The following is a 46470-nucleotide window of genomic DNA, read 5'->3' on the forward strand; positions in this document are numbered from 1 at the left end:
GACTTTCGACCATCAGGCCGATGATCGACTGGTTGCCTTCGAGGATCTGGTTGGCGACGTTCTCCATCACCAGCGGTTGCAGTGCCGGGTCCTTGTTGGAGTTGGCGTGGCTGCAATCGACCATGATGTTCGGCTTGATCTTCGCTTTGTTCAGCGCTTGCTCGCACAGTGCGACGCTGACCGAATCGTAGTTCGGTTTGCCGTTACCGCCGCGCAGCACCACGTGACCATAGGCATTGCCCTTGGTGGTGACGATCGACACGCCGCCTTCCTGGTTGATCCCCAGGAAACGATGCGGGCTGGAAACCGATTGCAGGGCGTTGATAGCCACGGTCAGGCCGCCGTCGGTGCCGTTCTTGAAGCCGACGGCCGAAGACAGGCCGGAGGCCATTTCACGGTGAGTCTGGGATTCAGTGGTGCGCGCGCCGATGGCCGACCAGCTGATCAGGTCCTGCAGGTACTGCGGGGAGATCGGGTCGAGGGCTTCGGTCGCGGTTGGCAGGCCCATCTCGGCCAGGTCCAGCAACAGCTGACGACCGATGTGCAGACCGTCCTGAATCTTGAAGGAGTCGTCCAGGTACGGGTCGTTGATCAAGCCTTTCCAGCCGACGGTGGTGCGTGGCTTCTCGAAATACACGCGCATGACCAGATACAAGGTATCGGACACTTCCGCGGCCAGCACCTTCAGGCGCTCGGCGTATTCGTGGGCAGCCTTGATGTCGTGGATCGAGCACGGCCCGATGACGACAAACAGGCGATGGTCGGTGCCATCCAGGATGTTGCGAATGACTTCGCGACCCTTGGTGACGGTGCGCAGGGCAGCGTCGCTCAGAGGGATATCACGCTTGAGCTGATCGGGAGTGATCAGCGTCTCGTTGGAGGCGACGTTTAGGTCGTTGATCGGTAAATCAGCCATCGTTTACTCGTCAGGTCACGGGTGCCGGCCGCCAGCGAACCCGCGCGGCGGAGCACAGCAAATTAAGCGCGTCGGGGAGCGGAACCTTAGCGCGTTACACCGTGGCTCGACAATGGGCAGACAGCGGTTTTAGGGGCATTCGCAACGAATTGATAACGTCCCTTAATCCATCACCGCCTGTGCAAATGCCCTGCGAACCGTGTCGTGAGAGAACTCGTCGGCGTGTTGCTGGACCCATTCGAGGGCCAGCGCCTGGGTTTCCTGCAGGTCGTCGTGGGCGTCATGCTGGCGACAATAACGTTCGATCTGGCACACCTGTTCGCCCATCCGGGCACTGAACATCATCTGCTCGTCGACAAAGGCAATGCCCACCAGATAACCGTGTTTGCGTCGCAGGCACCAGGCTACATAGCCCAGAAAACGCAAGTCGGGGTTCAAGGTCGGTATGCGAACCTCCAGCGCCGTACCGTGGCGCCAGGCGCGGTGGTAATTGCAAGCCATGCCCCCGACGCTGATAGTGTGCAGCTGTTGTCGTGAAATACACTCAGGTTTCAACAACGTTAATTCGACGGGTACATCGTCAGGATGAGGAATAAAACGTCCCATGAGCACGGACTCCATGTGTCGGCCATCTGACATTGTTTCCCCCAGTATAGTGGTCGAATCGGAACTGACCGATTTCGACGCCGACCAACGGTTGCTGGCGATGAGCGGGGTGTCGCTGGTCATATTCACCAGCGTCGGCTGCGCCAGCTGCCGTTTTGCCCGTGAGCAATTGCCAAGGCTCGATCTGCATGTCGACCGCTTGTGCTGGATCGATGCCGGGGACAATGGCGGGGTGGTCGAGCGTTATCAGGTCTTTCATTTGCCGGCGCTGTTTGTGGTGCGCGACGGTGAGTTTTTCGGAGCGCTAAAATCGCGCCTGACCAGCAACGAGCTCAATGCGGCCGTGACTCAGGCGTTGACCAGAACAGCAGAGGAGTTGCCATGACGGGTGCAGTTGCCAAACCGACCATTGGTATTATCGGGACCGGTGCGATCGGTGGTTTCTATGGGTTGATGCTGGCGCGTGCCGGTTTCGACGTGCATTTTCTGTTGCGCAGCGAATTTTCGGTGGTGGCCGAACGCGGGTTGCAACTCGACAGTGCGGTGCACGGTGCGCTGGCGCTGAATCCGGTACAGGCCTATTCATCGGCCGAAGACATGCCGCTCTGCGACTGGTTGCTGGTGGGCGCGAAGACCACCAGCAATGCCGGTCTGGCGCCGGCGATCATTCAAGCGGCGGCACCGAACGCCAAGGTGCTGTTGCTGCAAAACGGCCTGGACGTCGAGGACAGTCTGCGAGCCTTGCTTCCGGATTCCCTGCACCTGCTCGGCGGGCTCTGCCTGATCTGCGTCCATCGCACCGGCCCCGGTGCGATCACTCATCAGGCCCTTGGTGCGGTGAACGTCGGTTACCACAGTGGCCCCGCCACCGATGAACAGGCGCGTATGGCAATTGTCGAGGAAGGCGCCGGGTTGTTCCGCAGCGCCGGCATCGACTCCCAGGCCATGCCGAACCTGCATCAGGCGCGCTGGCAGAAACTGGTCTGGAATATCCCTTACAACGGCCTGTCGGTTCTGCTCGGCGCGGGCACCACACCGTTGATGGCCGATGCCGACAGCCGGGAACTGATCAAGGCCTTGATGGCCGAAGTGGTTCAGGGTGCCAAGGCCTGCGGTCACGACATGCCGGCCGGTTACGCCGACTATCTGTTCATGATGACCGAAAAAATGCCGGACTACTGGCCGAGCATGTACCACGATTTTCTGCACAAGCGACCGCTGGAACTGGAGGCGATTTACGCCCGGCCACTGGCGGCAGCCAAGGCCGCCGGCTGCGAATTGCCACGAATCGAAGCGTTGTATCGCGGTTTGCGTTTTATCGATCGACGCAACACCTGAGTCGATCAACCCGAGGGGGAAGGGCATGGCAAAGACGATTGACGACAAACTGGTGCTGGCGATTTCTTCGCGCGCGCTGTTCGACCTGAGCGAAAGCCACAAGGTTTACCTGTCGAGCGGCGTCGAGGCCTACCGGCAATATCAGATCGAACACGAAGACGAAATCCTCGAGCCCGGTGATGCCTTCCCGTTGGTGGAAAAACTCCTCAGCCTCAATACCCGCCTCGGCCGCGCCAGGGTCGAGGTGATCCTGGTGTCGCGCAACAGCGCCGACACCGGGCTGCGGGTGTTCAACTCGATTCACCATTACGGACTGGCGATCTCCCGTGCGGCGTTTGTCGGTGGGCGCAGTCCGTATCCGTATCTCAAAGCGTTTGGTTGCGACCTGTTTCTGTCGACCCACGCCGAAGACGTGCGCAGTGCACTGGATGCCGGTTTCGCGGCGGCGACCATTCTGTCGGGCGGGGCCAGCCGTGCTGCTAGCGATGAATTGCGGATTGCCTTCGACGGTGACGCAGTGCTGTTTTCCGACGAGTCGGAGCGTGTTTATCAGTCGGGCGGCCTGGAAGCGTTTCAGGCCAGCGAACGCGAAAGTGCCCGCGAGCCACTGCGCGGCGGGCCGTTCAAAGGCTTTCTCGCGGCGCTCAATCTGTTGCAGCGCGAGTTCCCGGAGGACGCCTGTCCGATCCGCACCGCGTTGGTCACCGCCCGTTCGGCGCCCGCCCATGAGCGGGTGATCCGCACGTTGCGCGAGTGGGACATTCGCCTGGATGAGTCGTTGTTTCTCGGTGGCCTGACCAAGTCCGCCTTCCTCGAAGCCTTTGCCGCCGACGTGTTTTTCGACGATCAGGCCGGCCATTGCGAGTTGGCCCGCGAGGTGGTCGCTACCGGTCATGTGCCCCATGGCATAAGCAACGAGCAAAAGGTTTAAGCCCGCCGTTCAACGCGTTACGCGGGACGTCGTGTTCGCCAAGGCACTGCTAAGCTGAATCAATCTCCGCCATGTTGGCACTCGAGGAGGTCATATGATTCGTTCGATGCTGTATGCCACTGACCTCGGTCTGTACGCACCGTTAGTGATGCAGCATGCCCTGGAGCTGGCTCGAACATTCGATGCTGACTTGTATGTGGTGCACGCGGTTGAGCCGATGGGGTTGTTTGCCGAATCGGTGCTTCAGAGTTACCTCGATGAACAGGCGTTGAACGAGTTTCACAGTCAGGGCCTGAACACCGTTATTGCCAGTATCGAGCAGCGGGTGCTCGACAGTTTTCGTGAGGAGTTGGGGGACGAGGGTGCGCACGATCTGGACCGGATTCAGGCGGTGCGGGTGCTTCAGGGCGATCCGTCGCAGGTGATTCTCGACCAGGCGCAGAAACTCTCCGTGGATTTGTTGATCGTAGGTAGTCATAGCCATGGTGCTGGCGCGGAAACGCCGTTGGGCAGGACCGCAGCGCGGGTGTTGCAGTTGGCTCGAGTTCCGGTCTATCTGGTGCCGCTGGTGGAGCGCCGTCGCAAGGGCGATCGCTAGCACACGACTGGAACATGAATAGTGGCGTTTTGATGAAAAAGTTCTAGATTTATTCTTCAAACCATTAATATAGTTATATACCGTCGCTGATGCCCGTGGCGTCTACCTGCTTTGAGGGATTCATATGAAGCTTCAACAACTGCGCTACATCTGGGAAGTGGCGCACCACGACCTCAACGTTTCCGCTACAGCCCAAAGCCTTTACACCTCGCAACCGGGTATCAGCAAGCAGATCCGTCTGTTGGAAGACGAATTGGGCGTCGAGGTTTTTGCTCGCAGCGGCAAGCACCTGACCCGCGTCACCCCGGCCGGCGAGCGCATCATCACCACCGCTGGCGAGATCCTGCGCAAGGTTGAAAGCATCAAGCAGATCGCCCAGGAATTCTCCAACGAGAAAAAAGGCACCCTGTCGATCGCTACCACGCACACCCAGGCGCGTTACGCGTTGCCGCCGGTGATCAGCAATTTCATCAAGCAATACCCGGACGTTGCGCTGCACATGCACCAGGGTTCGCCGATGCAGATCGCCGAAATGGCCGCTGACGGCACCGTCGATTTTGCCATCGCCACCGAAGCCCTCGAGCTGTTCGGTGATCTGGTGATGATGCCGTGCTACCGCTGGAACCGCTGCGTGGTCGTGCCTCAGGGCCATCCGCTGACCAAGCTGTCGAAGCTGACCCTTGAAGCGCTGGCCGAATACCCGATCGTGACGTACGTATTCGGTTTCACCGGCCGTTCGAAACTCGACGAAGCGTTCAGCCATCGCGGCCTGACGCCGAAAGTGGTGTTCACCGCCGCTGACGCCGACGTGATCAAGACCTACGTGCGATTGGGTCTGGGTGTGGGCATCGTGGCGAAAATGGCGGTCGACACCAAGCTCGATAGTGATCTGGTCGTGCTCGACGCCAGCGAATTGTTCGAATCCAGCATCACCAAAATCGGTTTCCGTCGCGGCACCTTCCTGCGTGGCTTCATGTGCGACTTCATCGAAAAGTTCGCTCCGCATCTGACCCGCGAAATCATGGCCAAAGCCATTCAGTGCCACAACAAGCAGGAACTGGAAGAGCTGTTCGACGGCGTCGAACTGCCAGTTCACTGATTTTTTAGACCGCCTCGGTAACGGAAAACTGTTGCCGAGCGCCCGCCACCAGAATCTCCACCTCGTCCCCTTCGAACTTGCCCAGCAAGCTTTTGCCCAGCGGTGAGCGAGGGGTGATGACGGTAATCATTTGTCCCACCAGATCGACCTTCAAACCCGCTGCATCGGGGGCCAGAAACAGCCATTGTTCACGACCCTTTTCGTCTTCCAGACCCAGCAGGGCGCCGACTTCGATGCCGCGCTGATCGTCGTAAGGCCGCAGCGCCAGGTTCTGGCACAGCGTCAGCGATTGCCTGATTTCCTCGACCCGTTTCGCCTGCCCGGCTGCCAGGTATGACGCCTCCAGCCCCAGTGTGTCGTACTTGTTTTCGGCGATGTTTTCTTCGTGGGTCGCGGTTTCGTACGCGGTTTGCGCGGCACGTTCGGCGATGTCGAGGTCGACACGCAGCTTGTCGAGAATCAGTTGATGGACCGTCTGTTTATTCATGGTCAGTCGCAGAATTGCAGGACGTTGGCGCGGCTTTTTTCGCTTGGCGCGGTCTGGTCCTGTTGCAGCCAGAACTGGCATTTCGGATTGGCCAGATTACGGCTGGTGCTGCGGGCCTGATCCAGTCGTTGCTGCTGCTCGTTCTTGCGCAGGTTCTCTTCGTATTGATCGAACAGCGGGCTCTGCGGCGGAAGATCCGGCACCGGTTGTGCGACCACGGGTGGTTTCGCCAGTTGCTCTATCGCCTGCGCGACCGGCGCCAATTGATCGCTGAATAACAGTCGGGAAGCGAGCCAGCAGGTCAGCGCGATGGCGAGGAATCCCAGCCACAGTCCGAGGGCAATGCTGCCGGTCAGTTGCAGGGCATTGAGCTGAATCGGCAAGGGGCGGCGCGGGTTGGGGCGGTAGGGCATGACTGCCTCCTGGCGGGTGGGCGCGGGCGAGTGGCGATTGTCGCATGAAGATTAATCGCCGTCGGCTCTTCTGCACGGAGTAATTTATGCGGACAATCGGCGCCTTTGCCAACGGGAGCCTGGAATGCCTGAAATGCCTCAAATGAAAAGCCGCTGGCGCTGGGACATTTTTTGCGCCGTGGTCGACAACTTTGGCGACATCGGCGTGACCTGGCGTCTGGCCCGACAACTGGTCACCGAGCATTCGCTGGAAGTGCGTTTGTGGGTCGATGATCTGCGGGCCTTCGAGCGGCTCTGCCCAGAGATCGACATCCATGTCGCGCAGCAGTGGCAGGACGGTGTCGAAGTCCGGCAATGGCCAGCCGACTGGTTGCCCACCGACGCCGCCGATGTCGTAATCGCTGCATTCGCCTGCCAGCTGCCGAGTGCCTACATGGACGCCATGGCCGCGCGGGAAAAGCCGCCGTTGTGGATGAACCTCGACTATCTGAGTGCCGAAGACTGGGTTGTCGGCTGCCACGGTTTGCCGTCGGTGAAATACAAAAGCGTGCAGAAGTACTTTTTCTTTCCGGGGTTCCAGAAGGGCACCGGTGGCCTGCTGCGTGAAAGCGGATTGCTCGAGCGACGCCGGCAATTTCAGCAAAGCCCCGAGGCTCAGCGAAAATTCCTGCAAGAGTTAGGGATTAATCATGCACAAGGCGCGCAGCTGATCTCGCTGTTTGCCTATGAAAATACCGGCCTGGCGAGTTGGCTGGAGGTCATGGCCGCCGATTCGACGCCTACGCATCTGCTGGTGCCCGAAGGGCGGATTCTGGGTGATGTCGAGCGTTGGCTCGGTGTCGACGGATTGGCGGCGGGCGCCGTGCATGTGCGCGAGGCCTTGACCGTGCAAGTGCTGCCGTTCGTCCGACAGGAGCAATACGATCACTTGCTCTGGTGCTGCGATTTCAACGCTGTGCGCGGCGAAGATTCGTTTGTCCGCGCCCAATGGGCGGGCCGGCCACTGCTCTGGCACATCTATCGGCAGGACGAAGACATTCACCTGGACAAGCTCGAAGCCTTCCTGACGCTGTACACAAAAGACCTGTCTGCGCCTGCCCGCGAGGCGATCAGCGGGCTTTGGCGTGCGTGGAATGCCGGGCATGATATGTCGGGTCACTGGCTGACGACCCGTAAACACTGGCCGGAACTGCAAAAACATGCCGAAGCGTGGTGTCTGGAACAAGCCTTGCAGGCAGATCTTGCCGCGGCGCTGGTACAGTTTTACCTAAATTGGATATGATACGCGGCCTAGATTTTTGTAAATCCCATCCAAATTCGGATATTCGCAATGAAAACTGGTAAAGAACTGAAACCCGGTACCGTGATCCGTCTCGAAAACGATCCTTGGCTGGTTCAGAAAGCTGAATTCACCAAGTCTGGTCGTAACAGCGCGATCATGAAGACCAAGCTGAAAAACCTGCTGACCGGTTACAAGACCGAGATCGTTTACAGCGCCGACGACAAACTGGACGACGTAATCCTCGACCGCAAAGAAGCGACCCTGTCCTTCATCAGCGGCGACACCTACACGTTCATGGACACCACCGACTACACCATGTACGAGCTGAACGCTGAAGACATCGAAGCCGTTCTGCCTTTCGTTGAAGAAGGCATGACCGATGTTTGCGAAGCGATCTTCTTCGAAGAGCGTCTGGTTTCCGTAGAACTGCCGACCACTATCGTGCGTCAGGTTGACTACACCGAAGGTTCCGCTCGCGGCGACACTTCCGGCAAGGTGATGAAGCCTGCCAAACTGAAGAACGGTACCGAGCTGTCGGTTGCTGACTTCATCGAAATCGGCGACATGATCGAGATCGATACCCGCGAAGGCGGTTCCTACAAAGGCCGTGCCAAATAAGCACCGCTTCAGGAATGAAAAAGCCCGACCATTGAGTCGGGCTTTTTTGTGCCTGTTGTCTGAAAAACGCAGACTGGGAAAACGCCGAAAAAACTGCAGGAGCCGGCTTGCTGGCGATCGCGTCCGTGAGACCGCTATCGCCAGCAAGCCGGCTCCTACAGGGTGGAGGTGTTATTTCTTCAGGTGTTGCTTGAGCTCTTCAGACGCCTGCAACATCGCCGAGCGCACCGCTGGCACCTGGCTCACCACATTCAGCAAACCGTAATCGTGAATCATGCCGTTGTAGCGAACCGCCGTCACCGGCACACCGGCCTCGTCGAGTTTGCGGGCGTACGCCTCACCTTCATCGCGCAGCACATCGGCGCCGGCCGTTTGCACCAACGCAGGTGGCAAGCCTTTGAGCTGGGCAGTGGTCGCTCGCAGTGGCGAAGCGTAGATCTCGTTACGTTGCTTGGCATCGGTGGTGTAGTTGTCCCAGAACCACTTCATCATGTTTTTGGTGAGGAAGTGCCCCTCGGCAAACTGGTTGTAAGACGCCGTTTCAAAGTTTGCATCCGTCACCGGCCACAGCAGCACCTGGAATTTGATCGCCGGGGTGCCTTTGTCCTTGGCCATCAGTGCAACCACGGCCGCCATGTTGCCGCCGACGCTGTTACCGGCCACGGCCAGACGCTTGCCGTCGACGTTGATTTCTTTACCGTGCTCAGCCACCCATTTGGTCGCGGCGTAAGCCTGGTTGATTGCCACCGGGTAATGCGCTTCCGGCGACGGGGTGTAATTGACGAACACCGCCGCTGCACCCGAGCCCGTGACCAGATCCCGAACCAACCGCTCGTGAGTCGGGAAATCCCCCAGCACCCAACCACCGCCGTGGAAGAACATGAACACCGGCAGCTCGCCTTTGACCCCGGCCGGACGGACGATGGTCAGGCTGATCGGTTGGCCGTCGACTTGAATGGTCTTCTGGCTGACGTCCGCTTTTGGCAGCGTCAATTTCACCCCGGCTTGCGCGCCGACCAGAATGGCCCGGGCATCTTTCGGTGAAAGCTGTTCCATCGGTTTGCCGGTGCCGGCATTCAGCACATCGAGGAACGCCTGGGTGTTGTGCTCAACCCCATCGCCCGCGAATGCACTGTGGATGGACAGGGCGAGAAGGGTACCGGTCAAGACTTTGCTGAAAGTGTTCATGTTCGTTTCCTGTTCGGTCGTGGAGTCAGCAGTTAGACGGTAACGTGCAGGCGCACATCGACGTTGCCACGGGTGGCGTTGGAGTAAGGGCAGACCTGGTGGGCGGCGTCGACCAGGGATTGCGCATCGGCTTGTTCCAGACCAGGCAGGCTGACGTGCAGGTCGATGTCCAGGCCGAAACCACCAGGAATCTGACCGATGCCGACATGGGCGGTGATCGAGGCGTCGACCGGGATGCTTCGTTTGGTCTGGCTGGCGACGAATTTCAGCGCGCCAATGAAGCAGGCCGAGTAACCGGCAGCGAACAGTTGTTCAGGGTTGGTGGCAGCGCCGCCAGCACCACCGAGCTCTTTCGGGGTAGCAAGTTTGACGTCGAGGATGTTGTCGCTGGAAACCGCACGACCATCACGGCCGCCAGTGGAGGTTGCGATTGCGGTGTAGAGAGTTTGCATGGTGTGAGCCTCGTTTGGATTTGTTTGTTTTGCGCTAAATGTTTGCGCGCTAAGTAAGTGCGAGCCAAATGTAGCGCGCTGATATTTAGCGCGCAAGATAAATTTTAAAAAAAGTTTGGCGAGGGTGAAGGAGTGAGAGAGTGATTGCAGGCAAGACTATTGATTTAGAGCGGTTCAGGCGGGGTTTTTCGACGGTGAATTTTTTTCGGGGTGAGGGCGGGTGAACAGGACTCCCGAGGTCACTGCAAACCAAATGTGGGAGCGGGCTTGCTCGCGAATGCGATGTGTCAGTCAACACATCTGCTGAATCTCACACCGCATTCGCGAGCAAGTCGAATCGTCGCACCGCCGCTCCCACAGGGGAATTTGTGGTGGGTTGGGATCAGAGGCTGTTTTGCAGATTGCTGCGCAGCACTTGCAGCTCTGCCTGCAGTTTCTGCAGTCTCTCCAGCGACATCCCGCTGGCGCCGAGGATGCACTGGGGAACTCCGCGAGCCTTGTCCCGCAAGGCGCGGCCCTGTTCGGTGAGTTCGACAATCACCACCCGTTCGTCTTCGCGGCTGCGGGTGCGGCTGAGCAAGCCTTCGGCTTCCAGGCGTTTGAGCAGTGGCGTCAGTGAGCCAGGATCGGTCAGCAGGCGCGTGCTGATTTCGCCTACGGTCAAACCGTCCTGTTCCCACAACACCATCATCGCCAGGTATTGCGGATAGGTCAGGCCCAGTGCTTGCAACAGCGGCTTGTAGACCTTGGTCATCAGCAGCGAGGTGGAATGCAGGGCGAAGCAGGCCTGATTATCCAGCAGCAGGGCGTCGCAGTTATCGGAGAGGTTGCGCTCGGTGTTCATTTCGAAGCCTTGATCAGTGATCGTTATAAATCTAGCGGGCGAATCTTTAATGCGCCAGACAATTCTGGACTAGTGCCGGTCCAGGTTGGTTTGCAGGGCCAAGTCCCATGGCGGAATGGGGCTGAAGCGTGTTTTCAGGTATTCCAGCAGCAAACGACTGCGGGAATTGGGTTGCTGCTCCAGGCGCAAGGCATAGATGCCGGTGGTTTCCGCTTGAGGCAGGCCGTTTTCGCAAAACAGCGGCAGCAACTCGCCTCGCAGCAAGTATTCGCTGGCCAGCCAGGTCGGCAAGTGCGCGACACCCAAGCCGGCCAGCGCGCCGCAGACCAGCGCTTCGGCATTGTTCGCACTCATGCGGATGCGCGATGGACGGTGCAGGTGCATTTGCCCATCCCGCTCGAAACGCCAGGCGAAGGGCGGGGCGAGGCCATCCCAGTCGAGGCCGTCGTGCTCAATCAACTGCGACGGGTCGGACGGTACGCCGCGACGCTTCAGATAGTCGGGGCTGGCGCAGGCAATGCGCACAATGCTCGCCAGCGGCGTGGCCACCAGGCGGGTGTCAGCCATTTGCCCGGCACGCAGTACCAGATCGACCTTGCCCAGGTTCAAACCCTGCATGTCGACAAAACTGTCGATCAGGTGCAATTGCACGTCGAGACCGGGGTAGAGCATCAGAAAATCAGCGATCACCGGCGCCAGATGCCGCCGGCCGAACGCGGCGGGCGCGTCGATCCGGATCAAGCCCTCCGGCGCGCTGCTCAGGGACACCGCTTCGGCCCGCGCCAGTTGCAGCTCCGCCACAATCCGCCGCGCGCGCTCGGCAAATGCCAATCCGGCCGGCGTCGCACGCACCGCATGGGTACTGCGGATAAACAACTGGCTGCCGACGGCGTTTTCCAGGCTGTCGATGCGCCGCGCCACGGCCGAGGGGGTCAGCGGATGACGGCGGGATGCGCCAGAGAAACTGCCGGTTTCCAGTACATCGAGGAACAGACCCAGTTGGTCGGTCAATTGATTGGGGTTCATGGTGTCGTCAGTGCTTGTGCGAAGTTGGCATAGCCATTGTGCGTTGCTGTGCGTTTCCCCGCCAGCGCCGACTGCGTAGGATGGATCGCCTGAGACAATAGGAAATCGGCCGTGATTGAGTTTTTGATGTACCTGGTATTCGGCGCCGCCCTGGGAACCCTGGGCGGTCTGTTTGGCATTGGCGGCGGGCTGATCGCCATTCCCTTGCTCGGCGTGTTGTTCGGTCTCGATCAGCAGATTGCCCAAGGCACTGCGCTGGTCATGGTGGTGCCGAACGTGATGCTGGCTTTGTGGCGCTATCACCAGCGCAATAAAATTGAATTGCGTCACGCGCTGCCACTGGCGTCGATGGGTTTTTGCTTTGCGTGGATCGGTTCGATCTGGGCAGTGGGCATTGATGCGCAAACCATGCGCGTTGGGTTTGTTGCGTTCCTGATCGCACTGTCGGCCTACAACCTGATGCGAATGTTCTACGCCAGTGCGCCGGTCAGTTCGCAGATGAATTACTCATGGCCATGGTTGGGCGTACTCGGCGCGGCTTCCGGGACCATGGGCGGATTGTTTGGCGTGGGCGGGGCGGTGGTGGCAACGCCAGTGCTGACCAGCCTGTTCGGCACCAGCCAGGTGGTGGCCCAAGGTTTGTCGCTGGCGCTGGCGTTACCCAGCACGGGCGTCACGTTGGTGACTTATGCCGTGCATCATCAAGTGGACTGGATGATCGGCGTGCCGTTGGCCGTCGGCGGTTTGATGAGCATCAGTTGGGGCGTGAAGATCGCCCACGCCATGCCGGAGCGGCTGCTGCGCGGGCTGTTCTGTGGCTTCCTGGTGCTGTGCGCGGTGATGCTCGCCTTTAAAGTTTGAACCCTTCGACGATGTGTTCGGCCAGGCATTCAGTGATCGGCGATGGGTTGTGCAGGTTGCGCAGCAGCATGATGCTTGCCTCCGGCAACACTGGCAGGTCTTCGGCTTCACCGAGAATGCGCATGTCCGGGGTGACCAGGCTTTCCAGTTGTGCGGTCACCGCCAGGCCGGCGCTGACTACCGCCATGATCGCCGACAGGCTGTCGCTGTTGTAGGCCACGCGATAATCGCGGCCCATGGCATCGAGGGCATTGCACGCCCACAAACGGCAGAAGCAATCGCTGTTGAACATCGCCAGCGGCAGCGGCGTTTGCTCATGGGCACTGAAACATTGCGCTTCGGCCCAGACAAAACGCTCCTTGCGCAACAACTGGCCGATCTCGCTGCCCGGTTCTCGGGTCACGATCGTCAGGTCCAGGTCCTGACGCAGCAGCAATTGTTTTGAAGATTCGCAGTGGACTTCGATCTGGATCAGCGGATACGACTGGGCAAACCGGCGCAGAATCCCCGGCAGAAAACGCATCACATAATCGTCCGGGGTGCCGATGCGCACCATGCCGACCATGTGCGGCTCGCGCAGCGTGTTGAACACTTCGCTATGCAACTTGAGGATGCGCCGCGCGTAGCCCAGCAGGACCTGTCCTTCAGCCGTCAACCGCACCTGTCGGCCGTCGCGTTGAAACAGTTGGCGCTGCAACACATCCTCTTCCAGCCGTTTCATTTGCATGCTTACGGCGGATTGCGTGCGGTTGACCAGTTCCCCGGCGCGGGTGAAACCGCCTTGGTCGGCAATGGCGACAAAGGTGCGCAGCACTTCGGTGTCGATACTTGGGAAGGCGGACATACATCAATCTCCGAGATGTGTTTCATAAGAAACATTCGTTGGATTGATCTTAGCCCCGGCGAGACACTTGAGCCATCCCAAACGGAGGGCAACAAGATGAAAGGTCAAAAAGGTTATGTCGAGGTAGAAAAACATTCCATCCACGTGGTATCCGATTTGTTGCACAAAATCAGTCGCTGGTATGAATTGCACCGTGAACGCGAGTTGTTGGCGGGCATGAGCGACGAAGCGCTGAAGGACATCGGGCTCAGTCGTGCGGATGTCGAGCACGAAAGCATCCGCCCATTCTGGGATGACCCGATGCACAAATGAGTGACCCACAACTACACAAACCGTCTTCCGGTGAGGTAGGTTGCGAGCAGACAAGGAGATGCTCATGCCCGCAACGCTGTCCTTTTCCATCAAACAGGCTCGACGCCTGGCGCTGGCCGCCCAAGGGTTCAATGGGCGCCAGTCGCCGGCGGCGATCAAGGCGCTTCAGCTCAATCGCCTGATCGAGCGGCTGGGCATTCTGCAGATCGATTCGGTCAATGCGTTGGTGCGCTCGCACTACCTTCCCTTGTTTTCCCGCCTCGGCAACTACTCATCCGACTTGCTCGACCAGGCTGCCTGGAGTTCGGGCCGTCGACGCACGCTGTTCGAATACTGGGGCCATGAAGCCTCGTTGCTACCCCTGTCGATGTACCCGTTGATGCGCTGGCGCATGCAGCGTGCGACCCGTGGTGAAGATATCTATCAGCAACTGGCGCGTTTCGGGCGTGAGCAGCAGGACACCATTCGCCGAGTGCTGGCCTCGGTTCAGGAGCTCGGCGCGCTGGGTGCCGGGAGTCTGTCGACCCGCCAGGAGCGGGCAGGGCCGTGGTGGGACTGGAGTGCGGAAAAGCATGCGCTGGAATGGCTGTTCGCCGCCGGTGAGGTGACCGTGGCCGGACGGCGTGGATTCGAGCGGCTTTATGATCTACCGGAGCGGGTTATTCCCTCCGCGATTCTGCAGCAGCCGTCGCTCTTGGAAGACGAGGCGCAGCGCGGGCTGCTGCTGCATGCCGCCAATGCCTTGGGGGTGGCGACGGAGAAGGACCTGCGAGACTACTTTCGAATGAGCCCCGGCGATGCGCGTCCGCGTCTGGCGGAACTGGTGGAGGCGGGTGAGTTGCAGACTTGCGAGGTTCAGGGTTGGCGGCAACCGGCGTTTTGTCTGCCCGAGCCGAAAGTGCCGCGCAGGGCCCAGGCCAGTGCCTTGCTGTCACCCTTCGATTCGCTGATCTGGGAGCGCAGCCGTACCGAGCGCCTGTTCGATTTTCGCTATCGGCTGGAGATCTACACGCCGCCGGACAAACGCATCTACGGGTATTACGTGCTGCCGTTTTTACACAACGAACGGATTGCCGCGCGGGTGGATTTGCGGGCCGAACGGGCGTTGGGGCGGCTCGCGGTGCATGCCGTGCATGAGGAGGAGCCGGGGCTGGACGAGGAGGGGATGCTGGCGTTGGCGGTGAATTTGCGGCGGATGGCGGATTGGTTGGGGTTGGCGCGGGTTCAGTTGAATTGTCCGCGGGCGAGTGCGGCGCGGTTGCGGGTGGCATTGGCCAATATCGATGTCGTCTGAACGGGCCTCATCGCGAGCAAGCCCGCCCCCGCATTTGACCGCGTCCGTCGGGACAACACGGTCAAATGTGGGAGCGGGCTTGCTCGCGATGGGAGCGACGCGGTTTACCGTCGGACTTGCTTCAGGGTTTCAGCAATGAGGAACGCCAATTCCAGCGACTGATCAGCATTCATCCGCGGATCACAATGGGTGTGATACCGGTCCGACAAGCCATCCTCGGTAATCGGCCGCGCACCACCAATGCACTCGGTGACATTCTGCCCGGTCATCTCGATATGGATGCCACCGGCATAACTGCCTTCCGCTTGGTGAACCTGGAAGAACTGCTTCACCTCGCCAAGAATCTGCGCAAAGTCACGGGTCTTGTAACCGCTGCTGGCCTTGATGGTGTTGCCGTGCATCGGGTCGGAACTCCAGAGCACTTGCTTGCCTTCGCGCTGCACTGCGCGGATCAGCGCCGGCAAGTGATCGCCAACCTTGTTCGCGCCCATCCGCGCGATCAGGTTCAAGCGCCCCGGATCGTTGTCCGGGTTGAGCACGTCGATCAGGCGGATCAGGTCTTCGGGGTTCATGCTCGGGCCGACCTTGACCCCGATCGGGTTGTTCACCCCGCGCAGGAATTCGACGTGAGCACCGTCCAGCTGACGGGTGCGGTCGCCGATCCACAGCATGTGCGCCGAGCAGTCGTAGTAATCGTTGGTCAGGCTGTCGCGACGCACGAAGGCTTCTTCGTAGTTCAGCAGCAGCGCTTCGTGGGCGGTGAAGAAACTGGTTTCGCGCAATTGCGGCGAACTGTCCATGCCGCAGGCGCGCATGAACGCCAACGTTTCATCGATGCGGTCGGCGAGGTGGCTGTATTTCTCTGCCAGCGCCGAGTTGGCGATGAAGTCCAGGTTCCACTTGTGCACCTGATGCAGGTCGGCAAAACCGCCCTGGGCGAAGGCGCGCAGCAGGTTCAGGGTGGCGGTGGACTGGTGGTAGGACTGCAGCAGGCGTTCCGGGTCCGGCACTCGACTTTTTTCATCGAAACCGATGCCGTTGACGATGTCGCCGCGGTAGGCCGGCAGGGTCACGCCGTCGATGGTTTCGTCGTTGGCCGAGCGCGGCTTGGCGAACTGGCCGGCCATGCGCCCGACCTTGACCACCGGGCAACCGGCCGCGAAGGTCATGACGATTGCCATTTGCAGCAGCACTTTGAAGGTGTCGCGGATTTTTGCGGCGGAGAATTCTGCGAAGCTTTCGGCGCAGTCGCCGCCCTGCAGCAGAAACGCGCGACCCTGGGTCACTTCAGCGAACTGACGGCGCAACTCCCGGGCTTCACCGGCAAACACCAGCGGCGGATAGCTGGCCAGGGTTTGCTCGACGTGCAGCAAATGCGCGGCGTCGGGATAAACAGGTTGTTGCTGGATCGGCAGGGCGCGCCAGCTGTCAGGGCTCCAGGATTGGCTCATCACGGTCTCGGTTGTTTTTCGCTCGGGCGTTCATGTTATCAGCAAATTAGTGCGTGACCTGTTCCCGTCGCTTCGCGGACAATCGCGCTTTTGCCGCGTCATGTGGCGGTGTACTACGTTGCCGGGCCCGGTAACGATCAGGAGACGAAATGACTGAGGAGCGCGTCGAGCATCTGCTCGCCGAGGTACAGGACGAGTTCGGCGTGATTCGTGTGCTGGAAGTGGCCGATTACCGTTTTCTCGAGTTCGGTGATGCCATCGAACAGAGCTGTGTATTCACCGCGGATCCGAGCTGGCTCGAATACGATTACACCCGGGCGATGCTGATCGGTGCGTTGTGCCACGAGCAACCGGAAAGCGCGCTGTTCCTCGGCCTGGGCGCCGGCACGCTGACCCAGGCGTGTCTGAAATTCCTGCCGCTGGAAGATGTCGAGGCCATCGAACTGCGCCCCGACGTGCCGCGCCTGGCCATCGAATACCTTGGGCTGGATGACGATCCTCGGCTGTACATCCGGGTTGGCGACGCGCTGGAATTGCTCGATACCGCTGAATCTGCCGACCTGATTTTCGTCGACCTCTATACCGATGTCGGGCCGGGCGTCGGGCACCTGGCCTGGAGTTTTCTGGAAAACTGTCAGAAACGCCTGAATCCGGGGGGGTGGCTGGTGATCAATCAGTGGGCCACCGACGATGGCAAACCGTTGGGCGCGGCGTTGTTGCGCGGGCTTTATCATCGGCACTACTGGGAGCTGCCGGTGAAGGAGGGCAATGTGATTCTGATCGTGCCTTCGGAACTGGATCAGGACTTGGACATGGACGGGTTGGTGGCGCGGGCCGAAGCGTTGGCGCCGCGGTTGGGTTATTCGTTGCAGTCGTTGATCAAGGCGATTCGCCCGGCGACTTGATGTGTCGCCAGTGATGGCCCCTTCGCGAGCAAGCCCGCTCCCACATTTGGAATGCGTTCTCCTGTGGGAGCGGGCTTGCTCGCGAAGGGACCCTCAAAATCACTACAAATCTCAGACCCCTTTGAACACGCCCGGTCGCTTTTCCAGCATCGACCGCACACCTTCCTTCGCATCCTCACTCGCCAACAACTTCTTCACCAGCGCCGGCAATCCCTGCGCCGCGGCGGTTTCCCCTTCGTAACGTGCCTGTCGCGCCGACATCAACGTCGCCTGAACCCCCATCGGTGCCTGCCGGGCAATTCGCTCAGCCAGTTCTATCGCCCGCGGCAACAAATCCTCGCTGGCCATGACTTCCTGCACCAGGCCCAGGTGCAGCGCATCGTGGGCATCGAACTCATCGCCCGTCAGCAGCCAGCGCATGGCATTGCCCCAGCCTGCAACCTGATGCAGGCGCAGCGTCGCGCCGCCAAACGGGAAGATCCCGCGCTGCACTTCTTTCTGGGCGAACCGGGTGTTGCTGGCACACAGGTTGATGTCGGCAGCCAGCATCAGCTCGATGCCGATGGTCAGGCAGTAACCTTGCGCGGCGACGATCACCGGTTTGCTGACGCGCGGGCCTGCGAACACGCCCCACGGATCGCAGCCTCCGGGCGGCGCTTGCCAGCCTTCGGCCAGCGCTGCGCTGGCATTGACCAGGTCGAGCCCGGCAGTGAAATGCTCGCCATGGCCGAACACCACCGCCACCCGCGCCTCGCCGTCGGCCTCGAATTCGCCGTAGGCCAGGCTGAGGGCATTGAGCAAGTCGAGATCGAAGGCGTTGCGCTTGGCCACCCGATCCAGGCCGATCAACAAGACATGGCCGCGCCGTTCGCAGGTCACACGGCTGGTAACGGGTTGATTCATCAGGCAATTCCTCGGGCGGGAAGGAGTTTGAGAGCGCAAGGCTGCGTCACAAGGGTGAAGCGTTTTAGCGCCATCGCCAGCAGGGCCGGGCCTTTGAAAAATAGACCGCTGCACGATTATCTGCAAAGCCTGTGACATAACGGTGTATGCGTCAGATTTCCGACAAATAATGCTCCCTTTTTGGGCGAATTCCGGTATAGTGCGCGCCGGCCTTTAACCGGGCCGCGTTTAGGTAGCGCAATTCCCCGAAGTCAGCTTCGGCTGCACGTCCGCACAGCGGACTCTCCCTTGACGAATCTTTTTCATTCATTCGTTTTCGCAAATCCCCGCCGACAAAGCAGCCAGGGCGACTCTTGAGTCTTACACGGCATGCGCAGCTTTGGAGCATGGGTCTTTGCGGATGCACTTAGAGGCAGACCCATGACCCAGGAAACCGGCGGCTTCGCCGCTTTTAATCTTAATCCGAATATTCTTGCAGCCGTCATCGCGACTGGCTACGAAGAGCCTTCGGCTATTCAGCAGCAATCGATCCCGATCATCATGGCCGGTCACGACATGATTGGTCAGGCGCAAACCGGTACGGGTAAAACCGCTGCGTTCGCCCTGCCTATTCTGCATTGCATCGATCCTGCCAAGCGCGAGCCGCAAGCCCTGATCCTGGCGCCAACCCGTGAGTTGGCGCTGCAAGTAGCAACCGCTTTCGAAACCTACGCCAAGCAAATGCCGGGCGTTACCGTTGTGGCCGTTTACGGCGGCGCGCCTATGGGCCCACAACTGAAAGCAATCCGTAACGGCGCACAGATCGTTGTCGCCACCCCGGGCCGTCTGTGCGACCACCTGCGTCGCGACGAAAAAGTCCTGTCGACCGTGAACCACCTGGTTCTCGACGAAGCTGACGAAATGCTCAAGCTGGGCTTCATGGACGACCTGGAAGTCATCTTCAAGGCTCTGCCAGCAACCCGTCAGACCGTACTGTTCTCGGCCACCCTGCCACAGTCGATCCGTGCCATTGCCGAACGCCACCTGCGCGATCCGCAACACGTGAAGATCCAGACCAAGACTCAGACCGTTACCGCGATCGAACAGGCTCACCTGTTGGTTCACGCTGACCAGAAGACCTCGGCTGTATTGAGCCTGCTGGAAGTCGAAGACTTCGACGCCCTGATCATGTTCGTGCGCACCAAGCAAGCGACCCTGGACCTGGCCAGCGCCCTGGAAGCCAAAGGCTACAAAGCCGCTGCGCTGAACGGTGACATTGCCCAGAACCAGCGTGAGCGCGTGATCGACTCCCTCAAGGATGGCCGTCTGGACATCGTTGTGGCGACCGACGTTGCTGCTCGTGGCCTGGACGTTCCGCGCATCACTCACGTATTCAACGTTGACATGCCGTACGACCCAGAGTCCTACGTTCACCGTATCGGTCGTACCGGCCGTGCCGGTCGCGAAGGTCGTGCACTGCTGCTGGTGACTCCGCGTGAGCGCCGCATGCTGCAAGTGATCGAGCGTGTAACCGGTCAGAAAGTTGCCGAAGTCCGCCTGCCGGACGCTCAGGCTGTTCTCGATGCCCGCATCAAGAAACTGACCAACAGCCTGTCGCCGTTGGTTGGCGACGCCGAGTCGACTCACGGTGATCTGCTGGATCGCCTGACCGCCGACATCGGTTGCACCCCGCGTGCACTGGCTGCCGCTCTGCTGCGCAAGGCCACCAACGCTCAGGCGTTGACCCTGGCTGCGATCGAGAAAGAACGTCCACTGGTGCCGAACAACGCACCGCGTGGCGATCGTCCAGAGCGTACCGGTGATCGTCCGGACCGTGGTGATCGTGAGCGTCGCGCTCCGGTTCCATTGGCCGAAGGTCGTGCCCGTTGCCGTACCGCGCTGGGCGCGCGTGACGGTATCGCTGCCAAGAACCTGCTGGGCGCCATCCTCAACGAAGGTGGCCTGGCACGTGAAGCGATCGGTCGCATCCAGGTGCGTGACAGCTTCAGCCTCGTCGAGCTGCCGGAAGATGGTCTGGAAAAACTCCTGACCAAACTGAAGGACACTCGCGTTGCCGGTAAGCAGTTGAAGCTGCGTCGCTATCGCGAAGATTGATCCGCTTTCGGGCTGATTGATCGAACATAAAAAATCCCCGACTGGTTCGGGGATTTTTTTTGCCTGCGATTTGGTGTTCGGCGACGACCCCTGTAGGAGCCGGCTTGCTGGCGATGGACGTGAACGATGACGTTTGCGGTCTGGATAAGCGCGTTGCCTGTGCTTCCATCGCCAGCAAGCCGGCTCCTACATGAGGTTATTCGGTTGCCGGGCCGCCACCCGCTGTGACCACTTGCACGCTCATCCGCGGCGTCGCCAGATCCAGCCCCGCTTCATCCAGATGCCGTTTCAGCGACAGGTTGAACGCACGAGAAACTTCCCACTGCTTGATCGGCGCAGTCTTGAAGCGCGCCCGCAGAATTGCGTTGCCCGACTCGAAACTCTCCACCCCTTGAATCTCCAGCGGCGACCAGATATTGCGCCGCTGCAGCGGATCGGTGCGCATCTTCTGGCCGACATCGCGCATCAGTTTGATCGCGTTATCGATGTCCATGTTCGAGGGGATCGCCACGCGGAAGATTGCGTAGCCGAACTCCCGTGAGTAGTTCTTGATGCTTTTGATCTCGCTGAACGGAATCGTGTGGACGATGCCGTCGATGTCTCGCAGGCGCACGGTGCGAATGGTCAGGCCTTCGACAGTGCCGAGGTGACCGCCGACATCCACGTAGTCGTCGATGGCCAGGGAGTCTTCGATAATGATGAACAGCCCGGTGATCAGGTCGGCGACCAGTGACTGTGCACCGAAACCGATGGCCAGACCGATCACGCCGGCACCGGCCAGCAGCGGCGTGACGTTCATGCCCATGTTGGCCAGGGCGACGATCAGCGCCACGATGAAGATCGCCACGAACAGCACGTTGCGAATCAGCGGCATCATCGTCTGCGCGCGCGCATTGGCCAGGCCTTTGCGTGAGCGGGTGAGGGCGTGGTGCACCGCGGTGTCGCTGAGAATCCAGATCAGCCAGGCAAAGATCAGCGTGCCACCGAGGCTGAACAGTTTGACGCTGACTTCATGGCCTTCGCCTTCGGTGAACGCAATCAACGACATGCCCCAGACGCGCAGGCCGAGTTCGATGAACGCCAGCCACACCAGCAAATGGGCGAGGGTATAGAAGAAGCTTTTCAGGCGTTCGGAATACAACGCATGACGCTTCACGCCGCGTTGCGGTTTCAGCGCATGGCGACGCACCAGCCCATTGATGACCATGCACAACACCAGCAGCACGGTGCAGATCAGCGACTGACGCAGTGCGGTGCTGGTGTCGCCGGCCGAGACGAAGGTGGCGAACAGTGAGATGGCCACCAGTACCAGCGCCGGCACGAACCAGAAGGTCCCGAGAATATCGATGGTGTCGCTGAGGGCTCGGCGGGTCAGACGTCGGGACAGTGGCTGGTTGCGGATCAAATGGGCGATGGGGCGACGGAAGCGCAGGATGAACAGGCCGGTGGACAGTGCCGCCAGCACGTTCGCGATGGTGGCTGCAGTGTGCGCCAGGTGGCTGCCGAGGCTGGTCACCAGCCGCGGATCGCTCAGGGCCTCACCGAAGGCGGCGAAACTGCCGATCAGCCACAGCGGCCGAAAGGCCTGGTGCCGCAGGATGTATAACGCGCGGTGACGGTGCGGGCCGTCGAGCAGGGAAAAGGCGATCACGCAGATCGCCGAAAAACACGTGCCGACCACCAGCGCGTAGGCCAGCACCATGGCCAGGCTTTTGCCCAGCGACGAGGGCAAGGCATAACTCATGTACACCGTGATGACCAACGCAATCAGCCAAGGGCCGAGTTTGCGCAGGGCGAAACGCAGCATGTCGAGGGCCTTGGGGTGTTGCGGCAATTCCTCGGTCAGGCCGAAGCGCATCCGCACCCGATGGCCGAGCCAGATCAGCGCGGCGGCCAGCAGGCTCCAGACCATCAGAATCATGGCGAAGGCAAAAATCATCGGCAGCCATTCATTGGCCGGCAACGCTAGCGCTATCAGTTCGTCTTTGGCCAGATTGAATTCTTCGGACCAGCGCGTGAGCGGGCTGTCGGCGCCGGAGAACTGTTTTTCGAAATTGGCCAGCGTGCCGCCAATCAGGCCGAGTACGCCTTCTTCGGTGGCCGGCTGGGCTTTTTTGGTGGCGTCGCGCAGCTTCTTCAGGTCGGCCAGCAACTTGCTGCGTTGTTGATCGTTCTCCAGCGATTTGATGACTTCGTCGAGGGATTGCCCCAAAGGCTCCTGCGCTTCTGGCTGGGTTTTCGCGGAGCCGTTGAGCAGGCTTGGCAGGCCGGCGGCCTGGGCGGGCATGATCGGCAGCAGCGCCATGAGGCAGACGAGGAAAAAACAGGGCAGGGCAAAAAGACGAACGAACACTAGGCGGTCAACCTTGAAAAGAGCAGATCGACCGAGTGTACGAGCCCGCCAAAATCAATGCGAGCCAAGGGGAGGGATTTATTCGTTGAGTTTGGCGAGGATCTTGAAGACGACGGTGGCGAGGATGGTCAGCATGCCGATCCACATCGCGAACACGCCGGCATTCTTGTCGCGGAAATTGAAGCCGATGGCCAGCAGGATCATCCCGGCAAGAATCGGGATCAGCATGGCGTGGAATGAAGACATTGAGATCATGGGCGACTGCCTTGTCGGAAGGGATAATTTAATTCTAGCGGTTTTCACTCAGGTAGGAGCCGGCTTGCTGGCGATAGGATCGGCGCGGTGCGTCAGTTACACCGCGTCGCCTGGATCGCCAGCAAGCCGGCTCCTACAGGGATTACGGCAATTCCTGGCAGGCGTAAAACGCGCTCAACACTTTCACCAGGTGCGCCAGATCGTGGCTGCCGCACAGCTCGCGGATCGAGTGCATGGCGAACGTCGGCAAGCCGATGTCCACGGTGCGCACGCCCAGGTGGCTGGCGGTGATCGGGCCGATGGTCGAGCCGCAGCCCATGTCGCTGCGCACCACGAAGCTTTGCACAGGCACTTCCTCGGCCATGCACAGATGGCGGAAGAACCCGGCGGTTTCGCTGTTGGTGGCGTAGCGCTGGTTGCTGTTGACCTTGATCACCGGGCCTGCGTTGAGTTTCGGGCCGTGATTGGCGTCGTGCTTGTCGGCGTAGTTGGGGTGCACGCCGTGGGCATTGTCGGCCGAGACCAGCAGGGATTTCTGAATGGTGCGGACGAATTCATCACCTTCAGGCAGCAGTCGACGCAGGGTCTGCTCAAGCATCGGGCCGTCAGCGCCGCACGCGGAGCAGGAGCCGACTTCTTCGTGGTCATTGCAGACCAGCACGCAGGTTTCGTCGGTTTCAGCCGTCAGCAAAGCCTGCAGGCCGGCATAGCACGACAGCAGATTGTCCAGGCGCGCGCCGGCGATGAAGTCGCCATGCAGGCCAATGACCGCAGCGCTTTGGGTGTCGTAGAAGCTCAGCTCGTAATCGAGCACCACGTCGGCGTTCAGGCCATGTTCCAGCGCCAGCTGGTTGGTGAGCACGGCGCGGAAGTCCACACGCTCATCACCGGCAAACTGCGCAAGGATCGGCGGCAGTTCGGTCTGGGCGTTGATGGCCCAGCCCATGTTGGCTTCACGATTGAGGTGAATGGCCAGGTTGGGGATGATCGCAATCGGTGCCTTGAAGTCGATCAGCTGGCTCTCGACCTTGCCGTCACGGCGGAAGGTCACGCGGCCGGCCAGGGACAGGTCGCGGTCGAACCAGGGCGCCAGCAGCGCGCCGCCATAGACTTCGACGCCCAGTTGCCAGAAACCCTGGCGTTGCAGTTCCGGCTGAGGTTTGACCCGCAGGCACGGGCTGTCGGTGTGGGCGCCGACCAGGCGAATACCGCCGTGCAGCGGCGAGTGACGGCCCATCTTGACTGCGACGATCGAAGAGTCGTTGCGGGTGACGTAGTAACGGCCGTTGGCCTCGGTGGACCAGGGCTCGCGCTCATCGAGACGCTGATAACCCGCCGCTTCCAGGCGCTGAACAAGGCTGGCAGTGGCATGGAACGGGGTAGGGGAGGCCTTGAGGAAATCGATCAGGCCTTGGTTCAACTCTTCGCGCATAAGTAGCTCCAGACAGCAATGGCGCCAGTTTAACGTATTGGTCAGAGAATTGGCGGTGGGCTGCTGAGGGAGTAGCCCTGCAGATTTGGCCTGGTGAAGGGATCCCTTGCAGGAGCCGGCTTGCTGGCGATAGTGAAACGTCAGGTAACATTGATGTTGACTGGCCCGCCGCAATCGCCAGTACGCCGGCTCCTGCAATTTGCGATTCACCTGTCAGAACGGTGCCGGGCACTCGAAGCGCAAGCGTTCACCGGTCTGGGGATGAGTGAAGCTGAGCATGCTTGCATGCAGGCACAACCGTGGCCAGGCGGCCAGCGCTTGCTCATGGGCATAGAGACCGTCGCCCAAAAGCGGATGGCCGATGGAGAGCATATGCACGCGCAACTGATGGGAGCGGCCGGTGATCGGTGTCAATTCAACCCGGCACCAGTCGCCGCAACGTTCGAGTACGCGCCAGAAGGTCAGGGCGTTTTTGCCGAACTCGTGGTCCACCACGTGACGTGGCTTGGTCGGCGGATCGTAGCGCAACGGCAGGTCGATGCTGCCACTGTCCAGTTCCGGTTGTCCCCAGCAGAGTGCGGTGTAGGCCTTTTCGGTTTCGCGGTCGTGAAATTGCCGAGACAATTCGCGATGGGTGTCCGGGTCGCGGGCCAGAAGAATGATGCCGGACGTTTCCCAGTCCAGGCGATGGACGATGCGTGCTTCCGGGTAGCCGTTTTCTTGCAGGCGGGTGATCAGGCAATCCTTGTTGTCATCGGCCCGGCCAGGGACGGAAAGCAACAGGGTCGGTTTATCCACCACCAGTACGGCGGCGTCCTGATGGATGATGCGGATGTTGGACAGCGGCATTAAAACAGCCTCGTAACAAACGCCAACGGCGGCTCGTCCACTTGCGTACCCCTTTGCGTAGGAGCCGGCTTGCTGGCGATAGCATCAACGCGGTGTATTTGTTACACCGCGTTGTCTGCATCGCCAGCAAGCCGGCTCCTACACACGAGGGCACCCAAATAATCGAGCCGCCGTGGCTCCTGCCGGATCGACTCAGCGATCTGGCAGGGTGATATTGAGTTCCAGAATCGAGCAGCTACCCTGGTTTTCCAGGGCGACGTGCACGTCATCGGACCCGATATTGACGTACTTGCGGATCACCTCGACCAGTTCCTTCTGCAAGGCGGGCAAGTAATCCGGTGTACTGCGTTGGCCGCGTTCATGCGCCACGATGATCTGTAGACGCTCTTTCGCTACCGACGCGGTACTTGGTTTCTTGTTGGCGCGAAAGAAGTCAAAAATGTTCATTACCGACCTCCAAACAAACTCGCAAAGAATCCTTTCTTCTGCACATCGAGGAATCGATGCTCTACGGTTTTACCCAGCAGACGATCGACTGCATCGCTGTACGCCTGACCGGCGTCGCTCTGGTCGTCAAGAATTACGGGTACACCGGAGTTGGAAGCCTTGAGTACCGCTTGGGATTCCGGAATGACGCCCAGCAGGGTCACGGCCAGAATCTCTTTCACGTCTTCGACGCCGAGCATTTCGCCGTCGCTGACGCGTTGCGGGTTGTAGCGGGTCAGCAGCAAGTGTTCCTTGATCGGGTCTTCGCCGTTCTCGGCGCGACGCGATTTGCTGGCCAGCAGGCCAAGCATGCGGTCCGAGTCACGTACCGAAGAGACTTCCGGGTTGGTCACGACGATCGCTTCATCGGCGAAGTACATGGCCAGGTGAGCACCTTTCTCGATGCCTGCCGGGGAGTCGCAAACCACGAATTCGAAGTCTTCCTTCAACGCCATCAGGACTTTTTCCACGCCTTCGACGGTCAGCGCGTCTTTGTCGCGAGTCTGACTGGCGGCCAGTACGTAGAGGTTTTCCAGGCGTTTGTCTTTGATCAGGGCCTGTTGCAGGTTGGCTTCGCCGTTGACCACGTTGACGAAGTCATACACGACACGACGCTCGCAACCCATGATCAGGTCGAGGTTACGCAAACCGACGTCGAAATCGACGATAACTGTTTTGTGGCCGCGCAGTGCGAGGCCGGTACCGATAGCAGCACTGGTGGTGGTCTTACCCACACCACCCTTGCCGGATGTAACCACTAGAATCTTGGCCAAGGTGTTTCACCCCTAAGGAAAAAGGACATTTAGCCCCTGAAAAACATCTCTGGAAAAACGACTGCAGTCGGACAGCCTTGGCTGGAATCCGGCCCTGAACGGCGCTTACCTCCGGTAAACACTGCTTTTGGCCTTTTTCCTACTTCGTTTGAGCCGTTTTCGCTACGTTTTAGAGATGCTTGGAAAATGCGGCAGTATCCGTTAAAGCCGAATGATGTTCAACACATCGCCCGACAGGCTGACCTGCACGCCCGCACCCCATAAAGGGTCGCGCCGCAGATCTTCCGAAACCTTGTAGTGGCCGGCGATGGAGACCAGTTCAGCGCTCATTTGCTGACAGAAAATCCTGGCTTTCGTGTCGCCTTTGACCCCGGCCAATACACGACCGCGCATCGGGCCGTATACATGGATGTTCCCGTCGGCGAGAAGTTCCGCCCCCGGGCTGACCGAGGAGATCACGACGAGGTCGCAACCCTGGGCATAAATCTGCTGGCCGCCGCGTACGGGCGAGGTAATGATTTTCGTCGGTTTGATCGTCGGTTCCGCCGGTTTTTCCGGTTTTTTCGCAACAACCCCTTCAAGCGGGTCCAGCGGCCGCTCACGGGCGCCGGACGGTGGCAGCACCGGCAGGTCGACCGCGATGGCGGCGGCGATGTCTTCGATGCGGCTGGCGCGGATTGCCAACGTACGCAGGCCGTGCTGGCGACAAACGCGCATCAAGCCTGGCAGATCGACCGCGCCTTCGCTGGCCGGAAGCTTGTCCAACGCCAGTACCAGCGGCGCGTTACTGAAGAAGCCAGGGGCCTGGGCGACTTTGGCGGCCAGTTGCCGATCGAGGCTCTCGAGGTCGTTGCGGGCCAGCTCCAGCACCGTAATGGCGAGCATGCTGCCCTTCAACTGGAACACGGGATCTTGGTCTAGCGGGTCGGTTTGGCTCATGGTCGGCATACAACGGCTTGTCACTAAAAGTGCCGAGACTTATAACGAGAACGCTCGCCAGCCGCAAGCCGGGTCGAACGATGTAGAATGCGCGGCCATCGTCTTTCCGGAAGCTTTAATGGATCGCCCGCGTTTTCGAAAAACATTTCTTATGCCGCGTTTCTGGCCGCTGTGGTGTGGGCTGGGGCTGTTGTGGCTGATTGTTCAATTGCCGTATCCGGCGTTGCTGTCTATCGGTCGCGCCCTTGGTGCATTGATGTATCGCGCGGCGGGCGACCGACGGCGTATCGCCAAGCGCAATCTGGAACTTTGCTTCCCGGAAAAATCCGCTGCCGAACGCAAACGCCTGCTCAAGGAAAACTTTGCCTCCACCGGCATCGCTTTCTTTGAAATGGCCATGAGCTGGTGGTGGTCCCGCGAGCGCCTGGCGAAACTGGCCCACGTCGAAGGGCTGGAGCATCTGAAGAAAGCCCAGAGCGACGGCAAGGGCGTGATTCTGATGGCCGTGCATTTCACCACGCTGGAAATCGGCGCGGCGTTGCTCGGTCAGCAGCACACCATCGATGGCATGTACCGTGAGCACAAGAACCCGTTGTTCGATTACATCCAGCGCTGTGGCCGCGAGCGGCATAACCTCGACTCGCTGGCCGTGGAGCGTGAAGACGTGCGCGGCATGCTCAAGCTTCTGCGGGCCGGCCGGGCGATCTGGTACGCACCGGATCAGGACTACGGCGCCAAGCAAAGCATTTTCGTGCCGCTGTTCGGGATTCAGGCGGCGACCGTCACCGCCACCAGCAAATTTGCGCGGCTGGGCAAGGCGCTGGTGGTGCCGTTCACCCAGGAGCGCCTGGCGGACGGTAGCGGTTATCGATTGGTGATTCATGCGCCGCTCGAAGGTTTCCCCGGCGAGACCGAGGAGGCCGATTGCCTGCGGATCAACCAATGGATCGAAGGCGTGCTGCGCGACTGTCCTGAGCAATACCTCTGGGCCCATCGCCGCTTCAAGAGCCGTCCGCCGGGCGAACCCAAGCTGTACGCCAAACGCGGGTGAACCACGATCCTCTGTAGGCGCGAGCTTGCTCGCGAGAAACTTGAATCCACCGCGGGGTATCAGGCTGCCAATGTCATCGTTGACGACCTTCGCAATCAAGCTCGCTCCTACAGTCTCGTGCAGACAGGGTTGGAGCAATGAAATCCCATCAAGCACCATGGAGCGTTGCGATGAGTCCTGCTGAACCGGTTACAGGGTTGATTCTTTCCGGCGGTGGGGCCCGGGCGGCCTATCAGGTGGGCGTGCTGGCTGCCATTGCCGAACTGCTGCCGGTGGGGGCAAACAATCCGTTTCCGGTGATCGTCGGTACCTCGGCCGGGGCGATCAACGCTGTCAGCCTGGCCAGCGGGGCGATGGACTTTCGCAATGCGATCGAGCGTCTGACCGCTTTCTGGCAGGGGTTTCGCAGCCATCTGGTGTTGCGCAGTGATTGGCCGGGCGTGATCCATCAGGCTAGCCGGTTTGTCACCCACAGTTTGCTCGGCATTGGTGCTCAGGTACCGGTCGCCTTGCTCAACAGCTCGCCGCTGCGAGGGTTGCTCAACGACAAACTGCACATGACCGGCATTGCCGACGCCATCGCGCAAAAGCAGTTGCAGGCCGTGGCGGTCACCGCATTCGGTTACGAGTCGGGGCAGGCGGTCACCTTCTACCAAGGCGGCACCACGATTGAGTCCTGGTTGCGCCATCGACGAATCGGTGTTCCCACGCAGTTGACCGTCGAGCACTTGCTCGCCAGTTCCGCCATCCCACTGCTGTTCGCCCCGATAAAAATCGGCGAGGAGTACTTCGGCGACGGCGCGGTACGCCAATCGGCACCGATCAGCCCGGCCCTGCACCTGGGCGCCAGTCGCGTGCTGGTGGTGGGCGTCAGCGGCAACCCGCGTGGCGTCGACCCGGAGCGACCATTGCAACGCGCCTACACCGGTCAGCAGCCGACGCTCGCGCAAATTGGCGGGCACATGCTCAACAGTACGTTCATTGACAGCCTGGAAAGCGACATCGAGTTGCTGCAGCGCTTGAATCAGTTCAGCCATCTGATGCCCGCCGGCACGCCGACCCGCATGCTCGGCGTAGCGCCGGTGGAGGTGCTGGTGATTTCGCCGAGCCAGCCGATCGATGAAATTGCTGCGCGTCACCGTCAGGAATTGCCGGCGGCGTTGCGTCTGTTCCTGCGCGGGCCGGGGGCGACCAAGACCAGCGGGGCGGGGGTGTTGAGTTACCTGCTGTTCGAGGCGGGGTATTGCAGCGAGTTGATTGATCTGGGGCGGCGGGATGCATTGGCCAAACGCGAGGAGTTGTGTCGGTTTCTTGGGCTTTCGGTGCCTGAAACGGCTTGACCTGTCAGTTGTGACAGTAGACGTTCAAGTATTTATTCGATCAGATTGAAACCCTCAGGCAGAGGGTTGGAAGATGGCGGCTGCGCGATGGATTGACGCTCATACGCCGACGCTGTCGGTGGTGGATTCGCGCGGGCTGGCTGTGCGAAATGTCGCTTATTGTCGTCATCCGCTGAACACATCGGTTGATACGCGCATTACCCGAAACCACTTCGATCCTGCCGGACGGCTTTTTGCTTCCTGGGACCCACGTTTGTGGGGGACGAAGCCGAATCTTGAAAACACCTTTGATTTGCAAGGCCGGGCTCTGTTGGTGAAGAGCGTGGACGCCGGTTGGCAGCTGAGTTTGCTGGATCAGGCGGAGACGACCTGTTCGTTCTGGGACGGGCGCGGTAGTCAGCGTCACACAGAATTTGATGAGCTTCAGCGTCCGATAACCGTTACGGAGCAGATGGCGGGGGAACCGGCGCGGGTTTCCGATCGATTTACGTATGGTGCTGGCGGTGACGAGCTCGCCATCCATAACCAATGCGGACAACTGATCCGCCATGACCATCCGGTCGGCAGCCGGCGCCTCTGCGAATACGGTGTGGGTGGTTTGCTGCTGTCGGAGCGATTGCGTTTCCTGCGCGATCTGGAACCGCCGGATTGGTCGTCTGCATTCGCCGAGGCCGGGCTGGAAGACGAGATGTTCGAGACGACGCAGCAGTACGGTCCTTTGGGAGCAATGCATCGTCAGACTGACGCGATGGATAACGTCAGATCGTTCGCTTACGACCGGGCCGGTCAGTTGCTTGACGTCCGACTGAAGCTGTCAGGATCCTTGGAAGAGCCGCGTTTGCTGGTCAGTGACATCCGCTACGACGCCTTGGGCAGGGGCGTCAGCGAACGGGCGGGAAACGGCGCGTCCACCCGCGCGCGATACGCCGAAGAAAACGGGCGTTTACTGCAACTGCAGTCTTGCGATGCCGATGGCCAGACGCTTCAGGATTTCAATTATGCATACGATCCGGTGGGCAACATCACCAGCATCGAAGACCAGGCTCAACTGACCCGTTACTTCAACAATCAGCGAATCGATCCGGTCTGTTGCTATGCCTACGACAGCCTATACCAACTGATCGAAGCCACCGGCAGCGAAGTCAGTCAGCCGAGCTACGGCCCAGCGTTGCCGTCGTGGCAAACCACACCGCTGGATCCCAGTCAGTTGCGCAATTACATCCAGACGTTCAACTACGACGCAGCAGGCAATCTGCAAACCCGCCATCACAGCGGCACAGAAACCTTCGAGATGTTTACTTCGCCAGACAGCAATCGCAGCGTCGCGGATAAAGAATGTCTTGCAGACGGATTCGACGCCAATGGCAATCAACTGGAGTTGTTGCGCGGCCAAAAGATGAGCTGGGACATTCGCAATCAGCTGAGCCGGGTCACGCTGGTCAGGCGTGAAGACGGCCCTGACGATACCGAGTGTTATTGCTACGACAGTCCGGGGCATCGTTTGCGAAAGGTCCGACTGACCCAGACGGCGAGTCGTACGTTGCGGGCCGAAGTTCGCTACTTGCCGGGGGTGGAAATCCACCGTGATGCGGCGACGGGCGAAGCGCGGCATGTCATCAGTGTCGAGGCCGGGCGCAGTCAGGTGCGCGCCTTGCACTGGGTCACGAAATTGCCTCGTGACGTTCGTAACGATCAACTGCGTTTTTGCCTGAGCAATCATCTGAATTCCAGCACGCTGGAGTTGGATGACCAGGGCGGCGTGCTGAGTCGGGAGGTTTATTACGCGTTTGGCGGGACGGCGTTGTGGGCGGGGGCCGGCGAGACTGAAGGCAAGTACAAGACGATTCGTTATTCGGGGAAAGAGCGGGATGCGACGGGGCTTTATTATTATGGGTATCGGTACTATGCGCCGTGGTTGCAGCGGTGGGTGAGTGCGGATCCGCTAGGAAGGGTAAACGGTCTAAATATTTATTGTTTTGTCGGTGGGCAACCAGTTTCGATCTTTGATATTGATGGCAGATATTATCAGTGGCGAGATGACTCTATTGAACAGCAGGTGTTAAGTCACGGTGATCGCATATTAGGGCGGGGGTTAAATGAGTTTTCAAATGTGGAGCGGTCGTCGGTATTGGGTTCGCTGGAAAGAAACATTGGGAGATATAGCGATGCAAGAAATATGTTGGAGGAATATCAGGAAGAAAGCGAACATATTCTGAATGATTTTTTGGGGCCGGAATACGAAGCAGTTATTGATGGTGTGGTTGAGGGGTGGGAGTCGACCAGGAATATGATGATTGGTTATCAAGGGGATTTCGGAAATAGCAGATTTGTAAAAATAGAAGTTCCAGATGGTTCGGATAGTATGGCGCATGTTTATGTGGAGGATCGCGTGGGGCGGGTGTTTTTGAACAAGAATTTCATAGTGGATGGAGTGAATCTGGATATCAATCTTGCGCATGAGTATTCATCATCTCGATGAAGTAGCGGGACTGCCAGGCGAAGGCGCATCCACTTTGGATTTTTGGGGTTTACCACTCTTGATTGATAATAATGTTACGGTGGGGGCGGAAGTTAAAATGTATACATTAGATGAAGTTGGAGAGTTTTCCAGACGAGTGATGAGAGGGGATGCACCTGATTTCTTTCGCATGAATTTTGTGAGTGATTCCAAGTTTTTCACTCAGGCAATAGCAGAGTCTTCAGAGAACTCTGTTGTGGATTTTGATTCGGCTCTTCTTGAGTTTCATAGTAATGCAGAAGTTCGGGCTTCATTAGCTGCAAACAATGCAGATAGCTCGGCGTATTTAGCGTATTCCTTGCATGCGGAATATAGAAGAAGGTTGCACCACTAACCTCTCTCCAGTGCCTGGAATCCCTTCTGGGCACTGGACTCGTCAATCAGAAATGTAACTTCACCAAAAAGCTCGTCGTGCTCTGATCAGTCTTGAAGTACTGACTATCCTTAATCCCATACTTATCCGACCAATAGTCATACTCCACACCCACATACAACTGCTTCTCACCGAAATTCAACGCTTTACCCAGGTCATATTTAACCTGCGGGTTGAAGTGCAAGTTGGCATGGTAATCGCCTTTGGAGTTGGAGTCGTTGTCGACTACCCAGTCCATGAAACCGTCGATCAGGATGTTCGAATCGCCAACAGGAATGGTGTAGGACCACACTGGAGTGATCTGCCAGACGTTGTCACCGGCACGTGGGCCTTCGGTGTGACGCTGGTAGAAGTTCAGCTGGAAGTAATCGAAACCGGGGATCGCCAGGTCGAAGCCCGGACCGATCAGGTAGGACTCGGTATCGCCTTCACCGAACTCGTACGTCATGGCCAGCAGCACGTCTTTGACCGGGCCGAATTCGACCTTCTGATCAAGGACCTTGCCCAGGGAAATACGTGGGCTGAATTCCCCGTAATAGGTGTTCGGGCCGACGTTGAAATCCTTTTCGCCGTTGTAGAAGATCTTGTCGACGAAGAAGAAGTTATCCCCATATTTCCATCCATCGGCGTGTTCGAAGGTCACGGTCTGCTGAATGCGCGGGTTGACCTGGAAGTCTTTGCCATACAGGTAGGTCAGGCTGTTGTTCTGCCATTGCAGCAAGTCGCCGGCCATGGCCTGGCCCCCGGCCAGCAAGGATCCCGCCAGCATCAGGCTAGTGCACGTACGTTTCATTCGGTTGCTCCCAAAAAGTAGGTGTTTCACGTTGTTTTTTTAAGATCGGCGCTCTGGTGTGGCGCCTTTTTCTGTAGCGGTAAAAAATCATCCAATCGGCGAGCTTCAGTGCTGTCGGCAAGCGCTGCGCCAAGGCTTTCGAAAAGCAAAAAAACTCCCGTTCGGCGGCTCAGGAGCCGTCGATTGAGAGGGGGGTTGGAATGCCTTGTTACCGTCCAGGGCCGGGATAAGTTGGCTTTCTGGTCAGGAATTAAATCCGGGCTTTTTTTTAAAGCGGATTCGGGCGGCCGCGGAGAATACTGACTCCAAGGCCCGTTCTCAAGCGCCCCGCAACAGCGCCCCGACGACAGGTTTTGAGCACAGTTGCGGGCCATCTTAAAAGTGCACCTTCACCAGCAGGCTGGCGGTGTTTTGGTGGGTGTCGAGGCTGGCGCTGTTTTCGACGCCGTACTTGTTCTTCCAGTAGCTGTATTCGGTGCCGACGTAGAACTGTTTCTGACTCCAGCCCAAGGCTTTGCCGAGGTCATATTTGATCTGCGGATTGATGTGCAGGTTGGCGTGGTAAGTGCCGCGAGCGTTCTGATCGTTGTCCACCACCCAGTCCAGATAACCGTCGATCAACAGGTCCGAGTTGCCCAGCGGAATGCTGTAGGACCAGGCGGGCGTGATCTGCCAGACACCATCGCCGGGGCGCGGGCCTTCGGTCTGGCGCCGATAGAAGTTCAAGGTGAAGTAGTTGAAACCCGGCACTGCGAGGTCGAAACCGGGGCCGATCAGGTAGGCCTCGCTGTCGCCCTCGCCATATTCGTAGGTCATGGCCAGCAGCACGTCCTTGATCGGGCCGTATTCGAAGCGGCGGTCAAGGATCTTGCCGAAGGAGAGGCGGGGGCTGAACTCGCCGTAGAAGGCGCGCGGGCCTTTGTTGCGATCTTCCTCACCGTTGTAGAAGATCTTGTCGACGAACAGGAAGTTGTCGCCGTACTTCCACTTGTCGGCGTGCTCGAACGTCACCGTCTGCTGGATCGACGGGTTGATCGCGAAATTCTTGCCGTACAAATAGCTCAGGCTGTTGGTCTGCCACAGCAATAAATCGCCGGCCATGGCTTGGCTGGCAGCCAGCAGGCCACTGCCTAACAGCAGGTTTGTCTGAGTCCGAATCATCTGTTGCTCCCTCTTGTTTTTATTTTTGCGAGGCGCAGGCGGTCCCGGCCCTTGTAGGAGCCGGCTTGCTGGCGATGAGGTCAGAACATCCAGCATTGATGTCGTCTGACACGCCGCCTTCGCCAGCAAGCCGGCTCCTACAGGGTTCGTGTGTTGCTGACTTAGTGCGAGTGGGCGTGGCAGTCGTTGATCGCGGCGCGTTCCTTGCCGCCGAGGATGTTGAACAGCAGGTTCAACGCCAGGGCACTCAACGTTGCCATGGCGATACCGCTGTGGGTGATCGGACTCATCCACAATGGCAGGTGCGCAAAAAACTCCGGCCGCACCACGGGAATCAATCCCATGCCGATGCTCACCGCCACCAGCAACTGGTTTCGACGGTCACCGATATCGGCTTCCTGAAGAATCTTGATCCCGGTCGCGGCGACCATGCCGAACATCGCAATCGCCGCGCCGCCGAGCACGGCGGGCGGAATCGAGGCGACCAGGAACGCCGCTTTCGGCAGCAGGCTCAGCACCACCAGCAAACCACCGGCAACGATGGTCACCGAGCGGCAGCGCACACCGGTCATCTGCACCAGGCCAATGTTCTGCGCGAACGAGGAGTGTGTGAAGGTGTTGAAGAAACCGGCGAAAAACGACGCGCCCGCATCACACAACAAGCCGCGACGCAGCATCCGCGGGCAGACTTCCTGGCCGGTGATTTTGCCCAGAGCGAGGAACATCCCGGTGGACTCGACGAAGATGATCACCACCACCAGGCACATCGAAAGGATCGGTGCGAGTTCAAACTTCGGCATGCCGAAATGCAGCGGTGTGACGATCTGCACCCATGGCGCCTGAGCCATGCCGCTGAGGTCGACCATGCCGATCACACCGCAGATCGCATAACCGAGGCACATGCCGATCAATACTGAAATGTTGACCCAGAAACCGCGCATGAAGCGATGGACCAACAGAATGGTGGCCAGCACCAGCGCGGCGATGGCCAGGTAAATCGGTGAACCGAACTGAGCGGCCCCCGCACCGCCGCCCGCCCAGTTGACGGCCACGGGGAACAGCGACAAACCGATCGAGGTGATCACGGTGCCGGTCACCAGCGGCGGGAAGAAGCGAACGACTTTGGACATGAACGGCGCGATGAGCATGCCGAAGAATCCGGCGGCGATGGTCGCGCCGAAGATCCCCTGCAGACCGATGCCGGGCATGCCGGCCATGGCGACCATGCTGCCGACGGCGGCGAAACTGGCGCCCATCATCACCGGCATGCGGATGCCCATCGGGCCGATGCCCAGCGACTGGACGATGGTGGCGATGCCGGCCACCAGCAGGTCGGCATTGATCAGGAAGGCGATTTCTTCACGACTCAGGCCTGCGGCCTGTCCGATGATCAGCGGCACCGCGATGGCTCCGCCGTACATCAGCAAAACATGTTGCAGACCGACCAGGATCAGTTGCAAAAGGGGCAAACGCTGAATGGCGGGTGCGTCGGGGATGCGCGCTTCGGATAGCTCGGACATGCAACACCTCGGATCTTTTTTATTCTTGTGATTTTGTGCATCAGGGGAGGCCGCGTTGCGGCCAATCGCCGGCAAGCAGGCTCCTACAGGTTTTGGGTCAGTCGCATCATTTGTGAACGACACTGATCCGTAGGAGCCGGCTTGTTGGCGATGCTTTTCAACGATTAGTTGGTCGGAGCTCCCTGAACAATCCACGCGCCGATCAGGTCGCGTTCCTGCTGGGTCATCTGGGTGATGTTGCCCAGTGGCATGATCTGGCTGGTGACGGCTTGAGCCTGGATGCGGGCCGCGTTCTGGCGGATCTGCTCGGGCGTGTCGAACATCACCCCGGCCGGTGCCGCGCTGAACAGCGGGCTGGTGGGTTTGGCCGAATGACAAACCGAGCAGCGTTCCTGGATCACGCTGTGCACTTTGTCGAAACTCGGCCCGGCGTTTGACGCCTGTGCCGGTGCTTCAGCAGGTTTCGCGGCGGCAGGTTTGGCACCGCCACCCAGGGCAGTTTCCGGCAGCGGCTGGTACTCGATGGTGCCAGGGGCCTTGGCCACTTCAGGTGCGCTCGGCATTTGTGCCGGGCCGGTCACGTAAGCCAGGCAGATCATGCCAACAGCCGCGACAGGCAAGGTCCAGGCGAACTTGTGGCTGTCATGACGGGTGTTGAAATAGTGACGCACCAACACCGCCAGCACCGCGATCCCGGCCAGGATCAGCCAGTTGTACTGGCTGCCGTAGGTGCTCGGGAAGTGGTTGCTGATCATGATGAACAGCACCGGCAAGGTGAAGTAGTTGTTGTGACGTGAACGCAGCAAGCCTTTGGCCGGCAGCGCCGGGTCCGGCGTGCGGTTCTCGGCGATCGCCGCCACCAGTGCGCGCTGCGCCGGCATGATGATGCGGAACACGTTGCCGACCATGATGGTGCCGATGATCGCGCCGACGTGCAGGTACGCACCACGACCGCTGAACACTTTGCTGAAGCCGTAGGCGGCGCCAATGATCAGCACGAACAGGATGAAACCGAGCAGGGCAGGGCGTTTGCCCAGCGCCGAGTCGCAGAGGAAGGAGTAGACGAACCAGCCGACGAACAACGAAGCGATGCCCAGGGCAACACCTTCAGGGCCGGTCAGGCTGCTGCCCGGTGCCAGGAGGTATAGCGTCGGGTTGGAGTAGAACACCACGCACAGCAGCGCGATCCCCGACAGCCAGGTGAAGTAGGCTTCCCATTTGAACCAGTGCAGGTTGTCCGGCATGGTCGGTGGGGCCAGTTTGTATTTTTCCAGGTGGTAGATGCCGCCGCCGTGGATCGCCCACAAATCACCGGCCAGACCGCTTTTCGGGTTGACCCGATTGAGGTTGTTCTCCAGCCAGACGAAGTAGAACGACGCACCGATCCAGGCCACGCCAGTAATCATGTGAACCCAGCGCACGCTCAGGTTCAGCCATTCCAACAGATGTGCTTCCACAGTCTTTACCTCTCGCCCGTCACTCTGTTGTCGAGTGATCGGACCTTCTCTTATTGGTGGGGGGCAAGGATCAAACGCTCATCCTCTTTGAAAAAATGCTCATCGCAGTTATTGCCTGTGCCACTGCGATCAACCACCAGGAAGTCATCCCGCTTTTCGATCGTCAGCACCGGGTGGTGCCAGACGCCGCGATGGTAATTAATGCCCTGCCTGCCGTTGGTGACGAAGGCGCGGACCAAGCCTGATACAGGTTCATCGCCAAGTGGCGCGACCACGATCAGAAAGGGGTTGCCGAGCAGCGGAATGAAAGCCTGGCTGCCCAGCGGGTGACGCTCCAGCATGCAGACGGTCAGCGGCATGTCCTGCGCGTCGGCGCGGAAGATGCTGATGATCGCCTTGTCCTCTGGCGTGGCGGTTTCCACCGTCGCCAGTTTGTGAAAGCGCATGGTCGAACCGTTGTTGATCATGAAGTGATCGCTGCCGTCGGTTTCGATCACGTCACCGAATGGGGCGAAGGCTTCTTTGGTCAGCGGTTCAATCGTCAGTGTGCGCATGCTGGTCTTCTTATCCAAAATTTGTGTTGTTTGATCTGACGCCTTCGCGAGCAAGCCCGCTCCCACAGGGGAATGCATTTCAAATGTGGGAGCGGGCTTGCTCGCGAATGGCCTCAGCGCTTATTTAGCGACCTTGCCAAGGACGCGCAGGCGACTCACACCACCATCCGGGAACACGTTCAGGCGGATGTGGGTGATCGGGCCCAGTGCCTTGATCTGCTCGGCGAAGGTGTGTTCGGCGTGCATTTCCAGTTTCTGCGCCGGCAGCAGTTCACGCCAGAACAGCGATTGGGTTTCGATCTGGCTGTCGGTGCCGCCCTTTACGAACGCGCCCTGAATCGAGCAGGTGTCCGGGTAGTTGCCCTTGAAGTGCAGCGTGTCGACGATGACTTTCTCGATTTCGCCGGCATGCCCCAGCGCGACGATGACCCAGTCATTGCCCGGTGTACGACGACGTGCGGTTTCCCAGCCGTCGCCCATGTTGATGCCACGTCCCGGGTTGAGGATGTTGCTCATGCGGCCGAAGTGTTCGTCGGAGCAGGCGAGGGCGCGGCCACCGTTCAGGGCTGCGGCCAGGTCAACCTGCTCGTTGTCACCGACAGCGGACCAGTCGCGGAACGGAATGCCGTACACACGCAGACGGGCCACGCCACCATCCGGGTAGATGTTGAAGCGCAGGTGGCTGAAGGCCTGGTCGTTATTGATTTCGTGATAGTGGTGGCTGTTGCCTTGCAGCTCGACGGCCGACAGCACTTCAGTCCACTGGGTGTTGTCGTCCGGCTCGCCCGAAGCGATGAAGCAGGCTTCCAGCGAAGTCGACGGCGGGAAGTTGCCGGTGAAGAATGAAGTGTCGATGTCCACGCCTTTGATCGAGCCCGGTACGCCCAGGCGGATCACCGCGCTGTCGTAGCCTTCGAAGCGCTTGCGGCGCGACTCCCAGCCGTCCATCCACTTGCCGTTGTCATCGAACACGCCCTCCTTCCACACGGCCGGGGTCGGTTGGAACAGACGGTTGGCGTCTGCGAACCAGTCATCGGTGACCGAGATGATTTTGGTGCCCAGGCGGGCGTCGGCCAGGTTGACGAACTTCTCGAAAGGTACAGCGTAAGCTTTCATTCTTCTTGTCTGCCTTTAATAAGTTGGCTTGGGATGCTTGCAGTGCCCTGGGTGCTATTCGCGTTTAAGAACACTCGGGCAAGGCTCGCTATAGGGTCAGTAAACGGAACAGGGCGATCTTGTTGATCTCCGCCAGCGCGCATTTGAATTCGGTGTCTGCCGGGTTGTGAATGCGCGTTTCGAACGCCGCGAGGATCTGATGCCGGTTGCTGCCTTTTACCGCCATGATGAAGGGAAACTTGAACTTGGTTTTGTAGGCGTCGTTCAGCTCGGTGAAGCGAGAAAACTCTTCGGCCGTGCATTGGTGAATACCGGCGCCAGCCTGTTCATGGGTGCTGGCTTCGGTCAGTTGGCCCTGGACGGCGGCTTTGCCGGCCAGGTCCGGGTGAGCGTTGATCAGGGCCAGTTGGCTTTCGTGATCAGCACTCAACAGGATGTCGCTCATGCGCTGGTGCAGGGTTTCGATCTCGTCGATCGACGCGTCCAGGCCCAGGTCGAAGGCCTTTTCGGCCACCCATGGCGAATGTTCGTAGATGTCGGCGAAGGCGGCGACAAACGCGTCGCGGCTCAGGGTCGAGGGCTTCAGTGTCTGGAAGTGGCTCATTTTGCAGCCCCTTGGTACGGGTGGGTTTCGTGCCAGTGGCGAGCGATGTCGACACGGCGGCTGAACCACACCTGTTCATGACTTTTAGCGTATTCGATAAAGCGCTTGAGCGAGGCCAGGCGCGCCGGACGGCCGATCAGGCGGCAGTGCAGGCCGATCGAAAGCATCTTCGGAGCTTCGGCGCCTTCGGCGTACAGCACGTCGAACGCATCTTTGAGGTATTCGAAGAAATCGTCCCCCTTGTTGAACCCCTGGACCTGGGTGAAGCGCATGTCGTTGGTGTCCAGTGTGTACGGGATCACCAGGTGCGGCTTGCCGGTCGGATTGTTCGGTTCCCAATAGGGCAGGTCGTCGTCGTAGGTGTCGCTGTCGTAGAGGAAACCGCCTTCTTCCATCACCAGGCGACGGGTGTTCGGACCGGTGCGGCCGGTGTACCAGCCCAGCGGGCGTTCGCCGGTGATTTCGGTGAGCACGCGGATCGCTTCGAGCATGTGCTCGCGTTCCTGGGCTTCGTCCATGTACTGGTAGTCGATCCAGCGGTAGCCGTGGCTGCAGATTTCGTGGCCAGCATCGACCATCGCGCGGATCACGTCCGGGTGACGCTGGGCGGCCATGGCCACGGCGAAGATGGTCAGCGGAATGTCGGATTCCTTGAACAGTTTCAGAACCCGCCAGACGCCGGCGCGGCTGCCATACTCGTAAAGGGATTCCATGCTCATGTTGCGCTCGCCTTGCAGCGGCTGCGCCGAGACCATTTCAGAGAGGAAGGCTTCGGATTCTTTATCGCCGTGCAGGATGTTGCGTTCGCCGCCTTCTTCGTAATTGAGCACGAAGGACAGGGCGATGCGAGCGTTGCCCGGCCAGTGTGGGTGAGGAGGGTTACTGCCGTAACCGATCAGGTCGCGTGGGTAGTCAGCGCTCACTGCAGTCTTCCTTCTTGTTCGTTGACAGTTTGTGTGGCGTGCCTGCAAGTGGGAAGTCAGGCTGGCGTCACAGCGATGGACTGATTGTATACAACTTTATATCCACTTTGTAAGCCTGAATTTTCGCATTTTTCATCAGCTGTCATCTTCACATGGTATTGCAAGAAACCTGCCTGATTGGTCAGCTAATGGATGGAAGGTCCAGAGATCGTATGGTTTACCGACGGATTCGTTGGCAAATTACGAATGGCGGCGGTGGTGCTAAAAATGTCGTTTTTATTGTGTACAATTTTTTTGAAAAGTGTCTTAATCAGTCGCTCGCCGCAGCTTTTCGTGCTCCGAATCGGTGCGGTCTCCTTTTCAACTGACTTCAGGAGGCGCGAGGTCTGACTGCTCCACGCAGGCAGGCGCGCAGAATCAATGGGACGTTTGACTACACACGTTTTGGACGCTGCACACGGTTGCCCGGGCAGTTCGATCAAGGTCGAGCTGTACCGCGTTGAAGGTTCGCAACTGGAATTGGTCGCCAGTGCCATCACCAACAACGACGGCCGTGTCGATGCACCGCTGCTGCAGGGCGATGACTACCGTACCGGGGTCTATCAGGTCCAGTTCCATGCGGGTGATTACTACCGCGCCCGGGGCGTTCAACTGCCGGAGCCTGCGTTCCTGGATGTGGTGGTGCTGCGTTTCGGCATCTCTGCGGAACAGGATCACTATCACGTGCCGCTGCTGATTTCGCCCTACAGCTATTCCACGTACCGCGGCAGCTGATCCCCCAAGCAGCTGCCTCCTCCGAGAAGCGACTGCGCATATAGCTTCTTTGGTCTTTCGCCCGCTCACACTGCGGGCTTTTTTTTGCCCGTCGAAAGTCAAAAGATCGCAGCCTTCGGCAGCTCCTACAGAGGAACGCATTCCAAATGTAGGAGCTGCCGAAGGCTGCGATCTTTTGCTCTTAGCGGCTCAACAGAGATGCAGCGCCTGCACCACTGAACAACCCGGCACTCACCCGGTTGAACCAACTCTGCCCCTTGCCACTACGCAAATACCGCGCCGCCCCATGCGCACCCAGCCCGTAAGCCAATTTGCACAGCAGATCCAGCACGGTCCACGTCGCAATCATCACCAGCAACTGCGGCAGGAACGGTTGCCCCGCACTCAAGAACTGCGGCAGGAACGCGGCAAAGAACAGGATGTCTTTCGGATTGCTCGCACCCAGTACAAAGGCGCGTCCGAACAGGGCACGAAAGCGGGGGGCCGGGGCTGCCTGAGGCACTTCGGCGCCGACCGAGGGCAGCCGCGATTGCTGCCAGCTCTGCCAGGCGAGGTAGAACAGGTACAACGCACCGACGATTTTCAGCACGCTGAACAGTTGTTCCGACGCCAGCAACAACGCACCCAGACCCAGGGCCGATGCGCTGAGCAAGCAGATCGAAGCAAACACGCCTCCCAGAAACGCCGGGTACGAACGACGCAAACCGTAATTCAGACTGTTGCTGATCATCAGCAAAGACAAGGGCCCCGGGATCAGGATCACCACCAGCGCAGCGCCGCTGAACAGCAGCCAGGTTTCCAGACTCATCACTTTCCTCCATTTGCACAAAAGCCTCACCCGACGGGGTGAGGCTGTTTTGAACTGTGTACCGCTTACAAGAAAATGAACTTCGCGATGAAGATCGCGCAAAGCACCCACAGACTGACGGAAATTTCCTTGTACTTGCCGGTGCCGGCCTTCAGCGCCACGTAGGTGATGAAGCCCAGCGCGATACCATCGGCGACCGAGAAGGTCAGCGGCATCATGATCGCGGTGACGATCGCCGGAATGCTGTCGGTCGCTTCGTCCCATTCGATGTGCGCCATGCCGCCCATCATCAGCATTGCTACATAAATCAGCGCGCCGGCGGTGGCATAGGCAGGGATCATGCCAGCGAGCGGTGCGAAAAACATGGCTGCAATAAATAGCACACCTACGGTCACTGCGGTAAGACCAGTCCGACCACCCGCGGCGACGCCCGCGGCACTTTCCACATAGCTTGTTACCGGAGGAACACCCACCACGGCTCCGAATACGCTGGAGGCGCTATCGGCTTTCATGGCACGAGAAAGGTTTTCGATCCGCCCGTCCGCGTTCACCAGATTGGCGCGCTGGGCAACGCCCATCAGGGTGCCGGCGGTGTCGAACATGTGCACGAAGAGGAAGGCCAGCACCACGCTGATCATGCTGACGTTGAACACGCCGGCGACGTTCATGGCCATCCAAGTCGGTGCCAGGCTCGGCGGTGCCGACATGATCCCTTCGTAATGCACCAGGCCCAGGCCCCAGCCAGCCAGCGTCACAGTGATAATGCTGATGAGGATCGCACCGAAAACCTTGTGATAGCTGAGTACGGCGATCATCAGGAAGCAGATGGCGGCCAGCAGTGGGCCAGGTTCGCGCAACGAACCCAGCTTGATCAGGGTGGCCGGGCTATCGACGACGATACCAGCGGTTTTCAAGCCGATCAGCCCGAGAAACAGACCGACCCCCGCGCCCATCGCAAAGCGCAGGCTCACCGGAATGCTGTTGAGCAGCCATTCGCGGATCTTGGAAAAGGTCAGAATCATGAACAACACGCCGGAAACAAACACCGCGCCAAGGGCGGTTTCCCAGTTGTAGCCCATGGTGCCGACCACGGTGTAGGTAAAGAAAGCGTTCAGGCCCATGCCCGGCGCGAGGCCGACCGGCCAGTTGGCGTACAGACCCATCAACAGGCAGCCCAGCGCGGCGGCGATGCAAGTGGCGACGAACGCGGCCCCGTGATCGATCCCGGCGTCAGCCATGATGTTAGGGTTGACGAAGATGATGTAAGCCATGGTGATAAAGGTTGTCAGACCGGCAATCAGCTCGGTCTTCACCGTGGTGCCATGCAAGCTGAGTTTGAAGATGCGCTCCAGCCAGCCATTGCGTAACGGCGGCGAGAGTTCCAGCGTCGGGGCTTCGGATTTGCGGCTTTCCACAGCGAGTACTCCTCAAGAGTTTTATTGTTATTTCCAGGGCCGGACCCATGAGGGTGGCAGCGGCCCTTTGAGGCATTCGCGAATTTGTTGACCGCTTGGTCAGGAACTCGCACGCAGTGGATTATGCTTTTGTATACAAATAATGCAAATAATGTTTTTGGTTTTGTGGACGAAAAGTTTGGCAATAGAGATATATCGCCTGTGAAGACGCCTTCGCGAGCAAGCCCGCTCCCACAGGTGACCGAGTTCTCTCAGGAGAATACGGTCACCTGTGGGAGCGGGCTTGCTCGCGAAGGGGCCGGATCGGCTAATAAAGATTTGGCAGGCGGAACACTCAGTCCACGAGCGCCTGGGATTGCCCCAACGCTTTATTTACCGCCAACCACCCATCCACCGCCGTCTCCCCAGCCTCGGCAAACACCCGCTCCAGCAATTTCACCTGCTCACGCCGTAACGACTGTTCGAACCGTGCACCCTCCGCGGTCAGTTCCAGCAAGCGCTTGCGCTTGTCCGTCTCCGACGCAACGCTGTCCACCAGATGCATTTCCACCAACTGGCGCAGCGGAATGTTCAACGCCTGCTTGCTCACACCCAGCAACGCCAGCAATTCCTTGACGCTCAGGTGTGGGTAACGGGCGATGAAAAACACAATGCGTTGATGCACCCGGCTCAAGCCGCGTCGCTCGAGCATTTCGTCGGCCTTGGCGGTGAATGCCTGGTAGCCGAAGAAAAACGCTTCCATGGCCTGCTGTTGGGAGGCGGGATTTTTAAGGTCAAGCATGTTGACGTATCCGTTCGGGTTGTCGTAATTTCGGTCAACCAGTTTGACTCATTTTCCTCAGGCCTCGCTACAGGTGACCCCTATGGCTTTTTCCGAACGTGTCTCGCGCCTTAAAAGTTCTCTGATCCGTGAAATCCTTGCAGCGGCCCAACGACCGGAAGTGATGTCGTTCGCCGGCGGCCTGCCCGCCGAAGCCATGTTGCCGAAAGTCGAATGGGCCGACATGCCGCTGTCCATGGGCCAATACGGTATGAGCGAAGGCGAGCCGGCGCTGCGTGAAGCGTTGGCGGCGCAGGCGCGAGCATTGGGCGTGCCATGTGAGGCGAGCCAAGTGTTGGTGGTCAGCGGTTCCCAGCAAACTCTCGATCTGGCAGCGAAGCTCTACATCGACAAAGGCACCGAAATCCTGCTTGAAGCACCGACTTACCTGGCCGCATTGCAGATCTTTCAACTGTTCGGTGCCGATTGCATTACCGTCCCGCTGGAGGCCGATGGTCCGAACCTGACGCAACTGCGGGCACGTCTGGAAAAACACCGCCCGGCGTTCATCTACCTGATCCCGACCTTCCAGAACCCGTCGGCCGTGCGCTACAGCGAAGCCAAGCGCGACGCTGTGGCAGCCTTGCTGGATGAGTTCGGCGTCACGCTGATTGAAGACGAGCCGTACCGCGAGCTGACTTTCGACGGTGGCAGTGCGACGCCGATTGTCAGTCGCTTGAAAAAAGCCAGCTGGATTTACACCGGCACCGTGTCGAAAACTCTGTTGCCGGGGTTGCGCGTCGGTTACCTGATTGCGAGTCCGGACCTGTTCCCGCACTTGCTGAAGCTCAAGCAATCCGCCGACCTGCACACCAATCGCGTCGGCCAGTGGCAGGCGTTGCAATGGATCGGCACAGAGAAATTCCAGCATCACCTGAGTGAGCTGCGGGACTTCTACCGGGTTCGGCGGGACGCATTTCAGTCGGCGCTGGAAACCCATTTCTCTGATCTGGCCGACTGGAACATACCGCAGGGCGGGCTGTTTTTCTGGCTGACATTGAAGCAACCGCTGGATACGCGGGCATTGCTCAAGGCGGCGCTGGCGGCGGATGTGGCGTTCATGCCAGGTGAGCCGTTTTTCCCTGAACCGGATAGCCATCCGGGGCATTTGCGACTGAACTTCAGCCATATCGATCCGGCGCGGCTGGATGAAGGGTTGAAGCGATTGGCGGCGGTGGTGCGTCAGGCGCAGGCGGCGAAAGCGGCTTGAGGGGAGGGGAGAAACAAATAAACCGGCTCGAGGGCCGGTTTATTTGGTCTGGGTTTTGTGGTGTTCGAGCGGGCTTCATCGCCAGCAAGCCGGCTCCTACAAGGGGTGTGGCGCTCACGAATCCAGTGTGCGCCGCCTATTTGTAGGAGCGGGCTTGCTGGCGATGGCGTCCTTCAGGACACCGCCAAAACCTCAGGCTGCCGCAAACCGCTTATCCAGATAATCAATAATCACCTTGGACTCATACATCCAGGTGGTCTGCCCGTTTTCTTCAATGCGCAGGCACGGCACCTTGATCTTGCCACCATGTTCCAGCAGCGTCTGGCGATCCTGCTCGTTGTTCTTCGCATCTCGCAGCGCCACCGGCACGTTCAACCGGCGCAAGGTGCGGCGGGTTTTCACGCAAAACGGGCAGGCGTGGAACTGATACAGGGTCAGGCCCTTGGCGGCCGTTTCGACCTGAGCCTGAGCGGCGGCGGGGCGC

At 59.4% G+C, this 46470-nt stretch carries 48 protein-coding genes (1 of these 48 running past the window's edge); 18 read left to right on the plus strand and 30 right to left on the minus strand.

Annotation, left to right across the window (positions count from 1 at the left end; translation table 11 throughout):
* Together PMI01S_RS11190 and PMI01S_RS11195 are read right to left on the minus strand one after the other, a co-directional pair.
* A protein-coding gene (locus tag PMI01S_RS11190) for a 3-deoxy-7-phosphoheptulonate synthase (RefSeq protein ID WP_017339811.1) crosses the window boundary here: on the minus strand, positions 1-916 show its 5' portion. Its footprint begins 161 nt before the window's first position; only the first 916 of its 1077 coding nucleotides appear in the window; its start codon is at positions 914-916; the stop codon falls past the left edge of the window.
* Positions 917-1078: 162 nt separating this feature from the next.
* Entirely contained in the window at positions 1079-1522 is a 444-nt protein-coding gene (locus tag PMI01S_RS11195) for a PilZ domain-containing protein (RefSeq protein WP_084319886.1), read from the minus strand.
* Between PMI01S_RS11195 and PMI01S_RS11200 the strand changes: the two genes are divergently transcribed.
* From PMI01S_RS11200 to cysB, 5 genes are all read left to right on the plus strand, one after another.
* The gene (locus tag PMI01S_RS11200) at positions 1521-1907 is read left to right on the plus strand and encodes a thioredoxin family protein (protein ID WP_084319888.1); all 387 of its coding nucleotides are present in this window, start codon (positions 1521-1523) and stop codon (positions 1905-1907) included. The two genes, PMI01S_RS11195 and PMI01S_RS11200, sit on opposite strands and share 2 nt — an antisense overlap.
* Positions 1904-2860: a putative 2-dehydropantoate 2-reductase gene (locus PMI01S_RS11205; protein WP_084319890.1), complete on the plus strand. Its 957-nt coding sequence runs from the start codon at positions 1904-1906 to the stop codon at positions 2858-2860. Before PMI01S_RS11200 ends, PMI01S_RS11205 begins: the two co-directional genes overlap by 4 nt.
* A 25-nt stretch (positions 2861-2885) precedes the next feature.
* The gene (locus PMI01S_RS11210; RefSeq protein ID WP_084319892.1) at positions 2886-3791 is read left to right on the plus strand and encodes a 5'-nucleotidase; all 906 of its coding nucleotides are present in this window, start codon (positions 2886-2888) and stop codon (positions 3789-3791) included.
* Between the two features lie 94 nt (positions 3792-3885).
* On the plus strand, positions 3886-4389 hold the full coding sequence (locus PMI01S_RS11215; RefSeq protein WP_084319894.1) for a universal stress protein: 504 nt from the start codon (positions 3886-3888) through the stop codon (positions 4387-4389).
* A gap of 124 nt (positions 4390-4513) precedes the next feature.
* Positions 4514-5488 carry an HTH-type transcriptional regulator CysB gene (gene cysB / locus PMI01S_RS11220; protein WP_084319897.1) on the plus strand — a complete coding sequence of 325 codons (975 nt, stop codon included), beginning with the start codon at positions 4514-4516 and terminating at the stop codon, positions 5486-5488.
* Between the two features lie 4 nt (positions 5489-5492).
* Here cysB and PMI01S_RS11225 read toward each other — a convergent pair whose 3' ends face one another.
* A complete protein-coding gene (locus PMI01S_RS11225) occupies positions 5493-5975 on the minus strand; it encodes a GreA/GreB family elongation factor (RefSeq protein ID WP_084319899.1) in 483 nt (160 codons plus the stop codon).
* Positions 5976-5977: 2 nt separating this feature from the next.
* The gene (locus tag PMI01S_RS11230) at positions 5978-6388 is read right to left on the minus strand and encodes a hypothetical protein (RefSeq protein WP_084319901.1); all 411 of its coding nucleotides are present in this window, start codon (positions 6386-6388) and stop codon (positions 5978-5980) included.
* A 124-nt stretch (positions 6389-6512) separates the two neighbouring features.
* Here PMI01S_RS11230 and earP point away from each other — a divergent pair, with 124 nt between their 5' ends.
* Both earP and PMI01S_RS11240 read left to right on the plus strand, forming a co-directional pair.
* Positions 6513-7670 (plus strand): elongation factor P maturation arginine rhamnosyltransferase EarP, encoded by a 1158-nt coding sequence (gene earP / locus PMI01S_RS11235; protein WP_084319903.1) that lies wholly within the window; start codon positions 6513-6515, stop codon positions 7668-7670.
* Between the two features lie 48 nt (positions 7671-7718).
* The gene (locus tag PMI01S_RS11240; protein ID WP_007943632.1) at positions 7719-8288 is read left to right on the plus strand and encodes an elongation factor P; all 570 of its coding nucleotides are present in this window, start codon (positions 7719-7721) and stop codon (positions 8286-8288) included.
* A 171-nt stretch (positions 8289-8459) separates the two neighbouring features.
* On the opposite strand, the gene PMI01S_RS11245 is transcribed toward PMI01S_RS11240, so the two are convergent.
* The 4 genes from PMI01S_RS11245 to PMI01S_RS11260 form a co-directional block, all read right to left on the minus strand.
* Positions 8460-9476, minus strand: a complete 1017-nt coding sequence (locus PMI01S_RS11245) for an alpha/beta hydrolase (RefSeq protein WP_084319905.1) — start codon at positions 9474-9476, stop codon at positions 8460-8462.
* 32 nt (positions 9477-9508) lie between these two features.
* A complete protein-coding gene (locus PMI01S_RS11250; protein ID WP_084319907.1) occupies positions 9509-9928 on the minus strand; it encodes an organic hydroperoxide resistance protein in 420 nt (139 codons plus the stop codon).
* Positions 9929-10310: 382 nt separating this feature from the next.
* Positions 10311-10772: a MarR family winged helix-turn-helix transcriptional regulator gene (locus tag PMI01S_RS11255; RefSeq protein ID WP_084319909.1), complete on the minus strand. Its 462-nt coding sequence runs from the start codon at positions 10770-10772 to the stop codon at positions 10311-10313.
* A gap of 69 nt (positions 10773-10841) precedes the next feature.
* A complete protein-coding gene (locus PMI01S_RS11260; RefSeq protein WP_084319910.1) occupies positions 10842-11798 on the minus strand; it encodes a LysR family transcriptional regulator in 957 nt (318 codons plus the stop codon).
* A gap of 111 nt (positions 11799-11909) precedes the next feature.
* Here PMI01S_RS11260 and PMI01S_RS11265 point away from each other — a divergent pair, with 111 nt between their 5' ends.
* On the plus strand, positions 11910-12659 hold the full coding sequence (locus tag PMI01S_RS11265; protein WP_084319912.1) for a sulfite exporter TauE/SafE family protein: 750 nt from the start codon (positions 11910-11912) through the stop codon (positions 12657-12659).
* On the opposite strand, the gene PMI01S_RS11270 is transcribed toward PMI01S_RS11265, so the two are convergent.
* On the minus strand, positions 12649-13503 hold the full coding sequence (locus tag PMI01S_RS11270; protein WP_084319914.1) for a LysR substrate-binding domain-containing protein: 855 nt from the start codon (positions 13501-13503) through the stop codon (positions 12649-12651). The genes PMI01S_RS11265 and PMI01S_RS11270 overlap by 11 nt on opposite strands.
* A gap of 96 nt (positions 13504-13599) precedes the next feature.
* Here PMI01S_RS11270 and PMI01S_RS11275 point away from each other — a divergent pair, with 96 nt between their 5' ends.
* Positions 13600-13815 (plus strand): DUF1127 domain-containing protein, encoded by a 216-nt coding sequence (locus PMI01S_RS11275; RefSeq protein ID WP_084319916.1) that lies wholly within the window; start codon positions 13600-13602, stop codon positions 13813-13815.
* A 64-nt stretch (positions 13816-13879) separates the two neighbouring features.
* Complete coding sequence (locus PMI01S_RS11280) at positions 13880-15109, plus strand: winged helix-turn-helix domain-containing protein (RefSeq protein WP_084319918.1); 1230 nt, start codon at positions 13880-13882, stop codon at positions 15107-15109.
* Positions 15110-15213: 104 nt separating this feature from the next.
* Here PMI01S_RS11280 and PMI01S_RS11285 read toward each other — a convergent pair whose 3' ends face one another.
* Positions 15214-16560 (minus strand): class II 3-deoxy-7-phosphoheptulonate synthase, encoded by a 1347-nt coding sequence (locus tag PMI01S_RS11285; protein ID WP_084319920.1) that lies wholly within the window; start codon positions 16558-16560, stop codon positions 15214-15216.
* A gap of 149 nt (positions 16561-16709) precedes the next feature.
* On the opposite strand from PMI01S_RS11285, the gene PMI01S_RS11290 reads away from it, so the two are divergent.
* Positions 16710-17465 (plus strand): spermidine synthase, encoded by a 756-nt coding sequence (locus PMI01S_RS11290; RefSeq protein ID WP_084319922.1) that lies wholly within the window; start codon positions 16710-16712, stop codon positions 17463-17465.
* Positions 17466-17576: 111 nt separating this feature from the next.
* Here PMI01S_RS11290 and PMI01S_RS11295 read toward each other — a convergent pair whose 3' ends face one another.
* Positions 17577-18368, minus strand: a complete 792-nt coding sequence (locus tag PMI01S_RS11295; protein WP_084319924.1) for a crotonase/enoyl-CoA hydratase family protein — start codon at positions 18366-18368, stop codon at positions 17577-17579.
* A gap of 420 nt (positions 18369-18788) precedes the next feature.
* Here PMI01S_RS11295 and PMI01S_RS11305 point away from each other — a divergent pair, with 420 nt between their 5' ends.
* A complete protein-coding gene (locus PMI01S_RS11305) occupies positions 18789-20462 on the plus strand; it encodes a DEAD/DEAH box helicase (RefSeq protein WP_084319926.1) in 1674 nt (557 codons plus the stop codon).
* A gap of 196 nt (positions 20463-20658) precedes the next feature.
* Here PMI01S_RS11305 and PMI01S_RS11310 read toward each other — a convergent pair whose 3' ends face one another.
* From PMI01S_RS11310 to minC, 7 genes are all read right to left on the minus strand, one after another.
* Positions 20659-22815 carry a mechanosensitive ion channel family protein gene (locus PMI01S_RS11310; RefSeq protein ID WP_084319928.1) on the minus strand — a complete coding sequence of 719 codons (2157 nt, stop codon included), beginning with the start codon at positions 22813-22815 and terminating at the stop codon, positions 20659-20661.
* 78 nt (positions 22816-22893) lie between these two features.
* Positions 22894-23070, minus strand: a complete 177-nt coding sequence (locus PMI01S_RS31680) for a hypothetical protein (protein ID WP_008031437.1) — start codon at positions 23068-23070, stop codon at positions 22894-22896.
* A 142-nt stretch (positions 23071-23212) separates the two neighbouring features.
* On the minus strand, positions 23213-24502 hold the full coding sequence (locus tag PMI01S_RS11315) for a M18 family aminopeptidase (protein ID WP_084319930.1): 1290 nt from the start codon (positions 24500-24502) through the stop codon (positions 23213-23215).
* Positions 24503-24715: 213 nt separating this feature from the next.
* On the minus strand, positions 24716-25351 hold the full coding sequence (locus tag PMI01S_RS11320) for an RluA family pseudouridine synthase (protein ID WP_084319932.1): 636 nt from the start codon (positions 25349-25351) through the stop codon (positions 24716-24718).
* A 192-nt stretch (positions 25352-25543) separates the two neighbouring features.
* Positions 25544-25798, minus strand: coding sequence for a cell division topological specificity factor MinE (gene minE / locus PMI01S_RS11325; RefSeq protein ID WP_007944431.1), 255 nt, complete (start codon positions 25796-25798; stop codon positions 25544-25546).
* Positions 25798-26610, minus strand: coding sequence for a septum site-determining protein MinD (gene minD, locus PMI01S_RS11330; protein ID WP_084319934.1), 813 nt, complete (start codon positions 26608-26610; stop codon positions 25798-25800). The genes minE and minD overlap by 1 nt, the downstream gene beginning before the upstream one ends.
* Positions 26611-26811: 201 nt before the next feature.
* On the minus strand, positions 26812-27549 hold the full coding sequence (gene minC, locus PMI01S_RS11335; RefSeq protein ID WP_084319971.1) for a septum site-determining protein MinC: 738 nt from the start codon (positions 27547-27549) through the stop codon (positions 26812-26814).
* Between the two features lie 118 nt (positions 27550-27667).
* On the opposite strand from minC, the gene PMI01S_RS11340 reads away from it, so the two are divergent.
* The 4 genes from PMI01S_RS11340 to PMI01S_RS31040 all read left to right on the plus strand — a co-directional run bounded on the left by PMI01S_RS11340 (position 27668) and on the right by PMI01S_RS31040 (position 32792).
* Positions 27668-28600 carry a lipid A biosynthesis lauroyl acyltransferase gene (locus tag PMI01S_RS11340; protein WP_084319936.1) on the plus strand — a complete coding sequence of 311 codons (933 nt, stop codon included), beginning with the start codon at positions 27668-27670 and terminating at the stop codon, positions 28598-28600.
* Positions 28601-28770: 170 nt separating this feature from the next.
* Positions 28771-29940: a patatin-like phospholipase family protein gene (locus PMI01S_RS11345; RefSeq protein ID WP_084319938.1), complete on the plus strand. Its 1170-nt coding sequence runs from the start codon at positions 28771-28773 to the stop codon at positions 29938-29940.
* Positions 29941-30013: 73 nt separating this feature from the next.
* Positions 30014-32419 (plus strand): RHS repeat domain-containing protein, encoded by a 2406-nt coding sequence (locus tag PMI01S_RS11350; protein ID WP_084319940.1) that lies wholly within the window; start codon positions 30014-30016, stop codon positions 32417-32419.
* Positions 32391-32792: a hypothetical protein gene (locus PMI01S_RS31040; protein WP_139273071.1), complete on the plus strand. Its 402-nt coding sequence runs from the start codon at positions 32391-32393 to the stop codon at positions 32790-32792. Before PMI01S_RS11350 ends, PMI01S_RS31040 begins: the two co-directional genes overlap by 29 nt.
* A 46-nt stretch (positions 32793-32838) precedes the next feature.
* Here the strand turns inward: PMI01S_RS31040 and PMI01S_RS11355 are convergent, their stop codons facing one another.
* The 8 genes from PMI01S_RS11355 to puuE all read right to left on the minus strand — a co-directional run bounded on the left by PMI01S_RS11355 (position 32839) and on the right by puuE (position 40959).
* Entirely contained in the window at positions 32839-33624 is a 786-nt protein-coding gene (locus PMI01S_RS11355; protein ID WP_084319942.1) for an outer membrane protein OmpK, read from the minus strand.
* A gap of 375 nt (positions 33625-33999) precedes the next feature.
* Entirely contained in the window at positions 34000-34785 is a 786-nt protein-coding gene (locus PMI01S_RS11360; RefSeq protein WP_084319944.1) for an outer membrane protein OmpK, read from the minus strand.
* A 161-nt stretch (positions 34786-34946) separates the two neighbouring features.
* Positions 34947-36305: a nucleobase:cation symporter-2 family protein gene (locus PMI01S_RS11365; protein WP_084319946.1), complete on the minus strand. Its 1359-nt coding sequence runs from the start codon at positions 36303-36305 to the stop codon at positions 34947-34949.
* Positions 36306-36469: 164 nt separating this feature from the next.
* On the minus strand, positions 36470-37762 hold the full coding sequence (locus PMI01S_RS11370) for a urate hydroxylase PuuD (RefSeq protein ID WP_084319948.1): 1293 nt from the start codon (positions 37760-37762) through the stop codon (positions 36470-36472).
* A 50-nt stretch (positions 37763-37812) separates the two neighbouring features.
* Positions 37813-38316, minus strand: coding sequence for an ureidoglycolate lyase (locus PMI01S_RS11375; protein WP_007898831.1), 504 nt, complete (start codon positions 38314-38316; stop codon positions 37813-37815).
* 120 nt (positions 38317-38436) lie between these two features.
* Positions 38437-39432, minus strand: coding sequence for an allantoicase (gene alc / locus PMI01S_RS11380; protein ID WP_084319950.1), 996 nt, complete (start codon positions 39430-39432; stop codon positions 38437-38439).
* Positions 39433-39520: 88 nt separating this feature from the next.
* Entirely contained in the window at positions 39521-40036 is a 516-nt protein-coding gene (gene uraD / locus PMI01S_RS11385; RefSeq protein ID WP_084319952.1) for a 2-oxo-4-hydroxy-4-carboxy-5-ureidoimidazoline decarboxylase, read from the minus strand.
* Positions 40033-40959: an allantoinase PuuE gene (gene puuE / locus PMI01S_RS11390; RefSeq protein WP_084319954.1), complete on the minus strand. Its 927-nt coding sequence runs from the start codon at positions 40957-40959 to the stop codon at positions 40033-40035. The genes uraD and puuE overlap by 4 nt, the downstream gene beginning before the upstream one ends.
* A gap of 420 nt (positions 40960-41379) precedes the next feature.
* Between puuE and uraH the strand changes: the two genes are divergently transcribed.
* On the plus strand, positions 41380-41733 hold the full coding sequence (uraH, locus tag PMI01S_RS11400) for a hydroxyisourate hydrolase (RefSeq protein WP_084319956.1): 354 nt from the start codon (positions 41380-41382) through the stop codon (positions 41731-41733).
* A 181-nt stretch (positions 41734-41914) separates the two neighbouring features.
* On the opposite strand, the gene PMI01S_RS11405 is transcribed toward uraH, so the two are convergent.
* From PMI01S_RS11405 to PMI01S_RS11415, 3 genes are all read right to left on the minus strand, one after another.
* The gene (locus PMI01S_RS11405) at positions 41915-42541 is read right to left on the minus strand and encodes a LysE family translocator (protein WP_084319957.1); all 627 of its coding nucleotides are present in this window, start codon (positions 42539-42541) and stop codon (positions 41915-41917) included.
* Between the two features lie 65 nt (positions 42542-42606).
* Entirely contained in the window at positions 42607-43956 is a 1350-nt protein-coding gene (locus PMI01S_RS11410; protein ID WP_017339770.1) for an NCS2 family permease, read from the minus strand.
* A gap of 334 nt (positions 43957-44290) precedes the next feature.
* Positions 44291-44737 carry a MarR family winged helix-turn-helix transcriptional regulator gene (locus PMI01S_RS11415; protein WP_084319958.1) on the minus strand — a complete coding sequence of 149 codons (447 nt, stop codon included), beginning with the start codon at positions 44735-44737 and terminating at the stop codon, positions 44291-44293.
* Positions 44738-44819: 82 nt separating this feature from the next.
* Between PMI01S_RS11415 and PMI01S_RS11420 the strand changes: the two genes are divergently transcribed.
* A complete protein-coding gene (locus PMI01S_RS11420) occupies positions 44820-45986 on the plus strand; it encodes an aminotransferase-like domain-containing protein (RefSeq protein WP_084319960.1) in 1167 nt (388 codons plus the stop codon).
* Positions 45987-46178: 192 nt separating this feature from the next.
* On the opposite strand, the gene PMI01S_RS11425 is transcribed toward PMI01S_RS11420, so the two are convergent.
* A partial coding sequence (locus tag PMI01S_RS11425) for a glutathione S-transferase N-terminal domain-containing protein (RefSeq protein WP_084319962.1) occupies positions 46179-46470 on the minus strand: 292 nt, incomplete at its 5' end.

This window comes from Pseudomonas migulae NBRC 103157, assembly GCF_002091715.1.
Classification (GTDB): Bacteria; Pseudomonadota; Gammaproteobacteria; order Pseudomonadales; family Pseudomonadaceae; genus Aquipseudomonas; species Aquipseudomonas migulae_A.

Bases quoted from the DNA above. Each gene is read 5' to 3' on its own strand.
- PMI01S_RS11200 (WP_084319888.1), top strand. From the start codon at position 1,521: ATGAGCACGGACTCCATGTGTCGGCCATCTGACATTGTTTCCCCCAGT.
- PMI01S_RS11195 (WP_084319886.1), bottom strand. From the start codon at position 1,522: ATGGGACGTTTTATTCCTCATCCTGACGATGTACCCGTCGAATTAACG.
- PMI01S_RS11205 (WP_084319890.1), top strand. From the start codon at position 1,904: ATGACGGGTGCAGTTGCCAAACCGACCATTGGTATTATCGGGACCGGT.
- PMI01S_RS11210 (WP_084319892.1), top strand. From the start codon at position 2,886: ATGGCAAAGACGATTGACGACAAACTGGTGCTGGCGATTTCTTCGCGC.
- PMI01S_RS11215 (WP_084319894.1), top strand. From the start codon at position 3,886: ATGATTCGTTCGATGCTGTATGCCACTGACCTCGGTCTGTACGCACCG.
- cysB (WP_084319897.1), top strand. From the start codon at position 4,514: ATGAAGCTTCAACAACTGCGCTACATCTGGGAAGTGGCGCACCACGAC.
- PMI01S_RS11225 (WP_084319899.1), bottom strand. From the start codon at position 5,975: ATGAATAAACAGACGGTCCATCAACTGATTCTCGACAAGCTGCGTGTC.
- PMI01S_RS11230 (WP_084319901.1), bottom strand. From the start codon at position 6,388: ATGCCCTACCGCCCCAACCCGCGCCGCCCCTTGCCGATTCAGCTCAAT.
- earP (WP_084319903.1), top strand. From the start codon at position 6,513: ATGCCTGAAATGCCTCAAATGAAAAGCCGCTGGCGCTGGGACATTTTT.
- PMI01S_RS11240 (WP_007943632.1), top strand. From the start codon at position 7,719: ATGAAAACTGGTAAAGAACTGAAACCCGGTACCGTGATCCGTCTCGAA.
- PMI01S_RS11245 (WP_084319905.1), bottom strand. From the start codon at position 9,476: ATGAACACTTTCAGCAAAGTCTTGACCGGTACCCTTCTCGCCCTGTCC.
- PMI01S_RS11250 (WP_084319907.1), bottom strand. From the start codon at position 9,928: ATGCAAACTCTCTACACCGCAATCGCAACCTCCACTGGCGGCCGTGAT.
- PMI01S_RS11255 (WP_084319909.1), bottom strand. From the start codon at position 10,772: ATGAACACCGAGCGCAACCTCTCCGATAACTGCGACGCCCTGCTGCTG.
- PMI01S_RS11260 (WP_084319910.1), bottom strand. From the start codon at position 11,798: ATGAACCCCAATCAATTGACCGACCAACTGGGTCTGTTCCTCGATGTA.
- PMI01S_RS11270 (WP_084319914.1), bottom strand. From the start codon at position 13,503: ATGTCCGCCTTCCCAAGTATCGACACCGAAGTGCTGCGCACCTTTGTC.
- PMI01S_RS11275 (WP_084319916.1), top strand. From the start codon at position 13,600: ATGAAAGGTCAAAAAGGTTATGTCGAGGTAGAAAAACATTCCATCCAC.
- PMI01S_RS11280 (WP_084319918.1), top strand. From the start codon at position 13,880: ATGCCCGCAACGCTGTCCTTTTCCATCAAACAGGCTCGACGCCTGGCG.
- PMI01S_RS11285 (WP_084319920.1), bottom strand. From the start codon at position 16,560: ATGAGCCAATCCTGGAGCCCTGACAGCTGGCGCGCCCTGCCGATCCAG.
- PMI01S_RS11290 (WP_084319922.1), top strand. From the start codon at position 16,710: ATGACTGAGGAGCGCGTCGAGCATCTGCTCGCCGAGGTACAGGACGAG.
- PMI01S_RS11295 (WP_084319924.1), bottom strand. From the start codon at position 18,368: ATGAATCAACCCGTTACCAGCCGTGTGACCTGCGAACGGCGCGGCCAT.
- PMI01S_RS11305 (WP_084319926.1), top strand. From the start codon at position 18,789: ATGACCCAGGAAACCGGCGGCTTCGCCGCTTTTAATCTTAATCCGAAT.
- PMI01S_RS31680 (WP_008031437.1), bottom strand. From the start codon at position 23,070: ATGATCTCAATGTCTTCATTCCACGCCATGCTGATCCCGATTCTTGCC.
- PMI01S_RS11315 (WP_084319930.1), bottom strand. From the start codon at position 24,502: ATGCGCGAAGAGTTGAACCAAGGCCTGATCGATTTCCTCAAGGCCTCC.
- PMI01S_RS11320 (WP_084319932.1), bottom strand. From the start codon at position 25,351: ATGCCGCTGTCCAACATCCGCATCATCCATCAGGACGCCGCCGTACTG.
- minE (WP_007944431.1), bottom strand. From the start codon at position 25,798: ATGAACATTTTTGACTTCTTTCGCGCCAACAAGAAACCAAGTACCGCG.
- minC (WP_084319971.1), bottom strand. From the start codon at position 27,549: ATGAGCCAAACCGACCCGCTAGACCAAGATCCCGTGTTCCAGTTGAAG.
- PMI01S_RS11340 (WP_084319936.1), top strand. From the start codon at position 27,668: ATGGATCGCCCGCGTTTTCGAAAAACATTTCTTATGCCGCGTTTCTGG.
- PMI01S_RS11345 (WP_084319938.1), top strand. From the start codon at position 28,771: ATGAGTCCTGCTGAACCGGTTACAGGGTTGATTCTTTCCGGCGGTGGG.
- PMI01S_RS11350 (WP_084319940.1), top strand. From the start codon at position 30,014: ATGGCGGCTGCGCGATGGATTGACGCTCATACGCCGACGCTGTCGGTG.
- PMI01S_RS11355 (WP_084319942.1), bottom strand. From the start codon at position 33,624: ATGAAACGTACGTGCACTAGCCTGATGCTGGCGGGATCCTTGCTGGCC.
- PMI01S_RS11360 (WP_084319944.1), bottom strand. From the start codon at position 34,785: ATGATTCGGACTCAGACAAACCTGCTGTTAGGCAGTGGCCTGCTGGCT.
- PMI01S_RS11365 (WP_084319946.1), bottom strand. From the start codon at position 36,305: ATGTCCGAGCTATCCGAAGCGCGCATCCCCGACGCACCCGCCATTCAG.
- PMI01S_RS11375 (WP_007898831.1), bottom strand. From the start codon at position 38,316: ATGCGCACACTGACGATTGAACCGCTGACCAAAGAAGCCTTCGCCCCA.
- alc (WP_084319950.1), bottom strand. From the start codon at position 39,432: ATGAAAGCTTACGCTGTACCTTTCGAGAAGTTCGTCAACCTGGCCGAC.
- uraD (WP_084319952.1), bottom strand. From the start codon at position 40,036: ATGAGCCACTTCCAGACACTGAAGCCCTCGACCCTGAGCCGCGACGCG.
- uraH (WP_084319956.1), top strand. From the start codon at position 41,380: ATGGGACGTTTGACTACACACGTTTTGGACGCTGCACACGGTTGCCCG.
- PMI01S_RS11405 (WP_084319957.1), bottom strand. From the start codon at position 42,541: ATGAGTCTGGAAACCTGGCTGCTGTTCAGCGGCGCTGCGCTGGTGGTG.
- PMI01S_RS11415 (WP_084319958.1), bottom strand. From the start codon at position 44,737: ATGCTTGACCTTAAAAATCCCGCCTCCCAACAGCAGGCCATGGAAGCG.
- PMI01S_RS11420 (WP_084319960.1), top strand. From the start codon at position 44,820: ATGGCTTTTTCCGAACGTGTCTCGCGCCTTAAAAGTTCTCTGATCCGT.